Here is a 55225-nt window from a genome sequence, read left to right as displayed (position 1 = left end):
CGCGGCCGTACACGTCGCCCTGTCCCTCCTCGTCCCGGCGAACACTCACCACGGGATACTGGCCGAGGTCGTCGCTCTCTGCGAGCCACGCCGAGACGAACTGCGCGGCCTGCAGAGTCTGACACTCCTTGCGAGTGTCCAGTTCGCCTTCCTTGAACGCCTCCTCGTACTGCTGGTCGAGGTCCCGTCCCAGATCCAGTGCCTGATCGAGTTCTTCGTGAAACCCCGGCCCGGAATATTCCTGCAGGAAGGCAAGCGTCAGCTCGTCTCGGCGGTCGTCGTTGGCGATCGAGAGGTCGTCCCAGTGTTCGTCGACCTGTTCACGTTCTCCAAAGTCGAAGGCGTCGTCGTAGGCCGTCCGCAGCGCCCGCAGGAACGTCGAAACGACGTTGTGGGCCGCGTCACTGCGGGCGTCCTCGGTCTCGGCGAGTTCGTCGATGGCGCTCTCGACGGTGGTCTCGGTGAGCGTCCGGCGGGCGTGGTCGCGGGCGGCGTCCTCGACGTTGTGGGCCTCGTCGAAGACGGCGACCACGTCCTCGGGATCGCGGCCGAGCCAGCGGAAGAACTGCTCGCGGATCATCGGATCGAGCAGGTGGTGGTAGTTACACACCACCAGATCGACGCCCTCGATCCCCTCCTTGAGCAGTTCGTAGCCACACAGTCCCCGGTCGTGGGCGTACTCGTACACGTCGTCGGGCGTGCGAACGTCCTCGTAGAGCCACGCGTAGAACTCCGTCGTATCGACCGTGAGATTGCGATAGTAGTGATCGCAGGTCGACTGCTCTGCTTCGAGTTCGTCGAGATCGTCCTCGATCGCTCGGAGTTCGTCCATCACGGCGTTGCGCGCTTCCAGCGCGTTCGCTGCCTCGCCATCGCCGCCGACGGCGTCTCCGCCCGACTGGGCCTGCTCCAGCAGGTCCTGCTCCTGGCGTTCGAGTTCGGCGATCTCCTGTTCTTTGTCCACCAGATCGCGGGTGGTGTCCCGCAGTGCCTGACACTCCTCGTAGTCCACGTCGATGTGACACATCGATCCCTTCCCGCGGAAGACGACGGCGCGGATCGACTCCTGTGCGGTGATCGCACGGGCGTCTTCGACGAACTGGCGCATCTGCTGGTGGACGTTGGTCGTAATGACGACGGTCTTGTTTGCCTGCCGGGCGTATTCGAGTGCCGGCACGAGCGAGGCCAGCGTCTTGCCGGTCCCGCAGGCCCCCTCGAAGAGCACGTCCTGCCCGTCGGTCAGAGCGTCGTAGATCTCGCCCATCGCCTCGTGTTGGTGGTCGTACGGCTCCTCGTAGGGGAAAAAGCGCAAGTAGTCGTCGTCGGTCGTCGCCACACGCTCTCTTGATCGCAGTCGGGCAAAAGGGTTCGGCCCTAGTAACGGATCGTGCTTCGTTTGACGCAGTGTGCCCGCTGGCGAAGGCCGTGACAGATTAGCGGTTGGTGATTGAAAGTATTTACCGCTCGCCCATCTTCGCTAGTCGCTACAATGCAGCAGTGTCTCTGGATGATCGTTTGATTGTCCACAGAGTATAGCCAAATCCCGCAACGACAACGGAAAGGAGCAGGTAAGTGAACTGTCCACTGATCATTGCACCGGTAATGAGTGAGCCGAGTACCAACAAAACAACAGTATGCTCATAGTTACTGTTCCGAAGCGAAACCGACATTGAGAGGATCCAGGCTGCAAGTACGAAGCCCCGTATGAGGTTCCCCTCGATGATTAGAAGGTATCCAAAGACGACTGCAGCTATTCCTGCTCCAATCACGTCTAGCGGTTCTATTTTTCGAACATCCATATGGTTTACATGACTGCTCACGTACATCAACCCTGCGGCAATAGACAAAGTGCTGTTCAGATAAGAGGCCGAGCAATCCGCTTTCGAGGCCTTCTCACCGAGGAATGAAGCCGCGCCTCCAAACAGTACACTCTTACCTCATACTGCCGGCTGTAACTTCGTGAATATCTCCGCTACCCCGGGGTGGCGAAATCATTCACAGATTTACAGCCGGTAGTATCAACTCTCCGGTTCGATGTAGATCCGCTGGATCCCCTCGTCGACCGCTCTGAGATCTTCCTGTAGTATGGTGATATGCTCGTGGATCTCGTCGGTCGATAGGCCGTCCTCGAACGCCACGTCAGCGGTCAGCAGCACGTTCCGTGGACCGAAGTAGACGGTCCGGAAGTCCCTGATCTCCTCGACGCTTGCGTGGTCGGTGATGACCGAGCGCAACGCCGCTTCCTCGTCGGGCTGGAGACTTTCCCCGAGAAGGAGCCGTTTGTTCTCCCAGGCCAGTGCCAGCGCAAAGCCCATCAGCATGATCCCGATCAGGAGCGCCGAGACCTGATCGAACACCGGATTGTCGGTCACCTGTTCGAGCGTGATCCCGACGAGTGCGATGACGATCCCGGCCAGTGCGATGGTGTCCTCGGTCAGTGCCGTCAGGGTCGTCACGTCGCTGGTCTTCTTGAAGGCCTCGCGATAGCTCGTCCAGTCGTTGGCGCTCATCTGGCGTTGCATCTCCGCGCGGGCCTTGTACAGTGCCCACGTCTCGAAGACGAACGCGCCGATCAGGACCGTGTAGTTGACCCAGACCGGTTCGAGCCATGCCGGCGGCGTGTAGGTGAAAAAGAGCAGGTCGACCGCCTCGCCGGCGTGGCCCCCGCCGTGACCGCCACCGGTCAGTTGATTCCAGCCGTGCTTTGCGCTCTCCCAGCCAGCGATCCCGAACAGCAAGACCGAGACGAGGAAGCTGTAGAAGAACTGGGACTTGCCGTAGCCAAAGGGGTGTTGCCGATCCCGACTGCGCTCGCTGAACCGGATCCCGATCAGCAAGAACACCTGATTGCCAGTGTCGGAGATGCTGTGATACGTCTCTGATAGCATCGCGGCGCTCCCGGTCAGGAGGAAGCCGAAGAACTTGAGGATCGCGATGGCACCGTTTGCGACCAGGGCGGCGAGGACGACCGATCTACTTCCAGCCATTGTTCGGGACTCATCTGGCCCCAACTAAGTGTTTCTGGATCCACACTGACGGTATGCTGACGATCATCTCCGATACGCACGGCACCGACGGCCATCGACTCCGTGGGCGAACGCTCGATGCCGTTCGCGACGCCGATGTCGTGATTCACGCGGGCGATTTCACCACCGAAGCGGTGTACGACGCCATCGAGGCGGAAGCGACCGAACTGGTCGCTGTCCAGGGCAACAACGAGGAGCCGGCGCTTCGCGAGCGACTTCCCAGTACCGCGACCGTCGAGTGGCACGGCGTTCGGTTCGTTGTCGTTCACGGACACGAACACTCGGCGACGGCGCTGTCGCTGCTCGCTCGGCAAGAGGCTGCCGACGTGGTGGTGGTCGGCCACTCACACCGGCCAGAACTGTCGGATTCGTCTGCGTGGCTGCTGGTCAATCCGGGGAGCTACGCCGACCCGCGCCGATTTCGGCCCGCACACGCCGAAGTGGTGGACACTGGAAGTGGAATGGCGGTGACGCTGTGCCAGCCCGATGGAACGGTGCTCTCGGAGGTGTGCCAGTAACAGGCGTGATAGCGCCGTGGGGATCGGTGGAGCAGTCCCGATCGCGTGCCAGTCTCGTCATGGTCTGTGCGGTGTTGGGTCGACGCACTTTCTCTTAGATACCAGAGATAAAAATAGCCGACGATAACACAAAGAGCCGTTTGATAGTTGCCACGGGGTGGGTCAAGCCGGACTTTTACCGTCTCACGTACCAGATAACGAACATCGAACCGAGGACGACAGCACCTCCAGCGAAGAACGCAACCCCGGGTGGAATGGCGCTGATAGCTGCCTCTGTCCCGGTCTGTGCGACCGATCCCCCGTCTGCCGCCACCTGTTCTGCCGCTTCTGTCAGTCTTGGATCAGTAGACCCGGATCCGTTCGGGAGGTAACTACTCGACGGTTCGCCACCGCCGGCACTCCCGCTGCGAACTGTTGGCTGAACGAACGAACCGACGGACCGGCCGAACAGTTCCTGAACGAACACGCTTACGAGACTGACCACGGCGAGGCCGCCCAGCAGACTGGACAGCGCGCTCCGCAACCCCGAGGTCTCCTGTTCGTTGCCCGCACAGATCACGAGGGGCTGATCCGCGGGCGCGTACACGTCCATCTCACGTCCCTTCTCGGAGTAGGCGGTGTCGACGACTTCCACTGCGCCAGCCGATTCGAGCTTTTCGAGGTGGTACTGGGCGTTCTGTAGCGACGTGTCGACTCTACTGGCGAGTTCGCCCGGCGGGGCCGGCTCGTCGTGCAACGCCGAGAGGAGCTTCCGCGCAGTCCCCGCCGAGAGCGCCGACAGCACGTCGTCGGCGTCGTCACTGTCGACGGAGATCACCCGTGGGTCCGAATCGGGAACGGCGGGGTCTTTCGAGGGAAGCAGTGACATGCCTGAACGATATGTACCACGACCGTATGAGTCTTTACCATAGCTCAAATGCGAGTTTGACACTCTCGAAAACCGGGTGAACGGCCCGAAATCGGCACACCCCGAAACGACTTTCACTTGCGGGGTCGAAGGCCCGCCTATGCCTGGCTGGGAAGTGTACGCGATTCTGGCGGTCCTGCTCGGAGTGGTCTTTTTCCTCTATCTGTTGATCCGCCGAACGGTGGTCGGGTTCAAAGAGGGAATGCAGGGAAAGTAGGCGAAACTGGTTAGTTCGCGCCACCGCTGGCTGTCGGTATGGACCCGCGCATCCGCGAACACGCCGAGACCGTCGCCGACCACTCTGTCGACCTGCAGGCCGGCGATAACGTCGTCATCGACGCCCACCCGGCCGCGACGGACCTCGTCACCGCACTCCACGAAGTGATCGCCGACCGCGGCGCGAATCCGCTGACCGTGCAGGACCGCCTGGGCAGCCGCTTCCGCCGTGCGTATCTGCGCAACCACGACGGCGACTTCGAGACACCCAGTCACGTGCAGGCGCTGTACGACGAGATGGACGTGTACATCGCCATCCGGGGCGGCGGCAACGCCACCGAAACGAGCGACGTAGACCCCGAAGTAACGGCAGCGTACCAGCAGGCCCAGCAGCCCCTGCTCGCCGAACGCCTCTCCAAGCGCTGGTGTCTCACCCAGTACCCCGCCGAGACCAACGCCCAGCTGGCCCAGATGAGCACCGACGGCTACGAGAACTTCGTCTGGGACGCCATCAACAAGGACTGGGATGCGGTCCGCGAACATCAGGCCCAGATGGTCGAGATTCTCGACCCCGCAGCGGAGGTCCGCATCGTCTCCGGTGACACTACGGACGTGACCATGAGCGTCGCCGGCAATCCGACGCTCAACGACTACGGCGAGCGCAATCTCCCCGGCGGCGAGGTCTTTACCGCCCCCGTCGCCGACAGCGTCGACGGTGAAGTCCTCTTCGACAAGCCACTCTACCACCAGGGCCGCGAGGTCACCGACGCCTACCTCCGCTTCGAGGACGGCGAGGTCGTCGAACACTCCGCCGCCAAGAACGAGGACGTGCTGACGGAGGTCCTGAACACCGACGAGGGCGCGCGCCGTCTGGGCGAACTCGGGATCGGCATGAACCGCGACATCGACCAGTTCACATACAACATGCTGTTCGACGAGAAGATGGGCGATACGGTCCATATGGCCGTCGGCCGGGCCTACGACGACACCGTCGGCGAGGACAACGTTCAGAACGACAGCGCCGTCCACGTCGACATGATCGTGGATATGTCGGAGGACTCGTTCATCGAGGTCGACGGGGAAGTCGTGCAGCGGGACGGGACGTTCGTGTTCGAGGAGTAGTACCGCACCGAGCAAAGCGAGGTGCGGCTTTTTCATCGACGTTTTTCGAGGAGTGGTTCCCGCAGCGAACGCAGTGAGCGAGGAAACCCGACGCCGAAAAAGGTCGGTCGACATGCTCGTGGATATGTCTGAGGACTCGCGGATCGAAGTGGATGGGGAGGTCGTGCAGGAGGATGGGACGTTCGTGTTCGAAGACGGGTTCGAAGCGTAGACCCCTACAGACTGAACGCCCTCGGCCCGCTGAACAGGAACGAGAATCACCGACAACTGAACGCCCTCGGCCCGCTGAACGGTTCTGTGTGGGATATCCTCGCGGTGCTCGAATAGTGCCCACGCAGAACCGTCCAGACGTGCCTCGCCCGTTCGTTCCACCAGGCACGCACCGCACAGCATCGGGCCACACGCCTCCCCAGCCGATTCGCTCCTTGCAGTCGCTCATCCCTCACACAACGTCGTCGCTCGCCTGCGCTCGCGACAGCGCGCGCCACCGCTGCGGTCGTTCGATCAGTCGCTCAGCCAACGAGGCGCTGGAACACCCGTGCTTCGATCTTTCGGAGATGTTCGCCGGCGGTACCGGGAGCGCAGCCGACCTGCTCGGCAACGTCTTCGGTCGTCGCTTCTCTGGGCGTCCGGTAGTAGCCCACGTCGACCGCTGCCCGCAGCACTTCTTGCTGGCGTTCGGTGAGACTGTCGAACAGGCGCTTCGCTTCGGGGAGGTACTCGCCCATCTCGACGATCTCGATCTCGGCGCCCTCTGGACCCGTAGGGTCGGCCCGTGCGAAGGCCGCACGGTCGCCCACGAGCGTGATCCGCTGGGCACCGTCCTCGGTGATCTCGATGGGCCAGTCGATAACGAACTCGGAGTGAGCGCGCCGCTCGATCAGGTAGTTCGTGAGGTCGTTCCCGTCGATGTGGGAGTAGGCGACCCCGCGCTCCTCGCCCGAAACCGAGTAGTCGAGCACGTCCGGCGACTCCTCGAGAATCTCGGCGTACCGTTCGAGGTCACCGCTAGCTTCTGCGAGCATCGCCATCGTGCCGTCGTCGAGCAGTTCGACGTTGTGGATCGCTTCCCGACGGATCGCTGGCTCCTCGCCCAGCGCCGTCCCGACCGGATGAAAGGACGCCTCACCGATCGGTCGGAGTTCGATCGTTACGTATCGCATACACCTTGATTCGACACCAGTATATAAATGACCTCACATCCTTTGCAGTGAGATCAACGCCTGTACGCTCGAAGAGTCAGCTATGGGCGACACCGATTCCGCTGGCTGTGACGTGTCCGCGACCGACGTACCTGCTGGTGACTCGCGTGCTGTGGCTCTCGATCCCGAGCGCGTACGCTTCGACACCGGCGACGGGGAGGAACCGCCGGGCCCTGACGGTCTCCCCCTCCTCGGTGTGACATTGTCGGTGATCCGGGATCAACTGGGCTACGGTGAGCGCATGGCCGAGGAGTACGGCGACGTGGGCCGTGCGTCGGTCGCTGGCCGAACGTTCTACGGACTGAACAACCCGGCCGACATCGAGCGTGTTCTCGTCACCGAAATGGACGCGTTCGTCAAAGGCGAACTGACGACTGGCAAACTGGAAAACCTCTCGCCCCAGTCGCTGCTGCTCTCGGAGGGCGAGCGCTGGAAGGCGATCAGAGAGGCACTCCAGCCTGCTTTCTTCATGGAACAGGTCCGGGACTACGCCGACGAGATGGGTGCAATCGGCGCCGAGATCACCGACGAGTGGACTGACGGGCAGCGCCTCGACGCCGAAAACGTGGCGCGGACGCTGACGATTCGGGTGCTCTCGCGGACGCTGTTCGGTGCGGACGTCCGCGAGCGTGAGGAGACGCTTCGAGAGGCTGCGGTGGCGGTCCGCCGTCGCTTCGATACGGAATCCCCGGCGGTCTTCTTACCGGACTGGGTACCGCTGCCCCGTATCTGGCGGTACCGAAAGGCGACGGCAGCGCTGGACGACCTCGTCGACGACTTGATCGCTGCCAGACGCGACGATCCGGACGGGTTCGACGACATCCTCTCCGAACTGGTCGCCCGCAGTAACGAGGCCGACGTACTGGATCACGCGACGCTGAAGGACAACGCCAAGGGACTGCTCGTCGCCGGCCACGACACGAGCGCTGCGGCACTGGCCACGACGCTGGGACTACTCGCGTGCCACCCCAAGAGTCAGCGACGCGTGCGGGACGAAGTCGACGACGTGCTCAGTGACGATCCCGATGCGACGCCCGGCGCAGCCGCGCTCACCGATCTCGACTACACCGACGCCGTCGTCCGGGAAGCCCTCCGTCTGTACCCGCCCGCACCGGTGCTCTACCGGGAGACTGTCGACCCGGTCGACGTGGGACCGTACACGATCCCCGCTGGCGTCGACGTGAGCATCTCGCCGTGGGTCGTCCACCGCGACGAGCGCTGGTGGGACTGTCCCGAGACCTTCGATCCTTCGCGGTGGTTCGGCGCGACGCCGAGCGATGATCCCGACCGCGAGCGCCCGGAGTACGCGTACTTCCCGTTCGGCGGCGGCCCACGCAACTGTATCGGTGCGCGGTTCGCGATGACGGAGCTGAAACTCGCGGTCGCAGCGATCTGCCACCGTGTCGAACTCGACACGCCGATGGATGCGATGCCCGAAATGGAGGGTGGAATGACGCTGTCGCCGGCCGAGTCGATCGAGCTGGTCGTCAGCTCACGCACGGGTACCACGTCGTGAGGTGACCCACATCGCTCGGCCCTTCGCCGCCGATCACGTCGGTGACGGTCCAGCACCGCCCCTTCGTGTGGCAATCCGTGATATAAGCGTCAACTATTCACACGACTAGCCCCTGTCACGGGTATGATCGGCCAGTTCGAACTTGCCGTGCGGGTGGCGGCCGGCCTGTTCGTCATCGTCGCGCCGACGTTGCTGTTCCTGGGTCTCTGGCGCGGTCTCGAAGCGATGCAGGACGACGACCTCGTCGAACGCGTCCGTGAGGGGGAGTTCGACTCCCCGCAGACGACCGCCGGCACGCCGTCGCTGTTCCCCGGCGACGGCGGGAGCGACAGGACCGCGTGCCAGCGCTGTGGCACCCCGAACCTCGCCGATGCCCGCTTCTGTCAGGAGTGTCTCGGCAAACTGTCGAGTCCGTAGCGCCAGTACGTTTTTGCCATCGCACGCCGACGCTGTGGTATGGCATCACAGCGCACGATCTTCGGCAGCGCCTTCGGGCTGACGCTCCTCGGACTTGCGATCATGCTCTACGGGGTCTCGCTCAACAACGGTGCCGGCCCGAACGCACCCATCGCCGTCGGCGGCACTGTCGTGGTGCTCGCGGTCGGCGTACTCGCTGCCGGTGTGATCGGGCTCGATGAGGGTCGCGAAGCGGTGTGATTGCGGTTCGAGTGTCTATCTCGGTCACGTCACCTTTTTCGACCGACCACTGTCCCGCCCAGCATGACAAATTTCATATTTTTCCGACAGAACGATGCTGTCGTGTACCAGTTCAGCCCTGATGAAATCGACAGCAGTCGGGCCAATCACCAAGCGATCAAGCAAGGTGCCGACGACATCGATGCAAAGCGGATCGGGAACCTCGGGGAGATCGCCTTCGAGCAGTTCTGCCGCGAGTATCTACCTGCCGAGATGTGGGAGTGGGAAAACGAAGACGCGATGCGACGGTGTAACGCTGAAAGCTTCTCGGGACACGACTTCGAGGTGTTCGGCTACGAGATCGACGTGAAGACCTCTCGCGACGTATCGGCATTTCTCCCGAAGAACATGGTCGAGAACGACGCCGCCGACGACATCATCGTGATGGTCTGGCACCGGGACAACGAGGATAGTCTGATTCTCCTCGGGTGGGAACACGTCGACACGCTCAAATCGAAGGTCGAGACGGAAGCACAGTTCTCGGGGAACTCACCGGCGAAGCTCGAACACCTCGCTGCTCGGCCGATGAACGATCTCCAAGACCTCGGGCCGAACACGGCGAACATGAACCAGACGCCGGAGAACCCGTTCCAGCCCGGCGATCGCGTCGAGAAGCGAGCAGACGAAGACGCTTCCGTCGGGGTCGTGGTCGAAGTCCTGCCGCCGGAGACGCAGATCGAACTATACGGGCAGGAACTCGACGGCGAAGGTGTCCGGGTCGCGTTCCCCACCTCGCTCGACGAGGGACCGGGTGACTGGCGGGACATTGACCCAGCACTGTTGTCCTCGTACTGCGACGATCAGGATATCAGCCTGTACACGTACAAGCACGAGAACCTGAAATTCGCGGAGAATCCGTACACTGTCGGTGATTACGTCATCAAGTCCTCTCACGACGACCCGAACCACGCGGTCGTCGTCGAGATCGACGCCGATGAAGTGAGCGTCGTCTTCGAAGGTCCGATCGGCGAAGAGGTTACACCAGCGAACCTTTCCGATCACTGCGACGACGAAGATCTGAAACAGTATCAGTACTCGCCCGAAGAGCTGGAGTTCACCACTCTCGACGAGCATCTTGATCGCTGAAGGGACTGACAGAGCGACTTAGTGCTCTACTGTCCGATAATTTTCTTCGACCTGCTCGACTGGTTCTTCGACTTTCCGACCACACGCAACACACTGAAGCCCGATCCGACTGCCGGCGAGGGTGACCGCCTCGATCGTCGCATCACACCCAGCGGGGCAACGTAGCCATTCGTTCAGGGACATCGGATTCGAACCAATGCAATGGAGTGTTAAAAGTGAACGCCAACGCCGGAGTGAAAGTGAAAGTAAATGGGTCTTATAGTATGTAAGGCTGAAAATTGATATATGGAAAACAAAATATAATGGGGCTGTCGGTAAGTTTACACCAATGGCGGGCCAGATAGTACATGAATGCGCAGACGTAAGCTGATTCAGGTAATTCTTAGTGGTGTTCCTATCTTAGCAGGATGTTCCTCAGAAAATGACACTGAAAAATCCGAAACTCGTTCTTCTACACCTTCTCCGAAAACTTCAGTTTCTACTCCTTCTCCAAGAGTAAACAGCTTCACTATTACTGAGTATTCCGATCCCACAGGTTTGAATCCACTCTCAATCTCTATACGATATTCAAATTTACAAACTGACAAGAAATATTCATTTCGTATATCTGTCGAATCTGACGAGGGAAGCAAAGAAGTTTCAAAGAAGGTTAGCAAGACACATGGTTATTATCCGGGGATGACTGGATTTCGAATACCGGTTCCTGAAGATACCTCTTTGGAAGGAGACATTCTAAATATCACAGTAGTGTTGATACATAACGAATCAGTAGTTGACCGGGAAGAAGGAGGTCATGTATACGAATAACCTATCTTTGAAAATCAAGATGGACCTTGTTCCGTAAGTCTATCGAGTAATTCAGACCAACGAATGTCCTTCTCAAATAGCCCTGCCCGAAGATTCCATGCCCATGGAGCGGCGTCGTCGGGATCGTAGCCGGTGGCTTTCTCGATCTCTTCCAGACTGCCACCGAACAGGCGATCGGTCGGCGCGTCGGCATCAGCGGGCCAGGTGTCGAAGAACTTAGCTGATTTCTTTGCGGCCTTGTACATCGCGAGCGTCGAGAGACGCTTCCGCTCTGGGTGGAGATCCTTTCCGGTGTGAACGACGACGGCTTCCATGTCGACGCCGAGCTTCGCGTATCGCTTCGCCAGCGGGGTGTACTGTTCGGCCACCTCGCGCCGGTTCGTTCGAGCGTCGAAGTGGGTCGAACCCTCGCCAATCAGCACGGCCTTCGGACGGTCGCGGTGTTCGAGTCTGGACTCATTCTCACGACTATTTTCGGCCCGAATCCCCATATGTAGCATCCGCCGAGCGAAGCGAGGCGGTTCACTCCGAGCGCGCCGCAGGCGCGACTCGGAGGTCTTTTTCATCGACGTTTTTGCGCAAGTGGTTCGAGCGCGCGGAGCGCGACTCGAACCCGCAGCGGAAAAAGGTCGACGGGCACGGTGGGATTCTCACTCGATGCCAGACCTCGCTTCGCTCGGCCTGCCGTAGTTCGAATCCCGTTTGTGCCGCTTCGCTCCTCGTGTCCACTCGTCGCAGAAGCGGGCACGGTGGGATTCGAACCCACGACCGTCGGATCGCTTCCCCCACCACAGGCGTAGCGGGGTTAGAAGTCCGACGCTCTATCCGGACTGAGCTACGTGCCCTCGTCGTCCGGTAGCGGGCCATCCGGCAAAAGCGGTGCGGATTGTGTGTTTCGGCGTCCGACTGCGTGTTCACTCGTTGGGATCGAGGTCTTCTTCGGCTTCGTCGGGATGAATGCCGATGGCGTCGGCCGTCTGGACCGCGGCCAGTCCTTCGATTGCACAGAGGTCGTCGACGCGCTGCTGTGGGACCGTCACTTCGAGGTCGCCAAACTGGAGGCGGCGCTCGACCGTCGCACCGGCGGCTTCGGCGGCCGCGGCGACGCTGTCGGTGTCTGTGTCGTCGCCGGGTTCGAGCACGAGTGCGACCGACTCACCGTCGATGGGATCGTCGCGGATCGACTGGACAGCGCGGGAGACATACATCGGGCGTGCGTAGGCGGGCCGGCCGTTTGACTACACCGGATCGGCCCCTTGCCAGCGCGTCTCGGCGATGGCGAAGGCGAGCGTGCTGCCCAGGCCCAGCAGGGTGCCGGCGGTCAGGGCAACGGCGAGATACGAGATGGTCGCCACGCCGAGGAAGTAGGCGCTGACGCCGTGGGTGACGGCGGCGATCGAGAGCACGTAGAAGGGAGCGTTGAGGAAGCGCCACTCGAAGCTCTCCGAGAGGTACTCGTCGGTGACGCGGCCGAAGCTACTCGTGACGCCGGCGGCGGCGAACCACTGGACCGAGCCATAGACGAGCGCGGCGACGACGGTAGCGATCGACGAGGTCGCGTCGGTCATCGTTTCGACGGTCTCGACGCCGCTGAGTCCGCCGATGACCATGAGTGCGGCGGCGACGACGTAGGTGATGATCGTCACACGACCGGTGTACAGTCCCGAGCGGACGCGTTCGACGGTCCGGTCCAGCGTCTCCTCGGCCCCGAGACCGCGGGCGAGGACGTACAGGCCGAGCAGCCCGGAGATGATCCCCAGTGCCGACCCCGGCAACTGGAGGAAATTGGCGACGATGGCAAGCGGGTAGATCAAGAGTAAGATGCCGAGCGGCACGAGGATCGTCCCGCGGGTCTCGGGGTCGTCGAGCACCTGCTTGATCGTGTAGTACATCGATTCGAGGTCCTGTGCCTGTCGGACGACGACGCGGTGGACGCCGTCGATGTGAATGCGCGAGCGGATCACCGGGACGACGGACTCGTCCTGTGCGCCGTCGGTCACGAGCAGTGCCCGCACGTCCTCGCCGGTCGACAGCGACGCCAGCACGGTGTCGACTTCCTCGCCGACGGCCCGGTTGGCCGCCACGTCGCTTCCGTCGACGCCGGTGACGGCCGCGACCTCGACGGCCTCGTCGTCGATCGTATCGTAGAGGTGGACTCCTTCGAACAGGACGTTCACGTCGGAGTCCTCCGGGTCGGCCGTCGCGAGATCGACTGCGGCCGCCTCGACGGCGTCTCGGCCGACGACGGGCGTCTCACACGCCGTCTTGCGTCCGAGGTCGTCGTCGAGGTCGACACACAGTATCAGCAGCATCACCCGGGAGTACGACACCGGGCCGTATAATGACTTTTGCCACACTGGTCTCTACCCCGCCCGCGCCACAGTCACTAAAAACGATTTGTTGGGCGTAAAAACCCGAAATAAATCTACAAGGGCCGACAGAAAAGTCTATCCGATAATATCTAAAACTATATTTACCCAAGAAACATATACTACTGTGAATACGAACGCGGAATTGGTACACCTATCTAAGAACGGGGCGAGAAGGATTTGGAACGACGTTAGTGGAATCATTCTGTGTGATCACGAACACTGCGACCGGGCGTCGGCTCACTGCTTCTGTTCGGTATTGTCAAACATAGATTATTTCACCCGAAATAATTATAATGTATGTTGTGCATAGTCTACATGGTTCCGGTAATCTCATAGTGGGACATAGTCGCACGGTCTCGCTGTAAGTATAACACCAGTATTACTGTTATACTTCTTTCGCGCTTCACTCGCTGTTCACTATTACGATACTGACAGACGCGGATATCGATCAGGTCGTCTGTAGGTTGATCTCGACGACGTTGGCGGCCTGTACGACCCGTTCGGGAACGGTCGACGCGAACTGTTCGTCCCGGATCCGACTCGTCGGTGCCGACAGACTGATCGCGCCCTGCACTCGGCCATCGTGCTGGACGGGCGCACCCACGGCGCGAAGCCCCTGAATCTGTTCTTCGTCGTTCAGTGCGAAGCCCCGGTCTCGGATCCTGTCGAGTTCTCTCCGCAGGGCCGTCTCGTCGGTCGTCGTTTCGGGTGTCCGGGCCGCGAACTCGTAGTCGGCGAGCATCGCCTCGCGGCGCTCGGCGCTGGCGTGGGCCAGTATCGCCTTCCCGGCCGCAGAGCAGTGGAGGTTCCGCCGTGGATACCCCTTGATCTCCTCGTACAGTTGCTCGCCGACGGCCCCGGTCCCGAAGCGTTCGTACAGCGGAATCTCGCGGCCGTGGCTCTCGACGACGAGATGCGTCGCTTCGCCCGTCTCGGTCGCGAGGTCGTCGAGCACTGGCTTGGCTGCCTCGTAGATTGCCGAGCGAGTCCTGACGTACTCCCCCAGCGGGAGCACGAACAGGCCGACGTGATACTCGTCGCCCTCCTTGCGGACGTACCCGCGGTCGGCCAGCGTCGACAGGTAGGTGTGGACCGTGCCGGGAGACAGGTCGACCGCGTCGGCCAGCTCGGTCACCGTCGCCCCGTCGTGTTCCCGGAGTCCCTCGAAGATGTCGAGCGTCCGATCGACCGCGTTGATCCGTCGTGGTGTTCGTGTCTTGGTCACGGGACTCCTTCACACGGCAGCGTGGTAAGTTTTGGTATTGTCAAAACACGCACGCCCCGCCGTGGTCGGTACGCTTTACTACACACACGGTGAACGACGGGACATGACGACACACGACACAGGCCGTCACGCCGTCCCGACGGCGGTTCGTCCCGTCGTGAGCGCACGATCATCACGCACGCGGGGGACGATGGCGTAATGTTTCACGAGACACTCGCCGCCGACGACTGGGCCGCGCTGCCCGCCGCCGAGATCCGTGCAATCGCACAGACGGACGGCTCGGTGCTGGTCGTCCCGGTCGGGAGCGTCGAACAGCACGGGGATCACCTCCCAGTCGCGACCGATACGATCCTCGTCGACGCCGTCGTCCACGGCGGTGTCGAACGCCTCGACGATCTCCCGGTCCTGGTCACGCCGCCGGTCTGGAGTGGCTTCTCACCGCACCACCTCCCCTTTGGCGGGACGCTCTCGCTCGATTTCGCCCATCTGCAGGCCGTCCTCGAAGACGTGGCCCACACCGGATTAGAGAACGGCTTCGATGCCGTCTGCTTCGTCAACGGCCACGGGGGGAACATCTCCCTGATCGACGCCGCCGTCTCGACCGTCGGCGTCGACACCGACGCAGAGGTCTTAGGCCTCACCTACTTCCAGTTGGCGACGGACGAAATCGAGGAGCTACGCGAGAGCGAGACGGGTGGCATGGCACACGGCGGCGAGTTCGAGACGTCGCTCATGCTAACGCTGTGTCCCGATTTGGTCGCAGAAACGGGTGCGCGACCGGCCGAACTGTGGGACGAACAGTACGAGTGGGGCGGGCAGGATCTGCTCGACGGTGGCTCGCTGTCCGTGTATCGTGGGTTCGACGAGTACTCGGAGTCGGGTGCGATCGGCGCGCCCGATCTGGCGAGCGCCGAGAAGGGCGAACGACTCTACGACATCCTCACCGACGAACTGGCGGCAGTGCTGACTGCCGTCTCCGAGTACAATCGCTGAACGACGCAAAAAAGCAGGCCCCGGTCAGTGCGGCCAGGGGCGCTGGGGCCAGAAGTACGCCAGTACCGCCATCCCCAGCAACAGAACGCTCGCGATCTTCAACACGATCCCCGCCTTCATCTCGTCGCGGACGAAGGTGAGATAGCCGATCGAGAGACCAGCGATGAGGAAGATCAACGCACCGCCGACGATCGGCTGATTCTGGCCGGCGTAGCCAAGCTGGAGGAGGATGGCCGGGTTCATTGGCCTTTGCCACCTCCAGAGAGCGCGATGCCCTCCATGAACGTCTGCTGTGCGAGCAGGTACGCCGTCAGGACGGGCACGGCGGCCATGATCGCGGCCGCGAGTAGCTGTCCCCAGTTACTGGTGTAGGGACCGGTCAGTAGTGCGATCCCGACCTGTAGCGGGAACATCGCCCCGTCGTTGATGATGATCAACGGCCAGAGGAAGGCTCCCCACGCGAAGATGAACGTGAACACGGTCAGTGAGGCTAACGCGGGCTTTGCCATCGGGAGCATGATCCGCGTGTAGATCTGGAACGTGTTACAGCCGTCCATGCGCGCGGCATCGAGCAGCGAGTCCGGGACGGTCATGAAGAACTGTCGCATCATGAACGTCCCGAACGGATTGGCGATAAAGAGGATCATGATCGCCCAGTAGGTGTTACCCCAGCCCAGCCAGTTCATCTCGATGAACAGCGGGACGAGCACCACCTGCGGGGGGATCACGAGCGTTCCGATCACCAGCGTCAGCGTGACGCCGCGACCGCGGAATCGCCCCTTCGCCAGCGCGAAGCCCGCAAGCGTGTCGAGCAAGAGGGTGAAGAAGACGATCCCCGTCGAGATGATGAGACTGTTCATCACCCAGCGGTCGAGGGGCTGTTCGTTCCACACCTGCACGTAGTTCTGTGCCGTCGGTTCCGACGGAATGATCTGGTAGATCGTCGCGAAGATCTCACTCTCTGGCTTCAGTGAGGTGAAGAACGCCCAGACGAACGGTGACACGAACACGAACACCGCGATGATGAGGATCGCGTGTGCGAGGTAGCGGGGCCACCGCTTGCGCTGGGTGGCCTCGTAGCCGGCGACTCTGGTATCACCTTCGAGCTCGATGCTCTCGGTGTCTGGCTCAGTAGTCAACGTCACCACCCCACGAGCGCTGCTGGATGATGCTGAACGCGAACACGAGGATGAACAGCACAACCGCGATCGCGCTGGCATAGCCCATGTTGAACTCCTGGAAGCCTTGCTGCCAGAAGTAGTAGACGATCGTGATCGACGAGTCGACGGGACCGCCGCCGGTCATCACGAACACCTGGGTGAACACCCGGAACGAGAAGATCAGCGTCACGATGACGACGAAGAAGCTGGTGGGCTTCAGCAGGGGGAGCGTGATGTAGCGGAACCGCTCCCAGCGGCCTGCGCCGTCGACGGTCGCTGCCTCGTAGTAGGTGTCTGGAATCCCTTTCAGCCCGGCGAGGAAGATCACCATGTTGAACCCGATGTGTTTCCAGATACTCATGATGATGACACTTGCCAGTGACGTGCTCCGGCTGTTGAGCCAGTCCAGGCCCTCCGAGCCAAAGAGGCTGAGGAAGGCGTTGATCATCCCATAATCGGGGTTGTACAGCCAGCTCCAGATAAGCGAGACGACGACCCACGACACGACCACCGGGAGGAAGATCGACGCCGAGTAGATCCGCGTCCCCCGCAGGTTCATGTCGAGCAACAGCGCCAGCCCGAGCGCGATCGGCACGTCGATGAGGATCAGCGCCAGGCTGTACGTCCCGGTGTTGATCAGTGCGTTGTGGAACACGTCGTCAGAGAGCAGCCGAGCGTAGTTTTCGAGGCCGATAAAGGGCTTGGTGGCTGCGAGTGGCGTCCACTCGTGGAAGCTGATGTACACCGATCCCAGGAACGGGAGGATCAACACGCCCGCCATCAGGATGATCTTCGGCGCGATCAGGAGATACCAGGCGGTGTTGGCGTTCGGATCCGCGAACCCGAACGACGGGAGCGCATCCGTGATCTGTTCCCGACGCGTCTCGGGTGACTGGGCCATCGTTAGAGGACGTCCTCGATTTCGGAGGCCGCACGGTCCAGCACGGTCTGGATATCGTCACCTTGCCAGAGCGCCTCTGCCTGCGTGTGGACGCTGTTCCACATCGACGGCACCTCGGGGTGGCTCGGGAATGGCTTGGTGTTCTCGATCTCCTGTTCGACGGTCTCCAGACGCGGTTCGTTCTCGATGGTGCTCTGGAACGTGTCCGTCTCGTAGGCCGATTTCAGTGCCGGGAACCCGCCCACCTCTTCGGTGACGCGGGCCTGCACCTCTTCGGAGGCGATGTATTCGAGCCACTGCTGGCCGATCTCCTGATTCGCACCCCCGCGGGCCGGTGCCATGTAGAACACACCTGCGCTCCAGGTGTGGCTCACGTCGTCGGGGATCTGTGGTCCGCTCGGGAACGGGATAAACTGCCAGTCGATGTCGCTGTCCTGCAGTCGCGGGACCTGCCAGGACCCCGCGTAGTACATCGGCGCGTTCCCCGAGAGGAAGTCGTCGATCCCGGTGTCGGTCGCGCCCGTCGGGCGAGCGATGACCGATTCGTCCTCGACGATCATCGGCTGGAGGAACTCGGCTGCCTCGACGGCAGCGTCGCTGTTGATCGTCGCCGCGCTGGCGTCCTCGTTGATGTAGCCGCTCCCGTTCGAGAGGACGAACGCGTCGAACCCCTCACCGGCCGGCATCGAGAATCCGCGTCCAGAGTCCAGTTCCGAGGAGAGCGTGTCGATCCAGCCGGCGAACTCGTCCCAGGTCGGACGGTAGGTCCGGTCGGGCACTTCGAGACCGGCTTCCTCGAACTGAGTGCGATTGATGCCGAGCATTCGGCAGTCGACGTACCACGGCACTGCACCCATGGTCCCGTCGTAACTGGAGTTCTGGCGTCCGGCGCTGACGAAGTCGTCCGGATTGAGACCGAACTCTTCGACGTCCGATGCGACGCCCTGGTCGATCATTCGGGGCGTCCACAGCACCGACAGCGCCGCCGATTCCGGGGCGGTGCCGGCACTGACTGAGTTCGTGACCTGCGAGAGGTAGTTCTCGAACGGGAAGTTCTCGAAGGACGCGTCCGAGACGTTGTCGTACATCTCGGCGAACTCGGCGGTCTGTTCCTCACGGACCGGCGTGAGTCCGGGGTCGTTCCACGCCCAGAAGGTCGCGCTCTCTCCGCCATTGCTGCCACCGTCGCCGCCATCGCTGTCGGTGCCACCGTCGCCGCCATCGCTGTCGGTGCCACCGTCGCCACCGGTACCGCCGTCGCCACCGTCACCGCCGTCGCCGCCGCCACAACCGGCCAGTCCGGTCATGCCGGTTGCACTTACAAGCGCTATCCACTGTCGCCGCGTCAGTCGGTCGTTTGGAGTGGGCATAGGATTGCCTCGTACTGTGAATCTCTTACACGCCAAATAAATGTTTTGCAGATTGATACCGATTCCCACGAGGATTTACTGTTGCTTCAGGGTCGACCAGTGTCGCCCTCTTCGGCTGCCTGGCCGGTCTCGACTGCCGCTGACACCGACCCGGTCTTGATGGCGTCGCCGGTCGCCGCATCGAAGAGGTGCATCTTCTCTTCGGGGAAGTGGAGTTCGATCTGACTGCCCACTTCGGTGACGAGGTCGCCCTCCTGACTCATGGTGTAGGTCTCGCCGCCGACCTCGAAGTAGACGTGGGTCACGTCGCCCATCGGTTCGACGACCGACACCGGTGCCATCAGCGTCGTCTCACGCCCGCTCGCCGTGTCGGCGCGCTGGACCGATTCGGGTCGGACTCCCATGACCACGTCGCCGCTCAGCGTCCCCAGTGATTGCTGGAGGGACTGACTCAGTTCGTACGTGAATTCGTCGTGGTGCAGGACGCCGTTGTCGTAGGACATGGTGAAGAAGTTCATCGCGGGATCGCCGATGAAGCCTGCGACGAACTGATTGACCGGCTCGTGATAGCATTCCAGTGGCGTGCCGACCTGCTGGAGTTCCCCGTCGTCGAGGATGACGATCCGGTCGCCCATCGTCATCGCCTCGGTCTGGTCGTGCGTGACGTAGATCGTCGTGATGTCGAGTTCGTGCTGGAGGTTCTGGAGTTCGGTGCGCATCTGCGTGCGCAGCTTGGCGTCCAGATTCGAGAGCGGTTCGTCCATCAGGAACACTTCTGGTTCGCGCACGATCGCCCGCCCCAGTGCGACCCGCTGTTGCTGGCCGCCGGAGAGTTCGCCCGGTCGCTTCTCCAGTAGGTCTTCGATGCCCATCATCGACGCCGCGTCGTTGACTCGCTGGGAGATTTCCTCCCGCGAGAGGTCGGTCGACATCTTCAGCCCGAAGGCCATGTTCTCGCCCGCGGTCATGTGGGGATACAGCGCGTAGTTCTGGAACACCATCGCGATGTCCCGATCTGTCGGCGGCTGGGTCGTGATGTCGTCCCCGTCGAGGAACAGTCGGCCGTCGCTGACAGTTTCGAGGCCGGCTACACAGCGCAGTGTGGTCGACTTCCCACAGCCCGAGGGACCGACGAACACGACGAATTCGCCGTCTTCGATGTCGAGGTTGAAGTCGTCGACAGCGACGATCTGCCCGCTGTCGTCGTTGAACACTTTCGTCAGATTCTGGATCGAGAGCTCACCCATTGATTGGTCACCATGTCGTGGTTGACGGCTATCCGTAATAAATCATGGTACGTGTCCGCACCTCATAACTCGATTCGCTCTTCGGTTTCGATCGCTTCGGTCGCGGCCAGTGTCAGCGCCAGTGTGTCGGCGGCGTCGCCGTAGTCAGACCGGACCGGCGCTGTGGAGTCGGACGAGACGGCCTCGACGAACGCCGCCAGCTCGCGGCGATACCAGTCGTCGTCGCCCTCGTAGGCGACCGACTCGCCGTCGACCTCGCCCGTGATCGTGTGGTCGATGTAGTCGACCGTTAGCTGGGCGTCCGCGGCGACGATGCGGGTCTCGAACCGGAACGACGACGCGGCACACGTCGCGCTCACGTGGCTCAGCGTCCCGTCCTCGTGAACCATCGTCACCGAACTCGCGTCGTGGAAGTCGATCTCGTCGGCCAGCCGGCGGTCCGTGCCCGCGCCGACGACCCAGTCGACATCGCCCGCCAGATATCGGTGGGTGTCGTAGGGGTGGGTCGCCTGCTCGACCAGTTGCCCGCCGGACTGGTCTTTGCGTTGCCACCACGCTGCGGGCGTGACGGGTGCCCAGTAGGTCGACTCGATCGACCCGATCGTCCGCCCGTCGAGCAGTTCGCGCAGTTTGTCGGTCACGTCGGCGTAGCGCGCGACGTAGCCCGACGCGGTGATGACGCCGCTGTCTTCGATCCTCGACTGTGTGTCCCTGACTTGCTCCATCCCGAGTCCGACGGGCTTCTCGATCAGGATGTCCACGCCCGCATCGGCCGCCGCCTCCTCGTACTCGGGATGGGCAAAGGGCGGCACTGCGATCAGGACGGCGTCCACGTCCTCGTTCTCGATCAGTTCGATGCCGTCCGTGTAGGCGACCGCGTCCCGTGGATCGGCCGCCGCCGTCGCGCGCTCTTCGTCGATGTCGGCGACCGCGACGATCTCGACTCCATCGAGGTCGTCCGCGTTCTCCATGTGGACGGTTGCGATACCACCGGCTCCGATGACGCCAAGTTCGACTGTCATCCTCACGCAGGTGTGTCGCGCAGGGTGGTGATAAAAGTGCGCTCTGGATGGCCCGTCGAGCAAACCTATATCACGTTCCCGTTAGCAACGTCGGGTATGCGATTCGCGCTGAACCAGATGGGGTTCCCCCACGACGACCTCGAACAGACGGTCGACTTCCTCGCGGGTGCGGGCTACGACGGCTTCGAGCCGAATCTCGTCGCCGACGGGCCGCTGTGGGACGACGACGCCGTCGCCACGCTGGCCGACCGGGCCGACGATGCCGGTCTGGACGTGCCGGCCGTCTCGACGACGATGCACTGGGACGCGCCGCTGTCGTCACCCGATCCCGAAGTCCGCGAGCGCGGGATCGAGATCGGTGAGCGGATGCTCGCGGTCGCCGACGCCCTCGATGCGGGTGCAGTCCTGATCGTCCCGGCGCTGGTGACCGAGGATACACCCTACGACGTTGCCTACGAGCGCGCGCTGGCGGGCGTCGAGGCACTCGCCGACGCTGCCACCGACTACGACGTGACCGTCGCCGTCGAGAACGTCTGGAACGACTTCCTGCTCTCACCGCTGGAGTTCCGCGATTTCGTCGACGAGGCCAGTCAGTCGGGTCCGGTCGGCGCGTACTTCGACGTGGGTAACGTCCGCCGCTTTGGCCATCCCGCCCAGTGGATCTCGATTCTGGGCGACCGGATCGAGCGAATCCACGTCAAGGACTATCAGACAGACATCGACACCATCGACGCCTTCACCTACCCGCTACAGGGCGATCTCGACTGGGCGGCCATCGACGACGCACTCGACCGGATCGGCTACGACGACTGGATCACCGCCGAGGTCCCGCCCTACGAGAGCCACCCCGAACAGATGCCACCGCAGTTGCTCGACAATCTACAGGCCGTGTTCGAGAGTTAGCTCAGCTGGACTGTTCTTCCGACTGACAGACGATTCTCACCCATGTTTTATGCTGACCGATACCGCACCACGAGGTATGCAACGAGTAGGGCTGATCGGGAGTGGCGTCATGGCAACCACACACGCAGGGAGTTACGCCGAGATCGACGACGCAGAGGTCGTCGCTGTCGCCTCGACGGGCGACAACCTCGACACGTTCGCCAGCGAGCACGCGCCCGGTGCGGAGACGTACGCCGACGCCGAGACGATGCTGGCCGAGGCCGACCTGACGATGGTCGACGTGTGTACACCGACGCCGACCCACCACGACTTCGCCACCGCGGCGGCCGAGCGCGATCTGGCCGTCTTCTGTGAGAAGCCGATGACCCGGACGATGGAACAGGCCGACGACCTCGTCGAGACCATCGCCGAGACCGGCGTGCCGGCGTCTGTCGGGCACGTCCTGCGCTTTTTCCCGTCCTACGTCACCGCCAAGGAGCGAATCGACGCGGGCGAACTGGGCGAACTGGGGACGATGCGAGCCGAGCGCCTTTCCTCCCCGCCGAAGTACGGTGCCGACAACTGGTTCAGCGACTTCGAGCAGAGCGGCGGCGTCGTGCTGGACATGGCGATCCACGATCTGGACTATCTGCGCTGGGTCGTCGGCGAGGTCGACCGGGTGTTCGCCCGCAGCGCCGACTGGGAGGCAGACGGTCACCGCTACCAGCACGCCGGCGTCGACCTGCGCTTCGAGGACGGCACTGCGGGCTACGTCGAGGCCTCGTGGGGCTACCCCGACGAGATGGACTTCACCACCGCCTTCGAGTTCGCCGGGTCGGACGGCTCGCTGGAGTACGACACTCGCGACGAGCGTCCCGTCGACTTCACGGGCGACACCGGCGGCGAGATGGACCCCGCCGCCGGAGCCTTCCGCGTGAGTCCCTACACGCGGGAACTGCGCCACTTCGTCGAGTGTGTCGAGACCGGCGCTGAACCGGCGGTCACCGTCGAGGACGGTCGCGAGGCGGTGCGGATCGCACTGGCCGCAAACGAGTCCGCCGAGCGCGGTGAGCCTGTGCGGGTCGCGGAGGTGGGCCAATGACTGCGATTGGCATCCTCTCGGTCGAGCACCTCCACGCCGACGCCTACGCGGCCGCCCTCGACGACATCGAAGACGCCGCCCTCGTCGGTGTCGCTGGCGCGGACGAGAACGAGGCGGCGACGGCCGAGAAGGCCGAGGAGTACGGCACCGACCACCTCACACCCGACGAACTGCTCGACCGGGCCGACGGGGTCGTCGTCTGCTCTGCCAACGTCGATCACCGCGAGTGGGTCGAGATGGCGGCCGACGCGGGCGTCGACGTGCTCTGTGAGAAGCCCCTCGCACCGACCGTCGAGGACGCGCAGGCCATCGCCGACGCCTGCGACGACGCGGGCGTCCATCTGGGCGTGGCACTCCCGCTGCGCTTCAGCCAGCCACTCCGCAACGCCAACGACGCGCTCGAAGTCGGCCAGCTTGGCGACCTGCAGTTCCTGAGTGGCACCAACCGCGGGCAGATGCCCGGCGGCTGGTTCGCCGACCCGGAGCGGTCCGGCGGCGGCGCGGTGATGGACCACTCCGTCCACATCCTCGACGCCGTGCGCTGGCTCACCGGCGAGGACGTGGCCGAGGTGTACGCAGAGACGGGGACCCGCTTCCACGACATCCCCGTCGAGGACGTGAACCTCCTGTCGATGGAACTCACCGACGGCACGCAGTTCACGCTTGACGGCTCGTGGAGCAAGCCCGACGAGTACGATACGTGGGGCGGCGCGACGCTGAAGCTCGTCGGCGACGACGGCGTGCTGGAAGTGGACTGTTTCGACCAGACGATCAAACAGACCCGCGACAGCGGCGACCCCGGCGTCCACCAGCTATTCTGGGGACCGGACGCGAACCGCGGACTGGTCGCTGACTTCGTCGAAGCGGTCCGCGAGGATCGTCCACCGGCAAAGACTGGCACCCACGCCGTCCACGATATCGAGGTGATTCAGGCAGCCTACGAGTCGGCCGAACGCGGCGAGTCCGTCGAGGTGAGCGAGGTCGTCTAGCCGTGGTCTCCGACCCGGCCGATATCGAGGCGCGCGCCTGGGTCGAGCACCGCCAGCCACCCATCGCCGACATCGATGACGAACTCTGGTTCGCCGAGGACCCCGAGACCGAGTGTGCCGGTGTCGGCCGCGTGGAGGCCGAGGCCGTCGGCAACCTCGTGGCTGTCGTCGCCGACTACGAAACCGGCACTGATCCCGGCCCGCCACGGATGAAACTCCCCGGCGACACCATCGCGCGCCCGTCGAAACGGGCGAGCGAGCCGAGCGAGTCCGTCCTCGACCGCCTGCGCTCGCTGTTCTGACCGCCCGGCGTCGAGACCTGTCGATACATTCTTGCCGGTGCCCTCGGGACTCGTAGCCATGCAGATCACGAACGTCACGGCGACGACGGTCGACGTCCCGCTCGTCGGTCTCGACGAGCACCTTGGGATCGGACCGTACGTCACCAACCACGGCCGCCTCGAATCGATGGAGCGGGTCCTCGTCCGGGTCGACACCGACGAGGGCATCTCTGGCTGGGGGGAGATGCGGGTGTTCCTCTCGCCGGAAGCGACGGAGTCGGTCATCGAGGACGGCGTCGCGCCCCTGATCGAGGGCCAGTCCCCCTACGAGACCGAGCGCCTGCGCCGGCAGGTGTTCATCGAGTACGCCAACGCCGACCTCTTCTTCGCGGCGGTCGAGACCGCTTGCTGGGACATCGTCGGCAAGGATCTCGGGAAACCGATTTACGAACTGCTGGGTGGGTGGACCGCACCGACCCAGACCAGCCAGCGCCACCGCGAGGTCGAGGCGGGCGACGCTGCCGGGAGCGACGGTCCAGCGGACGTACCGGTCGCGTTCTGCCTGGGCATCCTCCCGCCCGAGGAGTCCCGCGCCAAGGCTGCCGAAGCACTCGACGCCGGCTTTCCGGTGCTCAAGACCAAGGCCGGCCGGGACTGGAAACAGGACGTGGCCCGCATCGAAGCGATGCACGACGAAGTCGACGGCCAGCTCGAATTCCGCCTCGATCCGAATCAGGGCTGGACGCTGGATCAGGCCGTCCGCGTCGCCGCCAAACTGGAGGATTCGGGCATCTACCTCCAGTACATGGAACAGCCCATCCGGGTCGATAGCCACCGCTCGCTCGCGCGACTGCGCCAGCGCAGTCGCCAGCCCATCGCACCCAACGAGGACACCTACATCAGCCACAACTGCCGGGACCTGATCGAGGCGGGCGCGATGGACGTGGCCGTGCTGGATCTGACGCCCGCGGGCGGCATCGCCGGTCTCCGCCAGCAGGCCGCCATCGTCGAGGACGCCGGCATCCCCTTCACGCATCACTGTGCGTTCGATCTGGGGATCAGAACCGCCGCGATCCTGCACGCCGTCTCCGGCATCCCGGGCTTTTCGCTCCCGCCGGACTCGACGTACTACGGCTGGGAGGACGATGTCCTCGCCGACCCGATCACCGTCGACGACGGCGCGCTCTCGGTCCCCGACGGACCGGGGCTGGGGATCGAAGTCGACCCCGACGCCATCGAACAGTACCGGATCTGAACGCTGGGAGTCCCGCCGCAGTGTTCAGATAAGAGATCGAGAAAAGTGAGAACAAGGCACCGAAAGCCCTCGCGTCGTTGCGGTCCCGCGGCTCGCTGCGCTCCAGTGGGTGCTTGCGTCGCCGGGGTTCCCGCAACGACGCTCGCCCTTTCATCCACCAGGGTGTAGACGGCCGAACAGCCGGGTCCTGGTGGATGAAAGGGCGAGGCGCGCTCAGTGGTTCTGCGGCGGCACTATCCGAACAGAGTGAGGATATCCGCCACAGAACCACTGAGCGGGCCGAGGGCTTTCGGTGTCTGCAAGTCTGAGACTGAGGTTGCTTATCTGAACACTACCAGTCCCGCGGGCCGAACGTTCAAGGGGCATGCCACCAATCCACGGACGATGATCGAACTCTCGCTTGCTGACCGGCCGGCGATCGTCACCGGGGCGTCGCGGGGTATCGGGCGGGCCATCGCCGAACGGTTCGCCGAGGCGGGCGGCGACGTGGTGATCTGTTCGCGCTCGCTCGACGGCGTCGAACCAGTCGCCGAGGAACTGACCGCTGCCCACGAGGGCCGTGTCGTCCCCGTCGCGTGTGACGTGACTGATCGCGCGGACGTACGGACACTCGTCGACCGCACCATCGACGAGTTCGGCGACGTGCGCGTCCTCGTCAACAACGCCGGTGGGGGCGTCGACGCCGACGACCTGCTCCACCGCTCGGCACCCGACACGTGGGCCGATGCCGTCGAACTCAATCTGACGGGGCAGTACAACGTCACACGGGAGGTCCTGCCGGCGATGATCGCGGCGGGTGGTGGGTCGATGGTCCACGTCGGTTCGGTCAACGGACTGCACGGCATCGCGCTGGCGGGCTACTCGGCGGCCAAGAGCGGCCTGCTCGCGCTGTCGCGCAACGTCGCCACCCACTACGGCCAGTACGGCATCCGCTCGAACGTCCTCTCGGCGGGCACCATCGAGACCGAGGCCCGGCGCGAGGAGATGGCCCGCAAAGACGACACCGACGACGCCCGACAGCGCTGGCTCGATCAGTACCCTCTCGGGCGCTTTGGCCGGCCCGGGGAAGTCGCAGACACGGCGCTCTTTCTGGCCTCCGAGCGGGCCGGCTTCGTCACTGGGACGAACGTCGTCGTCGATGGCGGCCTGACCTGTGGCCTCCCGACCTCCTTCGTCAACGAGGTTTACGACGCCGACGACGTGCCCACGCGCGAGTCGCTCCACGAATCCTAACAGCTCCACATATATATCGGAACTCTTATCACACTTTGCCATCACTTCTTCTCCGTACTGGCGGACTGAGAAATCACCGCCTTAGAGCCTGTGGGATTGTTTCAGTGAGAGACGACCGGTGAGGAGACGAAGGCTGTTCTGAGTAACTGTCGAAAGTGCCTGTCTGAGTGCCTAAAACAACTCTTTTGGGTCTACTGTAATTCTCCCTCGAAAGTTATCGGATTTATTTTGAATCGGGGAAAGTCACGTCGCTTTGCCAGGACGCTCGTCGCCCAGTTGCATTGTCGACTGGCTGACGTACAGCAACACCGCCAGCCCGAGGATGAGCAGCGTGTAGGCTACTGCCGCGGTCAATGCGGCCATCTCGCTGTTGTACTCGCCGGTGCGAAAGACGATGGCCTTCCGGACGAGTGCGATGATGCCCGTCAGGATCACGAGTCGAACGATCCGGCGGGTGTCGTTCGAGCGCACGTAGGCGACGACGGTCTGGTACACCTCGACGATGATAAAGAGCAAGAGGGCGGTGTCGATGAAGCCGACGACGACCAGCGGGTCGCTGATCCTGCCGTCGAGGACGGCACCGCCGATCTGTGCACCCAGATCGACGACGCCGATGGCAAACAGGAGGACGAGGACGTAGGCCGCCACGACCTCGATGCTGCGCATCAGTCGCTCCGAGACCTCGACGGGCCGCTCCGTCCGGTCCGCCGGTCCGCTGTCTCGCTTCTCGGTGCTGTCCCGCTTGTCGCCCTCGGCCATGCCCAAACGTCGTCCGCCAGTGACAAGAAGGTCGTGCCAACAGCGATGGGGCCGCTCAGCGAACGTGACCCGGATCGACTGGTCTCGGCTCTGGTGGGTCGTCGGGCGTCCCGAGGCGAACGACGAGCAGGGCGACCGGCACCAGCACCATCGCGCCGACGACGAACGGCGACCAGTAGCCGACGACGGTGTACAGCCCGCCCATCACGATGGGACCGATGGTCCGGGCGAGGCTCCCGGCACCTTGGGTCAGGCCGAACGCGCTGCCCTGTGTCGCCGCCGACGCGCGGTTGGAGACGATGGTCGTCAGCGTCACCGACAGGACCCCGTTGCCGAGGGGTAGCAGCGTCAACACGGCGAGCAGGGCCAGCAGGTCGCCGGTGAGGAACGGCGCGATGGCGGTCAGGTCCGGGACCGCCGCGCCAAGTCGGTCGCTGAACGGCAACAGTCCGGTCCCGACCGCTAACACCGCTGTCCCGCCGACGGTCAGGGTGACCTCGGCGTAGCGGGCTGTCAGGCGTCCGATCAGCACGCCTTGGACGAGCACCGACAGCACTCCGATGTAGGTCAGCAAGAGCGCGCTCTGGCTCGCCGAGTAGCCGTAGATGTCGGCGACGAAGGGGATGAACATGATCTGGACGCCCGAGAACGCAAAGGAGACGAGGAAGAACGCTCCGAGCAGTTCTCGCAGGCCGCTCGTCCGCAGGCCCGCCAGCAGTTGCTCGATCTGTGTGGGGCGGCGCTGCTGGTCACCACCCCGGTCGCTCGCCGGGAGCGATTCCGGCAGGAACAGGAGCGTGACGACGACGCCACAGAGACTCGCGAACGCGGCCGCGAAACTCGGCAGCGAGAAGCGCGTAATGGCGACGACCGGGACCACGGCGTCGACCGCGGCGACGACGCTATCGAAGCTCAACACCGCCCCGATCCCCGGCCCGAAGATGAAGCCGACGCCGAACGCCGCCCCGATCAGCCCCAGCGACTTCGCACGCTCCTCGGGCGGTGTCACGTCGGCCACGTAGGCCTGTGCCGTCGAGAGGTTCCCGCCCATCGCGCCAGCCAGCATCCGCGCGACGAACAGCAGCCACAGCGCGTCGGCGAGTCCGAAGACGGTCCACGCGATCACGGACCCGGCGAGCGACAGCACCAGCACGGGCCGCCGACCGGCCCGATCCGAGAGCGACCCTAACAGCGGCGCGAACAGGAACTGCATCGCCGAGTACGACGCTGCAAGCAATCCGATGACGAACTCCGTTCCGCCCGGAAACGAGCGCGTGTAGAAGGGCAGAATCGGGATGATGATACCGAAACCGAGCAAGTCGAGGAAGACGACGGCGAGGACGATCGCCAGTCCGCGACGGGAACCGCTCATACCGGCCGAACACCCGCGAGGCACTTACGAGTATGGCGCTCAGGCCGCGGCCAGAATCTCGTCGAGCATCGTCAGCTCCTGTTCGAGTTCCGCGTCGCCGATTGCCTCGCTCTCGCTCGCGAAGTACTCGCGGAAGGTCCGAAGGCGGTCGGGGTACGGATCGGACACGGTCAGCGGTTCGGAGGTTTGCTCCCAGCGCCCGGGAGATGGCTCGGGTGGGACCCCGATGCCGTCGTCTTCCGTGACCGAGACGGCTTCCCGGTCGCGCTCTGCCACCATCCAGTTTTTCAGCAGGTCGGCGTACCGCGAGAGGAGGACGGCCTTGCGGACGCCGCTGTTGGCGAACTGTTCGGGACCGCCAGCGGGGAACTCGATGGTCGAGGTGGCTTCCCGACTCGTCCCGTCGCGCTCCTCCCAGGTGGCTCGCAGCGTTATCGTCGCGTCCTCGGCCTGCTTTGTGACTTGCACGAGGACGACGCCTCCGCGGGCGCGCCCGCCCTCACTGGGCGAGGCAAAGAGGGTGTTGACGGACATGATTTCGCCGGTGGCCTCTTGGGCGGCTGTCGAGCCATACACCTTCCGAATCTCGTACCCCTCGGCGTCGAGTTCCAGTTCGAGGTCGAACACGAACGGCGTCACCATGTACTGGAACTGCTCGCCCATCCGCCGTTCGAACTCCTCGGCGGAGTGGACGCCGTAGTAGTTCGCCCCGCGCACGGCGGTGAGTTCGTCGACGAGTTCGGCGTTGAAATCGACCCCGACCCCGACGAAGGTCGCGTGGATGTCGTCCGCCGCGTTGGTCTCCAGCGTGGCACGCAGGCCACCACTGGACGTGTCGCCGAGGTTGGGCATCGCGTCGGTGAGGACGATCATCCGGTTCTCGAAGACGGACTGGTCGGCGTCGCTGTACGCCGAGAGCAGCTCCGTCGCATCGGAGAGTCCGGCGTCGAGGTTCGTCCCGCCGGCCGCTTGGATGTCTTCGCGGATGTGGCCGCGGATGGCGTCCATATCGGTCGCGTTGACCTGCCGCATCGGCTTGGCGACGTGACTCTCCGAACTGTAGAGGACCACGCCGAGCCGGTCGCCGGGGCGCAGTTGCTCGGTCAGGGCGACCAGCGCGTCCTTCGCCACGTCGAGTTTCGGGCGCTCCGTGGTTCCCTCGACTTCGCGACGGTTGCCGAACCGGTCGTAGTAGTACTCGGAGAACGACGACGACATCGACCCGGAGATGTCCAGCACGACGACGAGGTTCAGGCGCTTGCGGTCGAACTCGTCGACCCCGATGCCCGAGTCCAGACCGACGCTGAGGTAGCGCTCGGTCTCCCCGCCCAGCGGGTCGGTCGACACTGCCGGTGCGTACGTCGGACAGAACGTCGACGAGCAGGTGCCGTCGCCGCCGGTGTCGAAGTAGTAGTTGTAGAACAGCCCCTCGTAGGAAAGACTCTCGGGAATCGGCAGGTACCCCTCCTCGACGTTGCGCCGGAAGGTGGCGATGTCGGCCGCGCCGCCGGCCGAGAGACCGATCCCGCCGTCGGCGCTAGTGCTCGTGGTGCTTGCCTGTCCGCTCGTCAAATTGATCCCCCCCGAACCACCGGCGTCGCCGCCCATATCGTTGGGGTCGTACTGCCAGTCGTCGACTTTCTCGACCGGCGTGAACGTGTCCGTGGGTTCGTCGTCCGGCGTGCCCTCGTCGGTCGTGCCGGGCGTCGTCGCGTCCGCCCTTGTGCCAGCCAGATCGGTACAGCCCGCGACGGCACCGGTCGCGCCCGCGGCGAGCAGGTGGAGGTAGCGCCGCCGTGAGTGGTCGTCGGTCATGGCTCGACCGACACGCTCCTATCAGTAATAAACGACTTTCGCTCAAAAACCGGTTGTAGCGATCCCGACGCGACGGGCTGGTACGCATTCGATCCCGTTTCGGACGCTTTTTGCCACTGGACGAACAAGCAGGCGTACCGAATGATCTCCGAGGGCTGCGAGCAGTGTGCTGAAGGCGGGAAGATGGTCATGTTCGTCTATGGCTACTGTGACCAGCGGGACTGCTTCTACTGTCCCCTCGGTGAGAATCGAAAGAACGTCGATCAGGTGTACGCCAACGAACGCCCGGTCGAGTCCGACGAGGACGTCATCGCCGAGGCGAAACTGATGGACGCGCTTGGCACGTCGATCACCGGCGGCGAGCCACAGGAAGCGCTCGATCGGACCTGTCACTACCTCGAACTGCTGAAAGACGAGTTCGGCGAGGACCACCACACCCACCTCTACACCGGCATCACCGGGGGCCGCGAGAACATGCGCCGCCTGAGCGAGGCCGGACTGGACGAGATTCGCTTCCACCCGCCGCTCGAACAGTGGGGCGACCTGCACGGCACCGAGTGGGAAGAGATCCTCTATATCGCCCGCGAAGAAGGGCTGACCCCCGCGTTCGAGATTCCGGGCATCCGCGCCGAAGAAGAGTTCCTCGAATTCCTCGACGAGGGCGCGGCGGACTTCTGTAACATCAACGAGTTCGAGATGTCCGACGGCAACTTCCGCCGGATGCAGGAAGAAGGCTTCGAGCGCAAAGACGGCCACATGAGCGCCGTCGAAGGCAGCCACGAGATTCTGGAGACGATGGGCGATCACGAGCGGGTCTACTTCTGTACTTCCGTCTTCAAGGACGCCGCCCAGCACCGCTCGCGCATGAAGCGCATGGCCCGGAACATCAGCCGCGAGTTCGACGAGATCACCGACGACGGCACCCTCGTCTACGGCAAGGCCTGGGTCAGTGAAGCCCACTTGCAGGAACTGGGCGTCCCCGAGGAGTTCTACGCCGTCAAATCCGAACACGTCGAACTCGCGTGGTGGCTCCTAGAGGAGATGGTCGAGGACGGCGACGTGCCAAAGGGCGAGATCGTCGAACAGCATCCGACCTACGATGGGACCGTCGTCGAGCGGACGCCGCTGGCGTCGGGACAGAGCGGTAGCGGGCAGTCTGCTGCCGGGGACTGAGCAGTCGCCGAGCAGAGCGAGGTGCGCCGAAGGCGGGCCTCGAAGGGGTGTCGGCTACGCGCATGATCTATTGAAATGTCTGACAAACTGTTATATACCATGTGAGACAATACCATAGATATGGCAACCGCCACGAGCGGGTCAGATCTCGGATCGGGTGGGGAACGACCGCCCAGCACCGCGATCATCGACGCTGTTAGCGAGCGCACTGAGACACCGGTGACCGAACTACCGCCGCTGTACGAGGTGGTCGACCCCGACGCACTGGACGCACTGTTCGCCGACAGTCAGACCTTCGGTGCGGTGACCTTCGAATATGCAGGCTACGACGTGACTGTCCGGGCCGACGGGACGGTCAAGGTGTCGCCGATCTCGGGTCGTTAGAAGTCCACGTCGGCGTCTTCTTCGAGTGAGCCGATGTCTTCGGTCGCCTCTTTCAGGCCGTCGTCGCGGATGGTGTCGGTCATCACCGTCGAGATGCCGGCGTCGTGGAGCACGTCCTCGTACTCGCTCTGGAAGCGCTGGCTGACCTGTCTGGCCTGCGCCTCGGCGGTGACGACGCGCTGATAACGATCCAACTGGGCGGCCGAGAGATCAACGTCGTCGGCGAGTGCGTCGAGATCTGCCGCTTGGTCGCGAAGGCGGTCGAGATCGAAGGGTGCGTCGGTGTCGTCTGCACGCAGCAGGTGCAGGGCTGTCCGGGCACGGAAGACCGCGTCCTCGTCGGTCCCGACGGTGTCTGCGATCTCCGCGTCCGTGTCTCCCTCGTAGTAGCGCCGGATCACGGTCACGAGCGCGTCGTCGTCGAGGTCGCTGTCGACGCCAAAGCGCTCGCGCAGGCGCTCGATCACTGCGAGCAAGCGCTCCTCAACGTCCTCCTCGTCCGAGAGCAGGGAGCCATGCCCCGACTCCTGTCGCTCGGTGACGGTTTCGTCGCCGGCCACGTCGACGAAGATGTCACGGAGTTTCTCGGTCTTCTCGTCCATAAGGCGAACCCTTGGGCACCGGTCGTTACATATCTGTTGCTCGTCGTGTCCCGTGTTCGAGACCCACTGTGACATAGCGTCGGTCGTGGTGCTGTGACAACTCCAAACGCCGCCCTCGTTCTCGCCAGACTGCGGGCGGTCGGAGCAAGCTTTATGCGCCGGCCAGTTCGTGTTAGCACATGCCAATCGCGCTTCAGACGACCACGCGGCCGACCTTCTGGCAGATCGGACCGGTGGGGAAAGCGATTTTCTACTATCTCGCCGCACTGGCGCTGCTCGTCGCCGCCTACGGGATCTACGCTCGCGTGGCTCGCTACGCACGAGCGAGCGAGGAGCCGTTCCCGCGGCTAGACGACCTGCCACAGCGGATCGTCGCGGGCGCGACTCTCGCGCTGTCGAACGCCAAGCAGTTCGATCGGGACCTCGTCGGCGGCCTGATGCACACCTTCGTCTTCTGGGGCTTTCTGACACTGCTGATCGGGACGACGATTCTGGGGATCGATATGGATCTCTATCGCCCGCTGACGGGCGAGAGCTTCTTCGTCGGCGAGTTCTATCTCTCCTATTCGCTGGTGATGGACGCGATGGGGCTCCTCTTTGTCGTCGGGGTCGGCGTCGCGATCTGGCGACGCTACGGCCGCCGCATGGAGCGCCTCCACGGCCGCCACACCTCGCGTGAGGACGACTACTTCCTCTGGTCGCTCTTTTTGCTCGGCGTCGGTGGCTATCTGACGGAGGCGGTCAGGATTCTGGGGACCAGCGCGACCCGGGACGTGAGCTTCGAGACGGTGAGTTTCGTCGGCTGGGCGCTCAAAGACTGGCTCGCCGCCGCGGGGATGACGCCCGCGATGGCCACCACCGCCTACCCCGTGGTCTGGTGGAGCCACTCGCTGCTGGCGCTTGCCTTCGTCGCGTGGGTGCCTTACGCCAAGCCCTTCCACATGCTCTCTTCCTTTGCCAACGTCGTCACGCGCGACGAGAAGGCTGGCGTTCGGCTGCCGGGCGTGCCCGAGGACGCGAGTCCCGACGAGATCGGTCCCAGCGAGATCGACGACTTCTCGTGGAAACAGGTGCTCGATCAGGACGCCTGTACGAAGTGCGGTCGCTGCTCGTCGGCCTGCCCCGCCAAGGCGTCGGGCCGGCCCCTCGACCCGCGCGACGTGATTCTCGACCTGAAGCAGTACCGCGAGGAGCGTGACGCTGGCGGCGAGCCAGTCGATATCGTGGCAGATGGGGGGACATCGGTCATCGACAGTGCGACGATGGAGTCCTGTATGGCCTGCATGGCCTGCATGGACGCCTGCCCCGTCGAGATCGAGCACCTCACCCACTTCACGGAGATGAACCGCCGACTCACCGAGTCGGGCCAGATGGACGAACACGTTCAGGACGCCATGATGAACGTCTTCCAGCAGGGCAACACCTTCGGCGAACCCGACCGCAAACGGCCGGAGTGGACCGACGACCTCGACTTCGAAGTCCCCGACGCCCGCGAGGAAGCCGTCGACTATCTCTGGTACGTCGGCGACTACCCGAGCTACGACGACCGGAATCAGAAAATCGCGAAAGCCCTCGCTCGCGTCTTCGAGGCCGCCGACGCCTCCTACGGCATCCTCTACGAGGACGAACAGACTGACGGCAACGACGTGCGCCGCGTCGGCGAGGAGGGCCTCTACGAGATGCTCGTCGAGGACAACGCCGCCGCCATCCAGTCCTGCGAGTTCGACCGGATCGTCTGTACCGATCCCCACTCGTTCAACACGTTCAAACACGAGTACCCCGAGTTCGACGCCTGCGAGTGGACGGGCGAGGATGTGGCCCACTACACGCAGGTGGTGGCCGAACTGGTCGAGACCGATCGGCTGGACGTGCCCGCGACCCTCGACGACACTGTCACCTACCACGACCCCTGCCACCTCGGCCGGTACAACGGCGAGTTCGCGGCCCCCCGCGACCTCATCGACGCCACGGGGGTCGACCGCGTTGAGATGCCCCGCAACCGCGACGACTCCTTTTGCTGTGGCGGTGGCGGTGGGGGCCTCTGGATGGACTTCGACGAGGACCCCAAGCCCAGCGAGGAGCGCCTGCGCGAGGCGCTCGAAGACACGTCCGCCGGTGGTGCGGTCGACCGCTTCGTCGTCGCCTGCCCGATGTGCATGACGATGTACGAGGACGGCCGGAAGACGGGCGGCTACGAGGACGACCTCGACATCGTCGGCGTCACCGAACTGCTGGCCGAAGCGCTAGCGGATTCGAACTGAACGGCTGCCAACCGGAACAGGCACTGCAATCTCTCGCCACGCTCGCTAGCATTTACCGACTGCAAGCGCACCAACGCCAACGAGCAGTGAAAGCCCTCGCCACGCTCACGGTCGCTGGCCGGCATATCCTCGCTCACTGCTCACGGGTCGTCCCTCCCCGTTCGCTTTCGAGGCCCTCGCTACGCTCGCGCCTCGCACTGTTCGCTCGGATAGTGGCCGCCCAGCGACCCACGGAGCGCGAGCGCGGCTCGCCCTTTCAGTCCTCCGAGGCCCGTACCGCCACCCGGCCCTTCCCCGTGGTCGCGCGACGAAACGCGCTCCCGGCCACGGCGGTGCGGTCGGGACGCGTGATTCGCCCGCCAGGGCGAATCCGGGGTGGAGTGGGGACGCTCTCGCGAGCGCGTGCCGTCGCGCTCGCAACTGTGGTGTGAGTGCGGCGGACGAACGGGCGAGACACGGTCGCGTCGTCTGCGTCGGCACTACCCGAGCGAACGACGCGAGCGAAGATATCCGGCCTAGCGGGCGTCGAGCGGGTCGAGGGCGTTCAGTCGGTAGTGAGGGTGTTCGGTACGTCGTTTGTTAGCGAGTGTGTTCGGTCACCGACAGTCGGTCGGTCATCTCCGAGCGGACGATTCATTGCCCCGGGCGACCGACCACGGGGTATGAATCAGGACCGCCGCCCGCGACGACTCAGGACTGACGGGGTTCGAGGCCTCGTCAGCGAGACCGACCTCGATGCGTCGGATCTGATCGCGCCGGTGTTCGTCGATGCGACGACCGACGAGCGGGTACCAATCGAGACGATGCCGGGCCACGAGCGCGTCCCGGTCGAGCAAGCGGTCGACCGGGTCGAGGAGATCCGCGAGACCGGCGTCGAGGCCGTGATCGTCTTCGGCATCCCCGAATCGAAGGACGAGCGAGGGAGTCGGGCGTGGGCCGCCGACGGTGTCGTCCAGCGAGCGGTTCGTCGGATCACCGACGAGACCGACGCCTACGTCATCACGGACGTGTGTCTCTGTGAGTACACCAGCCACGGCCACTGTGGTGTCGTCGAAGACGGTGCCGCCGACGATCCGACCCTGACTGTCGAGAACGACCCGACGCTCGACCTGCTCGCGAACACCGCCATCTCCCACGCTCGTGCGGGGGCGGACATGGTCGCACCGTCCAGCATGACCGACGGGATGGTCGGGGCGATCCGTGAGGGACTCGACGCCGACGGCCACGCGGACGTGCCGATCATGAGCTACGCCGCGAAGTACGAGTCGGCCTTCTACGGCCCATTCAGAGACGCCGCCGACGGCGCACCGGCCTTCGGCGACCGACGCCACTACCAGATGGACCCGGGCAACGCCCGCGAGGCGATGCGCGAGGTCGCCCTCGACGCCGAGCAGGGCGCGGACGTGCTGATGGTCAAGCCCGCGCTGCCCTACCTCGATATCGTCCGGGCGATCCGCGAGGAATACGACCACCCCGTCGCCGCCTACAACGTCAGCGGCGAGTACGCGATGCTCCACGCCGCCGCCGAGAAGGGGTGGCTCGACCTCGAATCGGTCGCTTACGAGTCGCTGCTGTCGATCAAACGCGCCGGCGCGGATCTCATCTTGACGTACTTCGCCGAGGACATCGCGCAACGATTGTAAGGCTGTTCGTCCAGTTGCGATCTCTCTCGACAGATGTCCACTCGTTCGGCACCATCCACCACGATACACGCTGGAAAAACCGTGACAGTCCGGGGCGCGCGCGAGCAAATCCGGGCCTGAACGCCCCTCTCTGCGTTTTTCGTGGTTGACGAACGTTCGAAATTTGCGCTGACAGACACCGATTTTCTGGACGGAATACAACCTTATATCGATAATATCATACTCCAATCTGGACGGTCGTCTACCCAACCACCCATTATTGGGAGTATTGTAAAGCCAATCCTTATGTAGGGCTACCGCAAGACACCGTCCGTGAACGAGTTGACGAAGTTGGTGGCCGAGGCGATAAAGTTGGACATACAGACGCAATTCAAACACAATCCAAAACGATGACGTACGAACTACTACAGTCGAGCCCGGAAACGCTCGTCGAAGGTGTCAACCTTCTCTGGGTACTGGTGGTAACGTTCCTGATCTTCTTCATGCACGCTGGCTTCGCGATGCTGGAAGCCGGACAGGTGCGCTCGAAGAACGTGGCGAACCAGCTAACGAAGAACCTCCTGACCTGGTCGGTCGGGGTCGTGCTGTTCTTCCTGGTCGGTGCGACCGTCGAAGGTGCTGTCGGTGGTGCCGGCGTCTCCTTCCAGATGAACGGAAGCTCCTCTGGATGGGTGACCTGGCTGTTCGGCGCCGTCTTCGCGATGACGGCGGCGACGATCGTCTCCGGGGCCGTCGCCGGTCGTGCGAAACTCCGCGCGTACATCACGTACACGATCGCGATCGCGGCCGTGATCTACCCGGTCGTCAGCGGGATGTCGTGGTACTCCGGTGGTTTCCTCTCCAGTCTCGGCTTCGCCGACTTCGCCGGTGGGATGGTCGTCCACGGGATGGGTGGCATCGCCGGTCTCACCGCGGCGTACGTCCTCGGCCCGCGTATGGGTCGGTACAACGACGACGGCAGCGCGAACGTCATCCCCGGTCACTCGATGACCTTCGCCGTGCTGGGGACGCTGATCCTCGCCTTTGGCTGGTACGGTTTCAACGTCGGGACCGCCGCGACGGTCTTCGACCCGGCAGCGGCCGCCGAGGGAACGATCGCACTCGGTGACTTCGCCTACGTCGGTCGCGTCGCGATGACGACGACGATCGCGATGGCCTGTGGTGCGGTGGGTGCCGGACTGGTCGCCTGGGCCAAGACCGGCAAAGTCGACACGCTGTACGTCGCGAACGGCCTGCTCGCCGGTCTCGTCGGTATCACCGCGATCCCGAACACGACGACCTGGTGGGGCGCGTTCGTCGTCGGCGGCATCGCCGGCGCCCAGCTCCCGATCGTCTTCGAGTTCGTCGAGAAGAAACTGAAGATCGACGACGTGTGTGCAGTCTTCCCCGTCCACGGGAGCGCCGGTGTGATCGGGACGCTCATGTTCCCGTTCGTCGCGATTCCGTCGGCCGTCGACGGTTCGATCATCGGTGCGTTCGTCAATCAGGTGATCGGTGTCGGTGTCATCACCGCGTGGACGGTCGTTTCGACCGCCCTCATCTGGGGTGCGTTCAAGGCGGTCGGTCAGGCACGCGTCACGCCCGAACACGAGCAGGAAGGGCTGGACGTCTCCGAGCACGGCGTCGAGACCTACCCCGAGTTCGGTGGCGGCGAGGGTGTCGTCGCCGACGGTGGGACCCCTGCGAGCTTCACTGAGGTGAATGACGATGACTGAGGACGACCGCGAGATCAAGATGGTCGTCGCGATGGTGCGACCGGACAAGCTCGGCGACGTCAAACAGTCGCTGGCGGAAGTCGGTGCGCCGTCGCTGACGGTGACGAACGTCTCCGGCCGTGGCTCCCAGCCCGCGAAGAAGGGCCAGTGGCGCGGCGAGGAGTACGTCGTCGACCTCCACCAGAAGGTCAAGATCGAATGCATCGTGGCGGACATCCCCGCAGACGACGTGGTCGATGCGATCAAGGAGGGTGCCCACACCGGCGAGCCCGGTGACGGGAAGATCTTCGTGATCGACGTCGAGGACGCCGTACAGGTCCGCACGGGTGAACGCGGGCCGGACGCCGTCTGATCGCCGCATGCAGATCGACGACACCGAACGCCAGATCATCAACGCCCTGCTGCGGGACGGCCGCGCGAGCAACCGCGAACTCTCGGCCGCGACCGGTATCGCCGAGCCGACCGTCGCCCAGCGTGTCGATCAGCTCGAAACGAGCGGTGTCATCGACGGCTACGAACCCCGGATCGACTACGACGCCATCGGCTACGACATGACCGCCGTGTTCAAACTGACAGCCGACGGCGACGGGCTTCCCGGGGTCGCCGAGCGACTCGCCGACAACTCCCGGATGACGACTGTCTACGAGGTCACCGGGAGTCACGACGTGATCGCGATCGGCAAGTTCACCGACACCGCGGAGATGAACGAACAGATCAAGCAGCTACTGACCGACGACGACATCACGGCCGTCGAGACCTCGGTGGTCCTCAACAGCGTCGCGGAGTACGGCCAGTTCCAGCTCGATCCCGACGCTTGAGGGGGCGTCCCAGTATCAGACGCTGAAATCTCGGCGGTGCGGTTAAGCGACTGGCCGGCAACTCCGGCGTATGGGCCTGCAAGTCGACGTGCGGAAACTGGATCTTTTCAACAAGATGGCGAAGGAGGGGTCGGAGACCGTCGCCAGCCACCTCACACAGCTGACCGGTATCGAGGCGTCGGTTCGGACCTCCCAGATCAATTTTCTCGATATCGACGACGTGAAGACACATCTGGGCGAGCAAGAGCGGATCGGCATCTACGTCGAACTCACCGAAGCACCCGGCGGCTACGTCCTGTTCGTCCTCGCGCCCGACGACGGCAGGCGCCTCGCCGGGCAGATGATGGGTGGTATGGGCGGCGGCGGCGACGACGGTGACATCACCTCGATGGAGCGGTCGGCCCTCCAGGAGATCGGCAACATCATGACCAGCGGCTTTATCGACGGCTGGGCGAACGTGCTGGACGCGACCATCGACATGACGACGCCGAAACTGCTGGTCGACGACACGTCGACGATCATCGACTCGATGGGTGGCTGGCCCGACTCCGATCTCGTCTTCGTGATCGATTCCCACGTCGTCAGCGAGTCCTCGGGTTCCGCCGACGACGATGCGAGCGGCGAGACCGACGACATCGACCTGACCGTCTACACGTTCCCGCAACTCGAAGACCTCGTCGAGATGATCCAGAACATCGATCTGAACACCGACGTCAAGGAAGATACGATAGCCGACGATCTGTTGTAGTCACTGCGTACTATCGGTATGGTTCACTTTCTCGCACGCCTGTGTTCTCGGGCGTGCAGGCGAGTCGCCACAGCGTTCACTGGCGGGTCGGTCTGGCCTCGATATGTACGATGAGACGATCCGCTCCGCTCGGGCCTTCACACTGATTTCGTCGCCGTCGCTCCAGACAGAGGACTGACCGATCCGGTCGGACTGTGCCGTCGACGAGACCGACGACACGCTCTCTCGGTCACTGTTCCGGCAGTCACCGGCACGACGATCCGGTGTTCGCGATCACTCCGCGGGTGGCGTGATGACGATCCGGCCGTCACCGTACACCGTCACACGGTAGCCCTGAACGGTGAAGGCGACGTGGCCGCCCTCTCGCTGGGTGTCGTCACCGGTCGCGAAGATGCGGTCGAGCGCGTCCGGGTCGACGCTGTCGTAGAGGGTAAAGCCAGTCTCGGAAACGTCACTCCCCATCACGTCGGCGAGGGCGTGGATGACGGTCGTGCTGAGTTTGCTCGTTCCGTCGGGGTCGTGCACCGTGACGTAGTTTGGCTGGCCGGTCTCGTGGTTCGGTGTCGATCCTTCCGGGTCGGGCACCCGGCCGTTGTTTGGCGTCGGCATTCGCGTACGTTCCAGAAAGGGGTGGACCGAGGAAAGTCTTCTCCCTGTCCACACTGTCGCGGTCCGGTGGTCCGGTCGAAGTAACAGAATACTCCGACTGTGTGGCCGTAGCGAGCTATTACCCCACTGAACGGTCGCAGTGGTTTATATCGTCGCCGGGTGCTTCAACGGGTGCCGCCGAGACGAAATTCTCCGCCAACCCATGCGCAACCAACCTACAGCAGACGACAGCCAGTCTCGATCCACGAACCAGCGAGCCATCCAACAGGCGCTCACGTTTCCGCTCGAACAGACGATCCGGTTCCAGACCGAGGCCGCCCAGTTCGTCGTCGACACGCTCGAAAGCGGGTCCACAGCCCAGCAACGTGCCCTCGAAATGACGGCCGATCTGGTCCGAAACTACGCCCAGACGCTCGCACGGACCACACGCGACGCCGAACAGCTCGCGACTGCCGGACTGGACCAACAGTCTCAGCCGATGGCCGGCCAGCCCCCTCAGCAATCCCAGCCGATGGCCGGCGGCCAGCCCTCTCAGCAACCTCAGTCGATGGCCGGTCAGCCCTCTCAGCAACCTCAGTCGATGGCCGGTCAGCCCCCTCAGCAACCTCAGTCGATGGCCGGCCAGCCACCCCAGCAGCGTGCCCAGCCACCGGGCCAGTCCCAGATGCTCCCCCAGCAGCAGGCACCACCACAGGCCCAAGCGCCGGCCACCCAGCAGTCACAGCCAGCACCCCAGCAGCCGATGGGAAGCAAGCCCCTCCAGCAGGCTCCGCCCCAACAGATCCAGTCCGAACAGTCACCGGAGCTCCGTGAAGGGATGCTCGGCCAGCAGTAACTATGTACGATCCACGAAACCCCAGCCAACGGCCCACGACGCAGCAGCACAGCCAACAGTCCCAGCAGTGGACGACGCCACAGACCCAGCCACCTGCCCAGTGGCAGGGACAGCAATCCCAGCAGGCCGCCCAGTCACCCCAGCACGTCCAGCCACAGCAACCGGGGCAAACAGCCCAACCACAGCAACCACCCCAGCAATCTCAGCAGGCCGTCCAGTCACCACAGCAAGTCCAGCCACCGCGACAGGCTCCCCAGCAGGCCGTCCAGCAGCCACCGCAGGCCCAGCAGTCGGGGTCGCAACTGACACGGCCACAGCTTCGAACCGTCTCGGTCGAACAGATCGTCCAGACCGACCTCGTGACGGTCCCGTCGACGGCGACCGTCGCGACGATCAGCGAGACGATGGCGAGTGAGTCAGTCGGCTCGGTCGTGGTCGTCGACGACGGCGCGCCGCTGGGCATCATCACCGACCGTGACCTCGCGCTCGCGCTTTCGGAGGGAACCGACGTGGCCGGTCGGCAGGCGAGCCAGTTCGTCGACGGCACGCTCAGGACCGGTTCGGCCGACATGAGCGTCTTCGACGCGCTCGAACGGATGCAGTCGGCCGGCATCAGGCGGCTTCCGATCGTCGACGACAACAACGCGATCCGCGGGATCGTCGCCCTCGACGACATCCTCGTCTTGCTCGGCGAGAAACTGCAGGACGCGACCGAGATCATCCGCACGCAGTCGCCGCGGTTGTAGCGGCATCGCGGGCGACCGGTCTCGACAGCCCCTGTCCACGGCGGTCGCTCGCCGTCGACCAGACTACCGTTCGTGTGCCCAGACGGCGTCCTCGACGGTCACTTCCTTCTTGAACAGCGGTACCTCGTCTTTCAGTCGGTCGATGCCGTCCTCGACGGCCCGGAACGCCTCGCGGCGATGGCCCGCAAGCACGACGACGAAGACGATGTCTTCGCCCGCGTGGACGACGCCGGTGCGATGGTGTAGCGCGACCTCGAAGACGCCGTCTCTCGCTTCCAGTTCCGCGCTGATCGTCGCCATGCGCTCGTCGGCGACCCCCTCGTACTTCTCGAATTCGAGGTACTCAGTGGCCGGGTCGTCGGGATCGTCGTGCTCGCGCACGCGCCCGGTGAACGTCGCGATAGCCCCGGCGCGGTCGCTGTCGGCGGAGCGTTTCACCTGCGCGACCAGCGACCCCAGCGTCTCGTATGGCTCGCAGTCGTCGAGGCTGTCGACGACCTCGTCGAGGTCCACGTCGTCGGCGTGCTCGGCGGTCGCGATTTGCTCGCCGGCGTGGCTCTCCCCTCCGAGTGCGACCGTCGGAATCCGGGCCTCGGTGTCGCCGGCGACGAGTGCGTAGTCGTAGTCGGGTGCCAGTTCGGCCAGCGTCTCGTCCAGCCCGCGGTCCGTCCCGGTCGCGACCCATCCGTCCTCACCGATGCTGTAGCTCGCGTCGGCTTTCGGCACGTGGTGGGCGGCGTCGGTCCCGCCGACGGCCGGCGCGTCGGCCGAGTGTGTGATCGTCGCGACCCGGCCCCGTTCGGTGAGCCGGCCACACAATCGTTCGACGAGGGCCGTCCTTTCTGCCTCGGACGACCCGACGATCCCCAGCACTTGCATAGTGGACCTGACCGCCCGAGCCACCTATACGTTCGCCTCTCCGCGACGCTTCGACTCGGTGCGACTGACATAGAGCACTGAACGCCCTCGCTAGCTGTTCTTCGTGCTGCTGGCACTGACGAGTACTGAACGCCCTCGCCCCGCTCGCGGCCGCTGCGCCACATATCCTCGCTTCGCTCGGATAGTGGTCGCGCACCGACCGCCAGACGCGGCTCGCCCGTTCGTCCGCCAGGAGAGCAAGCTCTCCTGAGCCTGCGTTCACTTCGTTCACGCAGACGCCAGGCACAGCAACCGCGCCCGGCCCTCCCCCGTGCGAGCGCGACGTGCCGCGCTCGCGGCCACCGCGGTGCGGTCAGGACGCGTGATTCGCCCGCCAGGGCGAATCCGGGGAGGTCTGGTGGACACTCTCGCGAGCGCGTGCCGTCGCGCTCGCACCTTGCTGGTCCTGGTGGACGAACGGGCGAGACACGACTGGGCGGGTCTGCACGGGCACTATTCGAGCGGGGCGAGGCGCGCCGTAGGCGGGCCTCGAAAGCGAACGGCTACGCCGTGAGCAGGGTGAATATCCCGCATGGTTCGAGAGACGCTGTCAGCGTCTCTCGTCACCACGAGAGAGCCTTGCTCTCTCGGACGACAGGCCCGTCCAGCGGGTCGAGGGCGTTCAGTGCTTGCTTCCACTATCTCTGAGGCGGGTCGAGAGCATTCAGTTGGTGGTGTCGTATCAGTATTCGAAATTCGAGGGCGTGCAGTCCCCGAAGCGACACCGTTTGTAGATCAAAAGCACGAAATTGTTTGTACGCGCCGGGCCACCACTCCGGCATGGACGACTTTAGCCACCTGACCGACGACGCGGCCCAGATGGTCGATGTCGGCGAGAAAGCGGTCGTCGACCGGCGCGCCGTCGCGACCGGGCGGATCGATCTCGACCCCAGCACCGCCGAGTCCATCGAGACCGGCGCGGTCGTGAAGGGCAACGTGCTTGCGACGGCCCGCGTCGCCGCCATCCAGGCGGTCAAGCGCACCTGGGACGACATCCCGATGTGTCACCCCCTGTCGATCGACGGCGTCACCGTCGACTTCGAGGTGCAGGATGATGGTCTCACCAGCACCGTTTCCGTCTCTTCGACGGGCCAGACGGGCGTCGAGATGGAAGCGCTCAACGGCGTCACGCGCGCACTGCTGACCGTCTGGGATATGGTCAAATCAGCGGAGAAAGACGCCGACGGTCAGTATCCCGACACGCGACTGTCCGATGTACGTGTCGTCGAGAAAATCAAGGGTGAACCATGAGCGAGGACCACCATCACCACGACCACGACGACCACCACCATCACCACGGCACCGACGAGACGCTCGACTTCGGGGTGCTGACGATCTCGTCGTCCCGATCCAGTGGCGAGGACGAGAGCGGCCCGGTCGCCGTCGAGGCGATCGAGGACGCCGGCCACGCGGTCCCCGTCAGCGAGGTCGTCACCGACGACGAGACGGCGATCCGCGAGCGAGTCGACGGCCTCGTCGGCGAGGTCGACGTGATCGTCACCACGGGCGGGACCGGCCTGACCGACGACGACGTGACCATCGAGGCGATCAGGCCGCTGCTCGATCCCGAGATCCCCGGCGTCGGCGAGTACTTCCGGCGGCTGAGCCACGAACAGGTCGGGACCGCCGCCATGCTCACCCGCGCGACCGCCGGTATCGCCGGCGAGACGGCGATCTACGCGTTCCCCGGTAGCCCGGCCGCCATCGAACTGGGCGTCACCGAAGTGCTCTTGCCCGAGGTCGGCCACGTCGTCGGACTGGCCCGGCGGTGATCCCGGATCGCCGACGCGGACGACCGACAGTATCTTTCTGGGGCGGTCCAAAGCCCTGCCTATGAACCACGAGCAGTCGCGAGCGCTGTACGACCGGGCGCTGTCAGTGATGCCGGGCGGGGTCAACTCCTCGGTGCGGGCGACCCAGCCGTATCCGTTCTTCATCGAGCGCGGCGACGGCGGCCACGTCATCGACGCCGACGGGAACCGCTACCTCGATTTCGTGATGGGCTACGGGCCGCTCTTACTGGGCCACGACCTGCCCGAGCAGGTGCAGGCCGCTGTTCAGCAGCGGGCCGCCGAAGGACCGATGTACGGCGCACCGACGGAGGTCGAGGTCGAGCTGGCGGAGTTCGTCCGCCGGCACGTCCCCAGCGTCGAGATGACCCGCTTCGTCAACAGCGGCACCGAAGCGACCGTTTCGGCGGTGCGACTCGCCCGCGCCTACACGGGCCGGGACAAGATCGTCGTCATGCAGGGCGGCTATCACGGTGCACAGGAGTCGACGCTGGTCGAAGGCGAGGGCGACCACACCGCCCCCTCCAGTCCCGGCATCCCGCCGGAGTTCGCCGAGCACACGCTGACGCTGCCCTTCAACGACGCCGAAGCGGCCCACGATCTCTTTGCCGACCACGGCGACGACATCGCGGCGGTCCTCACCGAGCCGATCCTCGGGAACTACGGCATCGTCCACCCAATCGACGGCTATCACGAGACCCTGCGCGAGCTATGTGACGACCAAGGGTCGCTCCTGATCTTCGACGAGGTCATCACCGGCTTCCGCGTCGGCGGTCTGCAGTGCGCCCAGGGCAAATTCGGCGTCACGCCGGACGTGACGACGTTCGGCAAGATCGTCGGCGGTGGCTTCCCGGTCGGTGCCATCGGCGGACGAAGCGAGATCATCGAGCAGTTCACGCCCGCCGGCGACGTGTTCCAGTCGGGCACCTTCTCGGGCCACCCCGTGACGATGGCCGCCGGTCTCGAAACGCTGCGTTACGCCGCCGAGAACGACGTGTACGACCACGTCAACGCGCTTGGCGACCAGCTCCGGTCCGGTCTCACGGACATCCTCGCCGACCGCGCGCCCGAGTACACCGTCGTCGGCACCGACTCCATGTTCAAGGTCGTGTTCACCCGCGAGGGTGCGGGCACGCAGGCCGGCGGTCCCTGTGACGCGGGGTGCCGACAGGACCCCGACTGCGAGCGGTTCGACACCTGCCCGAAGAACGGTCACGACATCACACGCGCCGAGACCGAACGCTGGCAGCGGCTCTTCTGGCCGGCGATGAAAGAGCAGGGCGTGTTCCTCACCGCCAATCAGTTCGAGTCCCAGTTCGTCTGTGACGCCCACACCGCCGAGGACATCGAGACGGCGCTGGAAGCGTACAAGGAAGCGCTGTAGTCAGTTCTCGCTGCCCTCTTCGTTGCTCGCGTCGTCTTCCTCGTTGTCGCGCTCGTCGATCGACGGTGGCTCTGCTGGCGCGGTCTCTCCGCTGGGTGCAAGCACCCTCGACGAGAACCGCCGGAGTCGCCGGAAGCCGGCCACCAGCGCCAACCCGAACCCGGCCAGTGGCACCAGTGCCAGCCCGATGGGAATGGCGTAGCCGAAGAAGACGACGACGTACTTGACGGCGGTCAGCCCACCGTAGAACGCTTGCATGAACGCGTCGTCGAAGCCAAAGGACGAGCGGAAGTTCCGCGGTGGCTGCTCACTGACGGGTTCGTGGACGTACAGATTGATCGTCGACAGCGCCTCGCGACGTTCCAGTGACTGCTGGTCCTGCTGCAGTTCGCGCAGCTGACTCCGAATCTCCCGGAGGTCCTGACGAATGCGCTCTGCCTCGTCGGTGTCGTTGGCCCGACTCAACAGCCGTTCGAGGGACTGCTCTTCTTGCTGGAGGTCCGCGATCCGGGCCTCTCGGTCGTTGTACTCGCTGGTGAAGTCCTGCACGGAGACCGACTCGTCTTCGAGGTGGCCCAGTCCAGCTAGCCGGTCACGGGCGGCCGAGAAGTTCTGTGGCGGCACCCGGACGGTGATCCGACCGGAATCCCAGTCGCCACGGGAGTCCTGCGAGCGGTCGCCGACGTAGCCACCGTAGCGGGCGGCGATTTCGCGCGTCGAGTGGAACGCTCGCGTGAAGTTGTCGACTCGAATGTCCATCTGAGACTCGCGGACGATCACGCGCTCGCCGTCGGCGTCGTAGTAGCTCCCGACGCCGCCGCCACCGCCGCTCGCGCCGTCGCCGCCGGCGTCGCTGCCGCCGCTCGATTGGGCCAGCTCCGGGCCGCCGCTGTCGGCGGTGTTGCTCGCACCCGAACAGCCGGCGACGGCGACGAGCGCGACGAGCGCGAGGAGGGCAAGCTGTCGTCTGGTCACGTCATCGAATACCATGGTCTGTCTCGTGGTACGACGGACGTTCGTTTTAAACTCGCGGACGGTGAAACAGCGGTTTCAGCCATGTTGACGGACCGACTCTCGGTCTCGCCCTCGGTCGGGCGCTCCTCGAACCCGAACCCGTGAGACGGTAGCCTTTCCAGCGAACCCGTCCAAGGCTCGCGTATGCCCAGCGAGGACGACATCGCACTGGCAGAAAAGCGGATGTACGGCGACCGTCGCGCGGAGACCACCGCCTTCGTCGCCTGCGAGATGGGGGTCGCCCGGGTCTCGCTCTCGGACGACCAGATCGGCCGCTTCGGTCTCGAACACCGCTGTACAGCCCGCGACATCGCCGGTCAGAACGGCCGCCTCGCCGTGGCGACCGACGAGGACGTACTGGTCGGTGCCGACGGCGCGTTCACCCCGACCGACTTCGGGCCGGCGGTCGCGGTGGGGATCGACGAGACCGTCGTGGCCGCTGCCGAGGACGGGACGGTCGCGTGCCTCGACGGCGACGAGTGGCGGGTGATCGGCAGTGTCGGAGCGGTCCACGCGATCGACGGCGACCTGATCGCGGGTGACGCGGGCGTCTCCTGTATCGACGGCGATGAACTGGTCGCACTCGGGGACCGCACCGCCCGCGACGTGGCAGTCGCCGGCCCGTTCGCTGCGACGGCCGACGGCCTGTTTCGATGGCACGACGGCTGGCTTCCCGAAGCGAGTGGCGACGCCACCGTCGTGTCGGCCGACTCGGACGGTGACCGCGCTCACGCCGTCGTCGACGGCGAGCTACTGGAACGAATCGACGGCTCGTGGCAGCCGGCCGATCCGCCGGAGACCGGCGTCGCCGACGTGGCCTACGACGCCGCGACGGTCGCGATCACCGAAACCGGCGTCGTCATGATCGACCCCGTCACGGCAAAGGACGGCGCCGTCGAGTGGCGCTCTCGCGCGCTCGGACTGGCCGGCGTGGTCGGCGTCGCCGTCCCGTAGTCGCTCGCAGAATCGAAAAGTGGTTTAGCCCGGACAGAGGACCACGAGGCATGATCATTCCCGGCTCGGACTCGCAGGCGTTCGCGGCGGCACTGGCCGACGCGAGCGACGAACCGCTCGGCCGCGTCGAGTATCAGGACTTCCCCGACGGCGAGTCGGTCGTCCGGGTGCCCGCCGAGATCGACCGGGCGGTCGTCGTCGCTGCGACGGTCTCCGATCACGCCCACGTCGAACTGCTCCAGTTGCAGGACGCCGTCCGCGAGGCCGGCGCGAGCGAGGTCGTCACCGTCCTGCCCTACATGGGCTATGCCCGTCAGGACGAAGCGTTCCGCGAGGGCGAACCGGTCTCCTCGCGAGCCATGGCCCGCGCCATCTCGTCGGGCACCGACCGCGTACTGACGGTCAACCCTCACGAGGACACCGTCTGTGACTTCTTCGACGTGCCGGCCGAACCGGTCGACGCTGCCGGCGTCCTCGCTGATCCGCTGCCCGCAGACCTCGCCGACCCACTCTTTCTCTCGCCGGATTCGGGTGCCATCGACATCGCCGAGACGGTGCGGGACGCCTACGGCCGCGGCGCGGTCGACTACTTCGAGAAGGAACGCGACTACGACACCGGCGACGTGACCGTCTCGCCCAGCGACGCGACCTGTGGCGACCGCGACGTGATCGTCACCGACGACATCATCGCCACCGGATCGACGATGAGCGAGGCCGTCGACGTACTCGACGACCGCGGCGCAGACCGGGTGTTCGTCGCCTGCATCCACCCGATGCTCGCGGCCAATGCCCGGACCAAACTGGCGACTGCCGGTGTCGAGCGCGTCTACGGCACCGACACCATCGAACGCGCCGTCAGCGACGTGAGCGCCGCACCCGCCGTGGCCCAGTTCCTGTAACCCGACGCTTTCGCCTACGCTCGCCGTCTCACCACTTCGCCAGCCCCTCGCGGCCGTGATCGTACGAGAGGATGCCGAGGAAGGCGACGACCCCCGAGAACGCCGCGCCGGCCCCGAGGAAGAACACCCACTCGATGCCGACGTTGCTCATGAGCCAGCCACCCACGAGCGGCGCGAGGATCGCACCGGGTCGCCAGACGATGTCACGAATGCCGAAGCTCGCGGCGACGCCCTCGCCGGTCCCCTCGTCGGCGAACAGGGCCATGCTCGCCGGCTCACGGATCGAGTCAGCGATCCCGAGCAGCCCGCTGACGACGAGTAGCGGGAGAAACGCCGCCGAGAGATCGCCGAAGTAGGGGAACGAACTCGGGAGACCGAGTGTCGACCCGATCAGCGGCGTAAAGGGGACTAGCACCGCCGCGATCCCATACGCCAGCCCGCCGACGAAGACGAACCGGGCGCGCCCGAAACGATCGGAGAGTCGTCCCATGAACGGCTGGCTGAGCATGTTCATGAAACGGGCACTCACGATCGTCAGGCTGACCGCTGTCGCGCCGTTGAGTGCGTTGTTGAACCCAAGCCCGCCGGCCGCGGCCACGCCCGCGAAGATCGGAATCCAGTTGCGCACGAGCGTTACCGCAACGGCGTACTGCGCCCGAAAGCTCGTGATCGTGAGAATTCGACGGTTCACTGCGAGATCGAAGAAGGCGAACTCCTCGACGGTGGTCTCGTCGGGTTCGACCCACACGAGGACCGCGAGAAAGGCCAGTCCGGTAATCACCATCAGGAGTCCGAACACGACCGGAAATCCGAAGTTGTCGTAGAGGAGTCCGGCCGACAGCGTCCCGCCGATTTCGGCCGCGAAGCGCCACGAATTGGACTTCCCGATCGTGTTCCCGCGCTTGCTGTCCTTGGCGAGCTGGCCGACTAACGCCAATCCGAGGAGGCCCGCCGTCGTCGCGGCGATCCCCTGAATCCCCCGAACGAGAATGAATCCGAGGCTCGTCTCGACGAAGATGAACCCCCCGTAGACCGCCGCGGCGAGTGCGAGTCCGACGAGGAGGATCGTGCGTTTGTCGTATCGATCGCCGAGATACGACACCGGGATGACTGCGATGGCCTGTGCGAGTGTCAGTCCCGTGACGAACATGCCAACGACGAACCCGGTCGCACCGAGCAGATCGATGTACGTCGGCAACAGCGTCAGGAGCGTCACGAGTCCGAACGCGCTGGCGAAGCGGGTGAAAAACAACGCGCGTAGCTCTCGTTTCGTATCGGTCACTGCTCAGGTACACCTGCTGTAGTACAAAGATTGTTTCGATAGTCAAAGAAATCGGTTAGCCGTCGGTCGCGGATGCGTTGTCGGCGGTCAGTGGCTCTTCGGGCCAGCGGTCGGCGACCCAGCCGGGTGGATCGACGCGGGTCTCGCCCACGTCGGTGTACCGGAATCGGTAGTGAATCCGCTCGTGGTTCTGGCCGATCACGTCCTCGTATCTGACCGTCAGCGACCGGACGAACCCCGACGGCGCGACCAGCGCCCGGACGCTGTAGTTGTCGATCCGTCCGGTCTCGGGGATCGAATCCGTCGTTCCGCTGATCCGGTAATAGCGGCGCCCCTCGACCACCGTGGTCGCGACGGTCGCCGACCCGATCGAGAGATACCGTTTGATCGCCCACACTGGCTGGTCGCCAAAGCGCGCCGTCACCGCCCTCGCCGACTCCATCGTGTAGCGAAACCCCGACCGCCCGACTTCCCGGCGGTAGCGTACCGTGCCGGCGGTGTACTCCGAGGTGTTCGCGAACGTCCACGAGGTCGACAGTCGGTAGCGATACAGTCGCTCGTGTTGCACCCAGAGCCGCGTCGTGACGGTCTGGCCGTCGTCCTCGCCGAACTGGGTCGCACAGAGTCGCTCGCTCCACTGGTAGGAGCGATTCTGGATTGCCAGCCGGTGGGCGCGCGCCAGTCGGTCGGCACTGATGATCCGGGCACCCCCAACGCCCGGCGCGATGGCGTTCTCACTCGCCGGCGTCGCCGTCCGCTCGGGCACCGGTGCCGGCGTCACCGTCCGCTCCTGTGAACTGTCGACGAAGCCGCCACAGCCGGCAAGCACTACCAGCGCGAGCGCCGCCAGTACCGACAGGCGCATACGATATGTTGGGAAGCCAACTGTATAACGCCGCGGGCAGTGGCTCGCTCTCTCCGGTGCGGCCGCTCGACGCCACGAAAAAGGAAGAAAGCTTGACGGTTAGAACGGCGCTTCGGGGCCTTCGTCGTCGCCGCCGATCTCGCCGCCGCGGGAGTCACTCGGCATCGACGGGCTGGCGCCGCCGGCCATCCCTTCGTTGCCGTCCATGCCCGTGTTGGCGTGGACGGTGTCGATCTCGGGGATCTCCTTGGTCATGCGGGTCTTGATCGCCTGAATCGTCATCGGCGAGATGCCACAGCCGGAACACGCGCCGCCCAGCTGGATCGTGACGGTGCCTTCCTCGCGGTCGATGTTCTGGATCGCTGCCGACCCACCGTGCATCTGAATCTGCGGGAAGTTCCGGCGCAGGAAGTTCGTGATCCGCTCTTCGAGGTCGTCGCCGCTCTCAGTCTCGGTGCTCATAGTGACTAGCAGTCCGGTCTCCGAGTGCTTAGACCTTTGGACTCCACCTTTTTCCGCGTCGGGTGCGCCGTGGGCGCACCACTCGCACAAAAACGTCCTCAGAGATCAAAGATCTCTGATGGGCTCGCAAGAGCGCCGCTCTTGCGAACGTGGGCGAAAAAGCCCGAGAGCAAAGCTCTCGGGGGAATCGCGCGAACTGCCGGGTCCTACGGACCGCTCGTTCGCGCGAATGCTCGCCAGACCACGCGGCGCGCACTGTCGCGCGTCTCGTCGCGCGACGGACACTGTGCGAGGGACGAGTGAGGGAGTGAAACGATCGAACGAGTCGGCTGGGGAGGTGTGTGGTGCTGTGCTGTGGTGGTGCCTCTCCTGGTGGATTCCAAGGGCGAGGCGCGGTCGGGCGGTCTGCGCGGGCACTATCCGAGCGTGGCGAGGATATCCCGCACAGACCGCCCGAGCGTGGCGAGGGCTTGGCGTTGGTGTTTCCGTGAACCGCTGTCTCGGTAACTGCTAGCGCGCCGAGGGCTTGGCGTTGGTGTTTCCGTGAACCGCTGTCTCGGTAACTGCTAGCGCGCCGAGGGCTTGGCGTTGTGGTATCGAATCTACGGCTATCGCGAACGGTGATTCATTACCCTCGCGGCTTCCTCCGGTCGCCGTTCCGGTTCGAGGACCGTGGCTCACTCTGTTCGCCACGCCCCTCGCTGCTCCTCGCGTGTCGCTCCTGCCGTCGCTCACGGGTCACTACGTTCCCCGTTCGCATCGAGACGGTGTCACCGCCTCGCCCGCTCCCGCTCGGCCGTTCGGAGACCGCTCACTTCGTTCGCGCTCTCCTACGTCCTCCACGGCTCCCCCCGGTCGCCGTTCCGGTTCGAGGACCGTGGCTCACTCTGTTCGCCACGCCCCTCGCTACGTCCCGTGCTGCCAGGAATCCATATACTCCGCTTGCGTCTCGGTCAGCCCGTCGAACTCGACGCCTTCGGCCTCTAGCTTGATCTCCGCGACCTCCTTGTCCAGCCGATCCGGCACGTCGTGCACACCGGCCCCGTACTCCTCGCCGTTCTCCACAAGCTCACGCACACACACTGCCTGCACGCCGAATGACTGGTCCATCACTTCGACGGGATGGCCCAGCGCGATAGGGGTCGCGAGATTCACCAGCCGCCCCTCCGCGAGGACGTTCAGCCGACGCCCGTCGGCCATCTCGTAGGCCTGCACGCCGTCGCGGGCTTCGTAGGTGTCCACCGCGAGATCAGAGAGCGCGTCCAGATCGATCTCCACGTCGAAGTGGCCCGCATTCGCCAGCAGGACGCCGTCGTCCATCTGCTCGAAGTGTTCCTCGACGATCACGTCGCGGTTGCCCGTTGTCGTGATGAACACGTCGCCCTCGGCGGCGGCTTCGGCCATCGGCAGCACGTCGTACCCCTCCATGTGGGCCTCCAGTGCGCGCCGTGGCTCTACCTCCGTCACGACCACGTCGGCGTTCTGGCCGCTTGCCTTCTTGGCGACGCCCTTGCCACAGTGGCCGTACCCCGCCACGACGACGGTCTTGCCGGCCCACGAGAGATTCGTCGTCATCGCGATCGAAGCGAGCGAGGACTCGCCGGTACCGTGGACGTTGTCGAACAGCCGTTTCATCGGCGTGTCGTTGACGGCGAAGACCGGATAGTCGAGCGCGCCGTCCTCGTCCATCGCTCGCAGGCGGTGGACGCCGGTCGTGGTCTCTTCGGCCCCGCCGACGATGGTGTCGATCAGTTCGGGGTAGTCCTCGTGGATCGCCGCGACGAGGTCCATCCCGTCGTCGACGGTGATCGTCGGCTCGTGGGCGATGACGGCTTCGATGGCGTCGTAGTATTCCTCGTCGTCCACCCCGCGCTTGGCGTAGCAGGTGACGCCGTCGACGGCGTCCAGCGCCGCCGACACGTCGTCGTGTGTCGAGAGGGGATTACAGCCGGTCATCGCGACCTCGGCCCCGCCCGCGGCCAGCACTTCTGCCAGCACGGCGGTCTTGGCTTCGACGTGCATCGCCATGCCGATGCGCTCGCCCGCGAAGGGCTGCTCTGTCTCGAAATCGGCGCGCAGCGATGCCATGATCGGCATGTGCTGGCGCGCCCAGTCCATCTTGCGCTGGCCCGCCTCGCGGGCCTCGTCGGGGTCGTCGAGTTGCTCCGTGATGGAGTCGGTCATACCACAGAAAAAGCGAAGGGCGCCCAAAACGCTACCGAACCCCGGCGCGGTCAGAGAGCCGCTGCGAACGACGCCGGTGTTCCGCACGTACTGCCGGCAGTATCAGTTACCGCCGGCGTTGGCGTGGTCGGGCGGACCGCCGCCGTTGCCACGTTCCTCGTCGTCACTGTCGTCTGCCTCCTCGTCAGCCTCTGCCTCCTCGTCGTCGTCGGTCTCTTCGTCGCCGTCGGTTTCTTCGGCTTGGTCCTCGGTCTCTTCGTCGTCGCTGTCGCCCTCACCCTCTCTATCGTCCGTTTCGTCGGACTCGTTTTCGTCGGCGTCCTCGCCGTCGGGACCGGCGTGTTCGGGCGGGCCACGGCGGTCGTCGTCGGTCTCGTTCTCGTCGGCATCGTCACCGTCGGGACCGGCGTGGTCGGGCGGGCCGCGGCGGTCGTCGTCCGTTTCGTTCTCGTCGACGTCCTCGCCGTCGGGACCGGCGTGTTCGGGCGGGCCGCGGCGGTCGTCGTCGGTCTCGTTCTCGCCGGCATCGTCACCGTCGGGACCGGCGTGTTCGGGCGGGCCGGCGTGAGCGGGTGCGTTTCCGGGATTGTGCTGGGTGACGAACGTCGCGACCTGCTTGCCGATCCCGTCGTCCTCACTCTCCAGGAGCGACTGGACGAACGCGGCGACCTGCAGACCGAAGGGGTCCTCGGCGCTCGCGTTCTCGTCTTCCTCGACGTACTCGGCCGACACCAGATCGGCCATCGCCGTCGCCGTCTCGTTGTCCGCCGTCGCGGTCACGGAGATGGTCTCGTTAACTTCGGGTGTGGGCAGTTCGACCTCGCCGTCGTCGTCGGTAGTGTAGGTGCCGATGCCCTCGTAGGTG

Annotated in this window: 58 protein-coding genes and 1 tRNA gene (2 of these 59 only partly in view); 31 read left to right on the top strand and 28 right to left on the bottom strand. The window is 64.5% G+C overall.

Going from position 1 to position 55225, the window contains the following annotated elements; translation table 11 throughout:
• The 3 genes from AC5FRW_RS04190 to AC5FRW_RS04180 form a co-directional block, all read right to left on the bottom strand.
• Window positions 1-1336, bottom strand: the 5' portion of a protein-coding gene (locus AC5FRW_RS04190; RefSeq protein ID WP_493567175.1) for an ATP-dependent DNA helicase. 878 nt of this gene lie to the left of the window's left edge; 1336 of the gene's 2214 nt are visible here — the first part of the coding sequence; it begins with the start codon at window positions 1334-1336; the stop codon falls past the left edge of the window.
• A gap of 148 nt (window positions 1337-1484) precedes the next feature.
• Window positions 1485-1799, bottom strand: coding sequence for a hypothetical protein (locus AC5FRW_RS04185; RefSeq protein WP_493567174.1), 315 nt, complete (start codon window positions 1797-1799; stop codon window positions 1485-1487).
• Between the two features lie 219 nt (window positions 1800-2018).
• The gene (locus tag AC5FRW_RS04180; protein ID WP_493567173.1) at window positions 2019-2987 is read right to left on the bottom strand and encodes a cation diffusion facilitator family transporter; all 969 of its coding nucleotides are present in this window, start codon (window positions 2985-2987) and stop codon (window positions 2019-2021) included.
• Between the two features lie 53 nt (window positions 2988-3040).
• On the opposite strand from AC5FRW_RS04180, the gene AC5FRW_RS04175 reads away from it, so the two are divergent.
• Window positions 3041-3544, top strand: coding sequence for a metallophosphoesterase (locus tag AC5FRW_RS04175; protein ID WP_493567172.1), 504 nt, complete (start codon window positions 3041-3043; stop codon window positions 3542-3544).
• A 175-nt stretch (window positions 3545-3719) separates the two neighbouring features.
• Here AC5FRW_RS04175 and AC5FRW_RS04170 read toward each other — a convergent pair whose 3' ends face one another.
• Window positions 3720-4412, bottom strand: coding sequence for an ArsR/SmtB family transcription factor (locus tag AC5FRW_RS04170; protein WP_493567171.1), 693 nt, complete (start codon window positions 4410-4412; stop codon window positions 3720-3722).
• Window positions 4413-4551: 139 nt separating this feature from the next.
• Here AC5FRW_RS04170 and AC5FRW_RS04165 point away from each other — a divergent pair, with 139 nt between their 5' ends.
• From AC5FRW_RS04165 to AC5FRW_RS04155, 3 genes are all read left to right on the top strand, one after another.
• Window positions 4552-4668 (top strand): DUF7859 family protein, encoded by a 117-nt coding sequence (locus tag AC5FRW_RS04165; RefSeq protein WP_493567170.1) that lies wholly within the window; start codon window positions 4552-4554, stop codon window positions 4666-4668.
• A gap of 38 nt (window positions 4669-4706) precedes the next feature.
• On the top strand, window positions 4707-5789 hold the full coding sequence (locus AC5FRW_RS04160) for an aminopeptidase (RefSeq protein ID WP_493567169.1): 1083 nt from the start codon (window positions 4707-4709) through the stop codon (window positions 5787-5789).
• Between the two features lie 73 nt (window positions 5790-5862).
• Complete coding sequence (locus AC5FRW_RS04155; RefSeq protein WP_493567168.1) at window positions 5863-6000, top strand: hypothetical protein; 138 nt, start codon at window positions 5863-5865, stop codon at window positions 5998-6000.
• 301 nt (window positions 6001-6301) lie between these two features.
• On the opposite strand, the gene AC5FRW_RS04150 is transcribed toward AC5FRW_RS04155, so the two are convergent.
• The gene (locus tag AC5FRW_RS04150) at window positions 6302-6952 is read right to left on the bottom strand and encodes a helix-turn-helix domain-containing protein (protein ID WP_493567167.1); all 651 of its coding nucleotides are present in this window, start codon (window positions 6950-6952) and stop codon (window positions 6302-6304) included.
• 82 nt (window positions 6953-7034) lie between these two features.
• Between AC5FRW_RS04150 and AC5FRW_RS04145 the strand changes: the two genes are divergently transcribed.
• The 5 genes from AC5FRW_RS04145 (at window position 7035) to AC5FRW_RS04125 (ending at window position 11096) form a co-directional block, all read left to right on the top strand.
• Window positions 7035-8507 (top strand): cytochrome P450, encoded by a 1473-nt coding sequence (locus AC5FRW_RS04145; RefSeq protein ID WP_493567166.1) that lies wholly within the window; start codon window positions 7035-7037, stop codon window positions 8505-8507.
• Between the two features lie 123 nt (window positions 8508-8630).
• Window positions 8631-8924 (top strand): zinc ribbon domain-containing protein, encoded by a 294-nt coding sequence (locus AC5FRW_RS04140; protein WP_493567165.1) that lies wholly within the window; start codon window positions 8631-8633, stop codon window positions 8922-8924.
• Window positions 8925-8963: 39 nt separating this feature from the next.
• Window positions 8964-9164: a hypothetical protein gene (locus tag AC5FRW_RS04135; protein WP_493567164.1), complete on the top strand. Its 201-nt coding sequence runs from the start codon at window positions 8964-8966 to the stop codon at window positions 9162-9164.
• A 102-nt stretch (window positions 9165-9266) separates the two neighbouring features.
• A complete protein-coding gene (locus tag AC5FRW_RS04130) occupies window positions 9267-10289 on the top strand; it encodes a DUF7961 domain-containing protein (RefSeq protein WP_493567163.1) in 1023 nt (340 codons plus the stop codon).
• 351 nt (window positions 10290-10640) lie between these two features.
• Window positions 10641-11096: a hypothetical protein gene (locus AC5FRW_RS04125; RefSeq protein WP_493567162.1), complete on the top strand. Its 456-nt coding sequence runs from the start codon at window positions 10641-10643 to the stop codon at window positions 11094-11096.
• A 14-nt stretch (window positions 11097-11110) separates the two neighbouring features.
• Here the strand turns inward: AC5FRW_RS04125 and AC5FRW_RS04120 are convergent, their stop codons facing one another.
• From AC5FRW_RS04120 to AC5FRW_RS04100, 5 genes are all read right to left on the bottom strand, one after another.
• Window positions 11111-11587, bottom strand: coding sequence for a hypothetical protein (locus AC5FRW_RS04120; RefSeq protein WP_493567161.1), 477 nt, complete (start codon window positions 11585-11587; stop codon window positions 11111-11113).
• 250 nt (window positions 11588-11837) lie between these two features.
• Window positions 11838-11941 (bottom strand) — tRNA-Arg (locus AC5FRW_RS04115).
• 69 nt (window positions 11942-12010) lie between these two features.
• Entirely contained in the window at window positions 12011-12304 is a 294-nt protein-coding gene (locus AC5FRW_RS04110; protein ID WP_493567160.1) for a hypothetical protein, read from the bottom strand.
• 30 nt (window positions 12305-12334) lie between these two features.
• The gene (locus tag AC5FRW_RS04105; RefSeq protein ID WP_493567159.1) at window positions 12335-13408 is read right to left on the bottom strand and encodes a DUF373 family protein; all 1074 of its coding nucleotides are present in this window, start codon (window positions 13406-13408) and stop codon (window positions 12335-12337) included.
• Window positions 13409-13916: 508 nt separating this feature from the next.
• Window positions 13917-14693 (bottom strand): IclR family transcriptional regulator, encoded by a 777-nt coding sequence (locus tag AC5FRW_RS04100; protein ID WP_493567158.1) that lies wholly within the window; start codon window positions 14691-14693, stop codon window positions 13917-13919.
• A 198-nt stretch (window positions 14694-14891) separates the two neighbouring features.
• Between AC5FRW_RS04100 and AC5FRW_RS04095 the strand changes: the two genes are divergently transcribed.
• Complete coding sequence (locus AC5FRW_RS04095; RefSeq protein WP_493567157.1) at window positions 14892-15686, top strand: creatininase family protein; 795 nt, start codon at window positions 14892-14894, stop codon at window positions 15684-15686.
• A 24-nt stretch (window positions 15687-15710) separates the two neighbouring features.
• Here AC5FRW_RS04095 and AC5FRW_RS04090 read toward each other — a convergent pair whose 3' ends face one another.
• The 6 genes from AC5FRW_RS04090 to AC5FRW_RS04065 all read right to left on the bottom strand — a co-directional run bounded on the left by AC5FRW_RS04090 (window position 15711) and on the right by AC5FRW_RS04065 (window position 21386).
• Entirely contained in the window at window positions 15711-15929 is a 219-nt protein-coding gene (locus AC5FRW_RS04090) for a hypothetical protein (protein ID WP_493567156.1), read from the bottom strand.
• Entirely contained in the window at window positions 15926-16825 is a 900-nt protein-coding gene (locus tag AC5FRW_RS04085; RefSeq protein ID WP_493567155.1) for a carbohydrate ABC transporter permease, read from the bottom strand. The genes AC5FRW_RS04090 and AC5FRW_RS04085 overlap by 4 nt, the downstream gene beginning before the upstream one ends.
• Complete coding sequence (locus AC5FRW_RS04080) at window positions 16815-17747, bottom strand: carbohydrate ABC transporter permease (RefSeq protein ID WP_493567154.1); 933 nt, start codon at window positions 17745-17747, stop codon at window positions 16815-16817. Before AC5FRW_RS04080 ends, AC5FRW_RS04085 begins: the two co-directional genes overlap by 11 nt.
• 2 nt (window positions 17748-17749) lie before the next feature.
• A complete protein-coding gene (locus tag AC5FRW_RS04075) occupies window positions 17750-19117 on the bottom strand; it encodes an extracellular solute-binding protein (protein WP_493567153.1) in 1368 nt (455 codons plus the stop codon).
• 86 nt (window positions 19118-19203) lie between these two features.
• A complete protein-coding gene (locus AC5FRW_RS04070) occupies window positions 19204-20364 on the bottom strand; it encodes an ABC transporter ATP-binding protein (RefSeq protein WP_493567152.1) in 1161 nt (386 codons plus the stop codon).
• A gap of 62 nt (window positions 20365-20426) precedes the next feature.
• Window positions 20427-21386 (bottom strand): Gfo/Idh/MocA family protein, encoded by a 960-nt coding sequence (locus AC5FRW_RS04065; protein ID WP_493567151.1) that lies wholly within the window; start codon window positions 21384-21386, stop codon window positions 20427-20429.
• Between the two features lie 96 nt (window positions 21387-21482).
• Here AC5FRW_RS04065 and AC5FRW_RS04060 point away from each other — a divergent pair, with 96 nt between their 5' ends.
• The 6 genes from AC5FRW_RS04060 (at window position 21483) to AC5FRW_RS04035 (ending at window position 27128) form a co-directional block, all read left to right on the top strand.
• The gene (locus tag AC5FRW_RS04060; RefSeq protein ID WP_493567150.1) at window positions 21483-22289 is read left to right on the top strand and encodes a sugar phosphate isomerase/epimerase family protein; all 807 of its coding nucleotides are present in this window, start codon (window positions 21483-21485) and stop codon (window positions 22287-22289) included.
• A 76-nt stretch (window positions 22290-22365) separates the two neighbouring features.
• Window positions 22366-23370, top strand: a complete 1005-nt coding sequence (locus AC5FRW_RS04055; protein WP_493567149.1) for a Gfo/Idh/MocA family protein — start codon at window positions 22366-22368, stop codon at window positions 23368-23370.
• Complete coding sequence (locus AC5FRW_RS04050; RefSeq protein WP_493567148.1) at window positions 23367-24359, top strand: Gfo/Idh/MocA family protein; 993 nt, start codon at window positions 23367-23369, stop codon at window positions 24357-24359. Before AC5FRW_RS04055 ends, AC5FRW_RS04050 begins: the two co-directional genes overlap by 4 nt.
• Before the next feature lie 2 nt (window positions 24360-24361).
• Entirely contained in the window at window positions 24362-24661 is a 300-nt protein-coding gene (locus AC5FRW_RS04045; protein WP_493567147.1) for a hypothetical protein, read from the top strand.
• Window positions 24662-24719: 58 nt separating this feature from the next.
• Window positions 24720-25895, top strand: a complete 1176-nt coding sequence (locus tag AC5FRW_RS04040; RefSeq protein ID WP_493567146.1) for a mandelate racemase/muconate lactonizing enzyme family protein — start codon at window positions 24720-24722, stop codon at window positions 25893-25895.
• 384 nt (window positions 25896-26279) lie between these two features.
• Window positions 26280-27128, top strand: coding sequence for an SDR family NAD(P)-dependent oxidoreductase (locus AC5FRW_RS04035; RefSeq protein ID WP_493567145.1), 849 nt, complete (start codon window positions 26280-26282; stop codon window positions 27126-27128).
• A 243-nt stretch (window positions 27129-27371) separates the two neighbouring features.
• Here the strand turns inward: AC5FRW_RS04035 and AC5FRW_RS04030 are convergent, their stop codons facing one another.
• The 3 genes from AC5FRW_RS04030 to AC5FRW_RS04020 are packed head-to-tail and all read right to left on the bottom strand — an operon-like array spanning window position 27372 to window position 31074.
• Window positions 27372-27887: a phosphate-starvation-inducible PsiE family protein gene (locus AC5FRW_RS04030; RefSeq protein WP_493567144.1), complete on the bottom strand. Its 516-nt coding sequence runs from the start codon at window positions 27885-27887 to the stop codon at window positions 27372-27374.
• Between the two features lie 55 nt (window positions 27888-27942).
• A complete protein-coding gene (locus AC5FRW_RS04025; protein WP_493567143.1) occupies window positions 27943-29259 on the bottom strand; it encodes an MFS transporter in 1317 nt (438 codons plus the stop codon).
• A 39-nt stretch (window positions 29260-29298) separates the two neighbouring features.
• Window positions 29299-31074 carry a vWA domain-containing protein gene (locus AC5FRW_RS04020; RefSeq protein ID WP_493567142.1) on the bottom strand — a complete coding sequence of 592 codons (1776 nt, stop codon included), beginning with the start codon at window positions 31072-31074 and terminating at the stop codon, window positions 29299-29301.
• A gap of 141 nt (window positions 31075-31215) precedes the next feature.
• Between AC5FRW_RS04020 and AC5FRW_RS04015 the strand changes: the two genes are divergently transcribed.
• On the top strand, window positions 31216-32247 hold the full coding sequence (locus AC5FRW_RS04015) for a radical SAM protein (RefSeq protein ID WP_493567141.1): 1032 nt from the start codon (window positions 31216-31218) through the stop codon (window positions 32245-32247).
• A 120-nt stretch (window positions 32248-32367) separates the two neighbouring features.
• Entirely contained in the window at window positions 32368-32631 is a 264-nt protein-coding gene (gene ddfA / locus AC5FRW_RS04010; RefSeq protein WP_493567140.1) for a DdfA family disk-determining factor, read from the top strand.
• Here the strand turns inward: ddfA and AC5FRW_RS04005 are convergent.
• Complete coding sequence (locus AC5FRW_RS04005; RefSeq protein ID WP_493567139.1) at window positions 32628-33233, bottom strand: conditioned medium-induced protein 4; 606 nt, start codon at window positions 33231-33233, stop codon at window positions 32628-32630. The genes ddfA and AC5FRW_RS04005 overlap by 4 nt on opposite strands.
• Before the next feature lie 179 nt (window positions 33234-33412).
• On the opposite strand from AC5FRW_RS04005, the gene AC5FRW_RS04000 reads away from it, so the two are divergent.
• The 6 genes from AC5FRW_RS04000 to AC5FRW_RS03975 all read left to right on the top strand — a co-directional run bounded on the left by AC5FRW_RS04000 (window position 33413) and on the right by AC5FRW_RS03975 (window position 40418).
• Window positions 33413-35494, top strand: a complete 2082-nt coding sequence (locus AC5FRW_RS04000) for a (Fe-S)-binding protein (protein WP_493567138.1) — start codon at window positions 33413-33415, stop codon at window positions 35492-35494.
• Window positions 35495-36156: 662 nt separating this feature from the next.
• A complete protein-coding gene (gene hemB / locus AC5FRW_RS03995) occupies window positions 36157-37137 on the top strand; it encodes a porphobilinogen synthase (RefSeq protein ID WP_493567137.1) in 981 nt (326 codons plus the stop codon).
• 389 nt (window positions 37138-37526) lie between these two features.
• A complete protein-coding gene (locus tag AC5FRW_RS03990) occupies window positions 37527-38852 on the top strand; it encodes an ammonium transporter (protein WP_493567136.1) in 1326 nt (441 codons plus the stop codon).
• On the top strand, window positions 38845-39204 hold the full coding sequence (gene glnK1 / locus AC5FRW_RS03985; protein ID WP_493567135.1) for a nitrogen regulatory protein GlnK1: 360 nt from the start codon (window positions 38845-38847) through the stop codon (window positions 39202-39204). Before AC5FRW_RS03990 ends, glnK1 begins: the two co-directional genes overlap by 8 nt.
• A 7-nt stretch (window positions 39205-39211) precedes the next feature.
• Window positions 39212-39670: a winged helix-turn-helix transcriptional regulator gene (locus AC5FRW_RS03980; protein WP_493567134.1), complete on the top strand. Its 459-nt coding sequence runs from the start codon at window positions 39212-39214 to the stop codon at window positions 39668-39670.
• Window positions 39671-39740: 70 nt separating this feature from the next.
• Window positions 39741-40418 (top strand): chemotaxis protein CheC, encoded by a 678-nt coding sequence (locus AC5FRW_RS03975; protein ID WP_493567133.1) that lies wholly within the window; start codon window positions 39741-39743, stop codon window positions 40416-40418.
• 273 nt (window positions 40419-40691) lie between these two features.
• On the opposite strand, the gene AC5FRW_RS03970 is transcribed toward AC5FRW_RS03975, so the two are convergent.
• Window positions 40692-41027 (bottom strand): HalOD1 output domain-containing protein, encoded by a 336-nt coding sequence (locus AC5FRW_RS03970; protein WP_493567132.1) that lies wholly within the window; start codon window positions 41025-41027, stop codon window positions 40692-40694.
• A gap of 202 nt (window positions 41028-41229) precedes the next feature.
• Between AC5FRW_RS03970 and AC5FRW_RS03965 the strand changes: the two genes are divergently transcribed.
• Window positions 41230-41862 carry a hypothetical protein gene (locus AC5FRW_RS03965; RefSeq protein ID WP_493567131.1) on the top strand — a complete coding sequence of 211 codons (633 nt, stop codon included), beginning with the start codon at window positions 41230-41232 and terminating at the stop codon, window positions 41860-41862.
• Between the two features lie 2 nt (window positions 41863-41864).
• The gene (locus tag AC5FRW_RS03960) at window positions 41865-42608 is read left to right on the top strand and encodes a CBS domain-containing protein (protein WP_493567130.1); all 744 of its coding nucleotides are present in this window, start codon (window positions 41865-41867) and stop codon (window positions 42606-42608) included.
• Between the two features lie 63 nt (window positions 42609-42671).
• Here the strand turns inward: AC5FRW_RS03960 and AC5FRW_RS03955 are convergent, their stop codons facing one another.
• On the bottom strand, window positions 42672-43487 hold the full coding sequence (locus AC5FRW_RS03955) for a molybdopterin synthase (protein WP_493567129.1): 816 nt from the start codon (window positions 43485-43487) through the stop codon (window positions 42672-42674).
• A gap of 819 nt (window positions 43488-44306) precedes the next feature.
• On the opposite strand from AC5FRW_RS03955, the gene moaC reads away from it, so the two are divergent.
• The 3 genes from moaC (at window position 44307) to hemL (ending at window position 46700) form a co-directional block, all read left to right on the top strand.
• Window positions 44307-44777 carry a cyclic pyranopterin monophosphate synthase MoaC gene (gene moaC / locus AC5FRW_RS03950; protein WP_493567128.1) on the top strand — a complete coding sequence of 157 codons (471 nt, stop codon included), beginning with the start codon at window positions 44307-44309 and terminating at the stop codon, window positions 44775-44777.
• On the top strand, window positions 44774-45298 hold the full coding sequence (locus AC5FRW_RS03945; RefSeq protein ID WP_493567127.1) for a MogA/MoaB family molybdenum cofactor biosynthesis protein: 525 nt from the start codon (window positions 44774-44776) through the stop codon (window positions 45296-45298). The genes moaC and AC5FRW_RS03945 overlap by 4 nt, the downstream gene beginning before the upstream one ends.
• Window positions 45299-45359: 61 nt before the next feature.
• Complete coding sequence (gene hemL / locus AC5FRW_RS03940) at window positions 45360-46700, top strand: glutamate-1-semialdehyde 2,1-aminomutase (RefSeq protein ID WP_493567126.1); 1341 nt, start codon at window positions 45360-45362, stop codon at window positions 46698-46700.
• Here hemL and AC5FRW_RS03935 read toward each other — a convergent pair whose 3' ends face one another.
• Window positions 46701-47690, bottom strand: coding sequence for a DUF4349 domain-containing protein (locus AC5FRW_RS03935; protein WP_493567125.1), 990 nt, complete (start codon window positions 47688-47690; stop codon window positions 46701-46703).
• Window positions 47691-47858: 168 nt separating this feature from the next.
• On the opposite strand from AC5FRW_RS03935, the gene AC5FRW_RS03930 reads away from it, so the two are divergent.
• Both AC5FRW_RS03930 and prs read left to right on the top strand, forming a co-directional pair.
• Window positions 47859-48668 carry an HVO_0234 family beta-propeller protein gene (locus AC5FRW_RS03930; protein ID WP_493567124.1) on the top strand — a complete coding sequence of 270 codons (810 nt, stop codon included), beginning with the start codon at window positions 47859-47861 and terminating at the stop codon, window positions 48666-48668.
• Window positions 48669-48718: 50 nt separating this feature from the next.
• On the top strand, window positions 48719-49567 hold the full coding sequence (gene prs / locus AC5FRW_RS03925) for a ribose-phosphate diphosphokinase (RefSeq protein WP_493567123.1): 849 nt from the start codon (window positions 48719-48721) through the stop codon (window positions 49565-49567).
• A gap of 28 nt (window positions 49568-49595) precedes the next feature.
• On the opposite strand, the gene AC5FRW_RS03920 is transcribed toward prs, so the two are convergent.
• The 5 genes from AC5FRW_RS03920 to AC5FRW_RS03900 all read right to left on the bottom strand — a co-directional run.
• On the bottom strand, window positions 49596-50849 hold the full coding sequence (locus AC5FRW_RS03920; RefSeq protein WP_493567122.1) for an MFS transporter: 1254 nt from the start codon (window positions 50847-50849) through the stop codon (window positions 49596-49598).
• A gap of 55 nt (window positions 50850-50904) precedes the next feature.
• Complete coding sequence (locus AC5FRW_RS03915) at window positions 50905-51714, bottom strand: hypothetical protein (RefSeq protein ID WP_493567121.1); 810 nt, start codon at window positions 51712-51714, stop codon at window positions 50905-50907.
• A gap of 99 nt (window positions 51715-51813) precedes the next feature.
• On the bottom strand, window positions 51814-52176 hold the full coding sequence (locus AC5FRW_RS03910; protein ID WP_493567120.1) for a NifU family protein: 363 nt from the start codon (window positions 52174-52176) through the stop codon (window positions 51814-51816).
• Between the two features lie 906 nt (window positions 52177-53082).
• Window positions 53083-54360 carry an adenosylhomocysteinase gene (locus tag AC5FRW_RS03905; RefSeq protein ID WP_493567119.1) on the bottom strand — a complete coding sequence of 426 codons (1278 nt, stop codon included), beginning with the start codon at window positions 54358-54360 and terminating at the stop codon, window positions 53083-53085.
• A 102-nt stretch (window positions 54361-54462) separates the two neighbouring features.
• Window positions 54463-55225 carry the 3' portion of a hypothetical protein gene (locus tag AC5FRW_RS03900; RefSeq protein WP_493567118.1) on the bottom strand. 221 nt of this gene lie beyond the right edge of the window, so the window shows 763 of its 984 coding nt (coding positions 222-984); its start codon lies beyond the right edge, outside the window; the stop codon is at window positions 54463-54465.

The organism is Halomicrobium sp. HArcht3-1 (assembly GCF_058933345.1).
Note: the sequence above shows the minus strand (reverse complement) of the source record. Positions and strands in the feature narration are given on the sequence as shown.

Bases quoted from the DNA above. Each gene is read 5' to 3' on its own strand.
- AC5FRW_RS04135 (WP_493567164.1), top strand. From the start codon at position 8,964: ATGGCATCACAGCGCACGATCTTCGGCAGCGCCTTCGGGCTGACGCTC.
- AC5FRW_RS04055 (WP_493567149.1), top strand. From the start codon at position 22,366: ATGCAACGAGTAGGGCTGATCGGGAGTGGCGTCATGGCAACCACACAC.
- AC5FRW_RS04005 (WP_493567139.1), bottom strand. From the start codon at position 33,233: ATGGACGAGAAGACCGAGAAACTCCGTGACATCTTCGTCGACGTGGCC.
- hemL (WP_493567126.1), top strand. From the start codon at position 45,360: ATGAACCACGAGCAGTCGCGAGCGCTGTACGACCGGGCGCTGTCAGTG.
- AC5FRW_RS03970 (WP_493567132.1), bottom strand. From the start codon at position 41,027: ATGCCGACGCCAAACAACGGCCGGGTGCCCGACCCGGAAGGATCGACA.
- AC5FRW_RS04075 (WP_493567153.1), bottom strand. From the start codon at position 19,117: ATGCCCACTCCAAACGACCGACTGACGCGGCGACAGTGGATAGCGCTT.
- AC5FRW_RS03955 (WP_493567129.1), bottom strand. From the start codon at position 43,487: ATGCAAGTGCTGGGGATCGTCGGGTCGTCCGAGGCAGAAAGGACGGCC.
- AC5FRW_RS04105 (WP_493567159.1), bottom strand. From the start codon at position 13,408: ATGCTGCTGATACTGTGTGTCGACCTCGACGACGACCTCGGACGCAAG.
- AC5FRW_RS04035 (WP_493567145.1), top strand. From the start codon at position 26,280: ATGATCGAACTCTCGCTTGCTGACCGGCCGGCGATCGTCACCGGGGCG.
- AC5FRW_RS04120 (WP_493567161.1), bottom strand. From the start codon at position 11,587: ATGGGGATTCGGGCCGAAAATAGTCGTGAGAATGAGTCCAGACTCGAA.
- hemB (WP_493567137.1), top strand. From the start codon at position 36,157: ATGAATCAGGACCGCCGCCCGCGACGACTCAGGACTGACGGGGTTCGA.
- AC5FRW_RS03910 (WP_493567120.1), bottom strand. From the start codon at position 52,176: ATGAGCACCGAGACTGAGAGCGGCGACGACCTCGAAGAGCGGATCACG.
- AC5FRW_RS03935 (WP_493567125.1), bottom strand. From the start codon at position 47,690: ATGGTATTCGATGACGTGACCAGACGACAGCTTGCCCTCCTCGCGCTC.
- AC5FRW_RS04145 (WP_493567166.1), top strand. From the start codon at position 7,035: ATGGGCGACACCGATTCCGCTGGCTGTGACGTGTCCGCGACCGACGTA.
- AC5FRW_RS03975 (WP_493567133.1), top strand. From the start codon at position 39,741: ATGGGCCTGCAAGTCGACGTGCGGAAACTGGATCTTTTCAACAAGATG.
- AC5FRW_RS03945 (WP_493567127.1), top strand. From the start codon at position 44,774: ATGAGCGAGGACCACCATCACCACGACCACGACGACCACCACCATCAC.
- AC5FRW_RS04070 (WP_493567152.1), bottom strand. From the start codon at position 20,364: ATGGGTGAGCTCTCGATCCAGAATCTGACGAAAGTGTTCAACGACGAC.
- AC5FRW_RS04095 (WP_493567157.1), top strand. From the start codon at position 14,892: ATGTTTCACGAGACACTCGCCGCCGACGACTGGGCCGCGCTGCCCGCC.
- AC5FRW_RS03905 (WP_493567119.1), bottom strand. From the start codon at position 54,360: ATGACCGACTCCATCACGGAGCAACTCGACGACCCCGACGAGGCCCGC.
- AC5FRW_RS04180 (WP_493567173.1), bottom strand. From the start codon at position 2,987: ATGGCTGGAAGTAGATCGGTCGTCCTCGCCGCCCTGGTCGCAAACGGT.
- AC5FRW_RS04020 (WP_493567142.1), bottom strand. From the start codon at position 31,074: ATGACCGACGACCACTCACGGCGGCGCTACCTCCACCTGCTCGCCGCG.
- AC5FRW_RS04080 (WP_493567154.1), bottom strand. From the start codon at position 17,747: ATGGCCCAGTCACCCGAGACGCGTCGGGAACAGATCACGGATGCGCTC.
- AC5FRW_RS04160 (WP_493567169.1), top strand. From the start codon at position 4,707: ATGGACCCGCGCATCCGCGAACACGCCGAGACCGTCGCCGACCACTCT.
- AC5FRW_RS03915 (WP_493567121.1), bottom strand. From the start codon at position 51,714: ATGCGCCTGTCGGTACTGGCGGCGCTCGCGCTGGTAGTGCTTGCCGGC.
- AC5FRW_RS04065 (WP_493567151.1), bottom strand. From the start codon at position 21,386: ATGACAGTCGAACTTGGCGTCATCGGAGCCGGTGGTATCGCAACCGTC.
- AC5FRW_RS04185 (WP_493567174.1), bottom strand. From the start codon at position 1,799: ATGGATGTTCGAAAAATAGAACCGCTAGACGTGATTGGAGCAGGAATA.
- AC5FRW_RS04140 (WP_493567165.1), top strand. From the start codon at position 8,631: ATGATCGGCCAGTTCGAACTTGCCGTGCGGGTGGCGGCCGGCCTGTTC.
- AC5FRW_RS04060 (WP_493567150.1), top strand. From the start codon at position 21,483: ATGCGATTCGCGCTGAACCAGATGGGGTTCCCCCACGACGACCTCGAA.
- AC5FRW_RS03930 (WP_493567124.1), top strand. From the start codon at position 47,859: ATGCCCAGCGAGGACGACATCGCACTGGCAGAAAAGCGGATGTACGGC.
- AC5FRW_RS04090 (WP_493567156.1), bottom strand. From the start codon at position 15,929: ATGAACCCGGCCATCCTCCTCCAGCTTGGCTACGCCGGCCAGAATCAG.
- AC5FRW_RS03980 (WP_493567134.1), top strand. From the start codon at position 39,212: ATGCAGATCGACGACACCGAACGCCAGATCATCAACGCCCTGCTGCGG.
- AC5FRW_RS04015 (WP_493567141.1), top strand. From the start codon at position 31,216: ATGATCTCCGAGGGCTGCGAGCAGTGTGCTGAAGGCGGGAAGATGGTC.
- AC5FRW_RS04025 (WP_493567143.1), bottom strand. From the start codon at position 29,259: ATGAGCGGTTCCCGTCGCGGACTGGCGATCGTCCTCGCCGTCGTCTTC.
- AC5FRW_RS04040 (WP_493567146.1), top strand. From the start codon at position 24,720: ATGCAGATCACGAACGTCACGGCGACGACGGTCGACGTCCCGCTCGTC.
- AC5FRW_RS04110 (WP_493567160.1), bottom strand. From the start codon at position 12,304: ATGTATGTCTCCCGCGCTGTCCAGTCGATCCGCGACGATCCCATCGAC.
- AC5FRW_RS03960 (WP_493567130.1), top strand. From the start codon at position 41,865: ATGTACGATCCACGAAACCCCAGCCAACGGCCCACGACGCAGCAGCAC.
- AC5FRW_RS03990 (WP_493567136.1), top strand. From the start codon at position 37,527: ATGACGTACGAACTACTACAGTCGAGCCCGGAAACGCTCGTCGAAGGT.
- prs (WP_493567123.1), top strand. From the start codon at position 48,719: ATGATCATTCCCGGCTCGGACTCGCAGGCGTTCGCGGCGGCACTGGCC.
- AC5FRW_RS04170 (WP_493567171.1), bottom strand. From the start codon at position 4,412: ATGTCACTGCTTCCCTCGAAAGACCCCGCCGTTCCCGATTCGGACCCA.
- AC5FRW_RS04050 (WP_493567148.1), top strand. From the start codon at position 23,367: ATGACTGCGATTGGCATCCTCTCGGTCGAGCACCTCCACGCCGACGCC.
- AC5FRW_RS04150 (WP_493567167.1), bottom strand. From the start codon at position 6,952: ATGCGATACGTAACGATCGAACTCCGACCGATCGGTGAGGCGTCCTTT.
- AC5FRW_RS04175 (WP_493567172.1), top strand. From the start codon at position 3,041: ATGCTGACGATCATCTCCGATACGCACGGCACCGACGGCCATCGACTC.
- moaC (WP_493567128.1), top strand. From the start codon at position 44,307: ATGGACGACTTTAGCCACCTGACCGACGACGCGGCCCAGATGGTCGAT.
- glnK1 (WP_493567135.1), top strand. From the start codon at position 38,845: ATGACTGAGGACGACCGCGAGATCAAGATGGTCGTCGCGATGGTGCGA.
- AC5FRW_RS04165 (WP_493567170.1), top strand. From the start codon at position 4,552: ATGCCTGGCTGGGAAGTGTACGCGATTCTGGCGGTCCTGCTCGGAGTG.
- AC5FRW_RS03965 (WP_493567131.1), top strand. From the start codon at position 41,230: ATGCGCAACCAACCTACAGCAGACGACAGCCAGTCTCGATCCACGAAC.
- AC5FRW_RS04030 (WP_493567144.1), bottom strand. From the start codon at position 27,887: ATGGCCGAGGGCGACAAGCGGGACAGCACCGAGAAGCGAGACAGCGGA.
- ddfA (WP_493567140.1), top strand. From the start codon at position 32,368: ATGGCAACCGCCACGAGCGGGTCAGATCTCGGATCGGGTGGGGAACGA.
- AC5FRW_RS04125 (WP_493567162.1), top strand. From the start codon at position 10,641: ATGCGCAGACGTAAGCTGATTCAGGTAATTCTTAGTGGTGTTCCTATC.
- AC5FRW_RS04000 (WP_493567138.1), top strand. From the start codon at position 33,413: ATGCCAATCGCGCTTCAGACGACCACGCGGCCGACCTTCTGGCAGATC.